The sequence below is a fragment of the Bartonella sp. CL162QHHD genome (assembly GCF_042195435.1).
In the GTDB taxonomy this organism is placed as follows: Bacteria; Pseudomonadota; Alphaproteobacteria; order Rhizobiales; family Rhizobiaceae; genus Bartonella.
This window is the reverse complement of record NZ_JBHIOG010000088.1, coordinates 57,672-115,342: the sequence shown is the minus strand read 5'-3', so window position 1 is coordinate 115,342 and position 57,671 is coordinate 57,672. Positions and strand designations below refer to the sequence as shown.

Here is a 57,671-nt window from a genome sequence, read left to right as displayed (position 1 = left end):
AGTTTGCACAAAATGTTCGAAACGTGCACGGCGGTTATTTCTCGCAAGACAAAAAAGGCGTCTATAAGGATACAAAGGGCGACAGCCAAGCTGATGATGACACTTATAACACGATTATGCGTGATAAGGAGTGGTTATTATCTTTTGCATGCCCCTTGCGTTTTATCTTTTCGCATTCGGCCTTGAGAGAAGGCTGGGATAATCCGAATGTGTTTCAAGTGTGTATGTTGATTGAGCAAAAATCGAATTTTACCGTACGGCAAAAGATTGGTCGCGGTTTGCGCTTGTGCGTAAACCAACACGGTGAACAGGTAGAAGATAAAGATATAAATGTGCTGCATGTCATGGTGAATGAAAGCTTTGCTGAGTTTGTGAGTACATTGCAAAAAGAATTAGAGGCGGATATTGGTTATAAACTTGGTACATTGCAGATGGAGCATTTGGTTGGCCGTATTTATGAAGATGTAAAATATGTGGCCGCTAAAGTGGAAGTATCGCAAGCACAAAAAATTGTTAAAATACTTGTTGCAAAAGATTTTATTGATGAGGCAGGTGTCGTTAAAGTAGATCAAGATTTAGTAGCGAGCGAATTTGATGCTATAGGGGCGGAGGAAATGCCACGCGAATTGCGTCAAGAAATTGTGAAAAAAACTGATGCGGGCGCGCTTATTAATGTTGAGACGCTGCAAGATCTGATTTATATGACAACTGTGACAGAAACAAAAATTCTGTCTTCGCAAGAGGCTGCTGATATATTGGTTGAGTTGCGTGAAAAAGCCTTGCTTACATCAGCAGGAAAAATCACAGATACATTAAAAGCGCAATGGGCGACTGGGACGTTAGATTTAAGTGAACGTTTTAGTAAAGGGCAGAAGCAGGCTGTGCTACAGGCGCTAGAAGCGAGCCAAGCCATGCCGATTATTCGTAATGCTACGCGCGAGGTGCGGGTTAAGCTTAAAAAGCAAACAGTGGCTTCACCAGAGTTTTTGGCCTTGTGGGAAAAGATCAATAAAAAGACCACTTATCGTGCAAAGCTTGATCGCACAGAGTTTGTTGCCAAAGCAGTGGATGCAGTGGAAAAAATGGCGCCAGTTGCGCCCGCGCATTTGGTTTATCAGACAGCAGAGATAGAACTGGATAGTGCTGGTGTGACCTATGAAGAGCAGTTATTAAAGCAGAGTGCGCTTGATTATAGTTTTTGTGCACTGCCGAACATTGTACATTATTTGACCTTAAAGCTGAAATTAACCACAAAGACAATTATTGGTATTTTGACCAAGAGTGGCCGTGAGCATGAGTTTGTAAAAAATCCACAAGCTTTTTTAGAGCGCATAGAAGAAATACTCAATAAAACCCATGTTAATCTTACAATTGATGGCATTAAATATTTAAAGCTGGTCGGGCAAGAATATAGTGTGCAAGAGCTTTTTACCAGTGAAGAGCTTGTGGCAAATTTAGAGCGTACAGCTGTTGTGAGTGAGAAGAGTGTGTATGATCATGTGGTTTATGAAAGCAGTGTGGAGAAAGAGTTTGCACAAAGTCTTGAAAATGATCCTGAAGTCAGATTGTTTTTTAAACTACCAAGAAGTTTTAAAATAGCCACTCCCATTGGTTCTTATACGCCTGATTGGGCAGTTTTTTTAGAGCGAGATGGCGAACAAAAGCTTTACTTTGTGCTGGAGACAAAAGGGGCAAATAGCGAGTTTGATTTGCGACTTAAAGAAATACTGAAGATTAAATGCGGCAAAGCGCATTTTGCTGCACTGCAAACGAGCGTTGCGTTTAACGACCAGCCGGTGATAAATTGGCGTGAATATAAGCGTACTTTGCCCGAAGGGGCGCATGAGTTTCCAAGTGCTGCGGTGGTTGTTACAGAATGATTGGAGCATGAAATACTTAAGGGGGAGGGGAGAAAAGCTTTTTATATCAAAATAATAAATTGATAAAAGGTAGTTATAATGTACACTTCATGTTGAATTTAATTGTTTTCATTTAATACAGGAGGTAAAGTTATGAAAACTAAAGATATGTATAAACCACTGAAAAAAAATTAAACGGGTTGATGTTGCTGCGCTCAAAGCCCGAGCAAGTGAGCAGAAAATGGTTGCTTGAGGCGCTTCTATGAATTGAAGTTTTAAAATATACAAAGCTGGCGGCAAAAAAAAGGTGCCAGCTTTATAGCTTTTGGATATATTAATGACGATAGATTATGAAGTTAAAAAGGTGCTCTATGGCTGTGGGGCAATGAGCGGGGTTCGGCTGATTACAGTTTCCTTCCATGCTTTTTTTTTCTTGTCTATGGGCGTTAGTATAGCACAGTTAGCCTTATTACAAATTGTATTTAGCGCGGCTATTTGTATTTTTGAAGTGCCTTGTGGAATTTTAGGAGATAAAATTGGCGTTAAAAAAAATGTTATCTTATCATGTTTCTTTTTTTCGCTCTTCTTCTTTTTATGTATTTACGCGCCTAATCTTTCTGTCTTAATTCCGGCAGAAATTATATATGCTTTAGGCTTTGCTTTATGTTCTGGCGCTGATAGTACATGGATTAAAGGCTTAATCGATAGCGGTGGTTACAAGGGTAGTTTGATCTACCACCAAGTAAATGCCTATAAACGGGAACTAACGGCATTCATGAATATGGTTGCTGGTGCGCTAGGTGTTCTTATTGTTTTGTGTATGGATAATTATCAGTCGGCATATTATTTTTGTTCTTTCGGGTTTCTCGTGCTTGTATTCTTGTTTAGTCGGGTGACGGGGATAGCTATTGCATCCGTTTCGGGTAGTCAGCCAATAAAATCGGGTTCTTTGTTGCATGCAACAGAAGCTTTTACTTATTTAGTTACCTCAAAAATCGGGTTATATTATATATTGATATGTGGTTTTATTGTTGCTGCATTGCAGCCAATATTTCATTTTTGGCAACCTTTTATTTTGGGACAGACAGGAGTATTAGACAATGCGACAGGAAAGACTAAAATTCTTATTCTTGGCCTGTGCTTTGTGTCTTATACCCTCGTAAAATACTTATTTAATCGCTTTGTAATTAAATATTTTATGCAAAAATATGCTCCTATGGCGATAACTTTGTGCTCACTCGTCCTAAGTGCTGTTGTTATGCTTGCTCTGCTTCTCGTTGCAAACAGTTGGGCTCCTATTATTTTATTCACCGTATTTCACAGTTTTTTTTCTGTTCCTATGACGCAGTTTGAAGCAGAGTTTTTTAAACATATTCAACAAAAGAATGCAAATACGGTTTTATCCATGGTTAGTTTTCTTGCGCGTATTTTTGGTATTTTAGCGCTTGTGCTGATTGGTTGGTTGGCAAATAATGTTTGTATAGAAGCAGCTTTTTGTTTTGCCTTGGTTTGTATATGTTTAATTATCCCGCTTAATTTGGCCTGGCTTTATACTGATAAAAAGTTAATAAAAAACGAAGAGGTTTGAAAGTGAAGATACAGTTGAACAGGGACTTGCCTGTGACTTACATAAAGACACAGGAAAAAATAGTGTGTGGGTCATCTTATATGGATTGAGTCGAAATTAATAGCTGTCCATCGTTTTTAGTAGAGATGCTTATCGATTTGAATACATCAAATGATTGTGCGGCTATTAGCCAGAAATATCGCGAACGAGCATATCAAGAGGATATGATATTGATGTGTTGTTAAATGAATACTTCAGATTGGATTCGGAGGTGGACAAAATTATTATTTTTGGAGAGGGCAATCATTCATATGAAGTCTCTATAGTTTTGTGATGTGGACATGGTGCGTATAGTTATAGAATGCTCTCCTAGTGAGTGCTAGATGGTGCTTTTGCGTCCGTAAAATATTGTGCGTTGGTTGTTGAACTAAAGTTTCATAATTTTAGATCGTAGAGCGGTGGGGCATCGAGGTGTCTTATGTATCATAAACGCTCTTTTTTAATTGGTGTATAGGCACAATGGATTGTAAAAATGCTAATGCCTGTGTTTTTTGACAACTTGGTCGGCTTTGTTTTTTTACATATGTAAGCAGCGAGTAAGCAAAGGTTAGCACAGGTGTATTACTTGCAGTACCAAAAAGTTTGATTAAAAATACTAAAAATGGATATACAAGACGAACAAACGGCTCGCTGAGGATCTTTTATCAATGACTGTAGTTGCTTGGGGGCATAATATTGTACAAAAAAACGCATGGCATAAAGTCCAAAAAACCAATAAAGGTGCATTGCGCTTCTTTTTTAAGAACTGGGCATCTCCTCTTACCTTAATGCGTTCTCATTATGCATCCTTTACACAAGACTTGCGATGGAAAGACTTTACGGAAAAAATCAATGTGTTTTGTTTAAAAGATCCGAGCTTAATATGCCCTTCAATATGGAAAGATATTTCACAATGTTTGTTGTGATGAAGCAATTGCTCTCTCTTGGCATGCCACTGGCTATAGGGTTTATCATCTCAGATGATGATTTCCTTCACAGATGCAGCGCTTGTAGCGCATTTAGGCGTGCAAGCCTTGAGTGGTACAATGTTAGCTCTGAGTATATTTAGTTTTGTTATGTTGTTTGGGCTAGGTATTATTACCGCGGTTGCACCAAAACTTGCGGAAAGTTTTCGTAGACAAGATAGATATGCATTAAAGGCATGGTTTGATCAAGGAATATGGCTTTCCCTTGTGATTGGAATGATGAGTGCAATCATTTTACTCAATACGAGGAATATTTTGTGTTTTCTCGGCCAAGATGAGACAATTGCCAATATAGCGCAGGAATATAATAGTGGTGCTGCTATAGGAGTGGTGTTTTTTTATCTTTATGTGAATAGCCGGGGATTACTGTCAGCAATTGGTAATCCAAAGCCCTTAACCTGGGTTATGCTTGCGGCTATCCTCGTAAATTTTCTTATCTCTTGGCTGCTTATTTTTGGTATAGGTTCTGCAAGCGGATTAGGTGTCTTTGGTGCAGGAATTGCGAGCAGTTTGATCCGTATTTTAATTGTTATTGCAGCAGCAATAATATTGTCCCGCAATTCTGCTTTTCATTCTTTTCGCTTTAATTATTTGAGACCAAAGTTAGAGATTTCACGAATAATAAAATTGCTGCGAGTAGGGCTACCCATTGGTATACGTATTCTTATTGCGGAGGGTTTTCCTTCTGTTATTGCATTTATGATTACGGCTTATGGGGTCGAATCTTTGGCCGCGCATACGATAGGGATGCGTCTCGATATGCTTATTTCTGTGGTGGCTTTGGGGATTTCCAGCGCAGCTGCGACAATAGCAGCGTGGTATAGAGCAGATAGGAATAATATGGCTCTAAAACAGCTGCGTATGAGTGTCACAGTTTTTGCTGTAGCTTATGTCTTATTTTTATCAGTGGTTGTTTATCTCTCTTATGAATTTATCCTTACAACCATCTTTAATATTTCTGAAGACAGCGTTGTTGTTTTCTCTTGGAAGTTGCTTCCGTTCATCTTATTGTCTTTTGCTTTTGGCACTTTAGGAGCTATGCTCAATGGCATACTTGTGGGTTTGCTTGATACGTTTTGGTCAACAATTGTTGTAGCAATAAGTTATTGGGGGTTAGGCCTATTTGGGGGAGCGCTAATGGCAAATTTTTTTGAATATGACTTTATTGGCTATTGGCTTGGCATGATTGGTGCAAGCTTAATCGTTTCTCTCTTTAATTATATGCGCGTGGGTTATTTAATAAAATGCAATCCTATGTTTGGGGCAGAGTGAGTGTTATAAAAGCGCTTGTAAAGCACTAGCTGTGAAGGCTTAGCTACTCACCATCCATAGAGGCTGTTTTTACTTCTATGGAGATAACAATATAGGTTACAAAACTTGCTTAATATTGAAAAGAAGTGTCTTTGATTGTAGCCTCAATATTATTTGTTGAGTTTTTAAAATAATATGGGTTTATTAAAATCATTTGGCTACAATTTAAGAGTAAGTTCGGTAGATTGGAAGAGTTTAATACCTTAAAAAATGACGAGAAAAAACGTGCTTATATTCATACGCCGTTGAGGAGGCATTTAAAAAAGTTGTTGTTTTTATAAGTCATTACCATTGTGATGCTAAAACGCATGCATTTGTCAAAACAATCGCAGACGCTAACGATGTTATTCTTGCAAGCCCTGTTTATCACGGGTCTTATTCAGGGGGATTGAAGAATGCTCTTGATAATTTAGAGTATAATGCTTTTGGGATAAAGTTTTTAGTCATCTCTCTCATGACAATATAACCCAAAATGCGCACTGCCCTGTGTATATTTGGTACCAATTGTGCATACGCTTTATGGACAGGCGCTGCAATATCAAGTTGCTTCGGCTAAAGATGATTTTGCGTTTGAGAATGAAAACCGTACACGGAGACTTAGCAGCGTAAATGTACGGGCTTGCTGCGCACATCTTGCTGATAAAATGTACAATAAGGGTGGAGGATATGATCAAAAATGATAGGAAATACCGTTATTTAGTCATTGGTGGTGCAGGAATATTGGCTCCCTTCGCCGGTTATTAGGGCTGAACAACGTGATTATCGCAGCGCGTTTTCGTTCTCATCAATCCAAAATTGAGTTATTTCAGACAAGGGCTAAATGTATATTTTGGAGATTATTATAAGCCATAGGCACAATTTTTAAAAGGGGTACCCCTATGGACGGGCTTGAAATATTGCATATTATGGGGGGCATTCGCTTGCACATGCATTTTCGTGTAGGTTGAGATTGAGCGGTTGGCCTTCTTACCGAAGCCTCTGCGTATTGTTCATGTTTTTGGTTCTAATGCAGAGGATAAAATAATCTCTGGATGTGCGCATCACAATGAGATTGATCCCATATCTGTAAAATTAGGTCGGAAAAGGCGATCATATGGCCGGCGGTGGTCAATGAGAAGAGTGTATATGATCATGTGGGGTTTATAAGAGTAATATTGAGAAAGAATTTGCGCAAAATTAATGATAATGCCTCCGAAGTAAAATTATTTTTTAAATTGCCAAGGAGCTTTAAAATCGTGGCGCTCATAGGCTCTTACACGCCGGATTGGGGGGTGTTTTAGAGTGAGATGGCGCGCAAAAGCTTTATTTTGTACTGAAAACAAAAGGAACGAATAGCGAGTTTGATTTGCGCCTTAAAGAAATGCTGAAGATTAAATGCGGCAAGGCGCATTTTACCGCCCTTGAGACTGGTGTGGTGTTTAACGAGGCACCGGTGATGAGTTGGCGCGATTCTAAGCGGGGGATGGTGGTAGAGAGAGTTGGGGGGCTGTGGTAGGAGTGGGGGGCACGAATGACGCTGTCTTTAGTTGCGTACCGCCAAGCTAATTTTGTGCTTTGCGAAATTAGCCAAGGCTTTTGGACGTACCGCGTTTACCGCGTAATAAAATCTTATGAATATCATGCAGAAGGCGCACAGAAATGGGTGATTGCGTGTCTAGCATTCCCAATGCCGTAATTAAGTACAGCCACAAATGAGATAGCTCTTCAATATCATCAGTCGCACTAATACTTTTTCTTTATTTTCAAACAATAATAGGTCAGATGGTAACGATTATGTCCTTTCTATCTGAGAAAAGAGTAGCACCGCTTGCGTATATGCACGAGTAAAAGTCAATCAACATTGGTCTGAGGTAAAAACAGCCAATTATTTCTAATACACCTAAGGATTTCATAGCTTGCTCTAACGGTTTATATAAATCCGCCCTTTTAAAAGGTGGATTGGGTGGAAAATTTATTGGGATATAGGCTTTATGAATCTCTCGAACTAAGCTTCCTACTATGCAGGCCCTAAGGCGTGATTGCATATATGGTCGCATCTGTTGCTCGTTGTGTAGGCAGAGATCCTAAATTAGGAAAGGAGGGCTGGTCTTTTAATTACAAAGGAAGAATACGGCGCGTAAGTGCAACAAAATGTATTTTGAGGAGCGGTAAAGGGGTGAGGCATTTGATGTCCAGCGGGTGACGGATTAACTGGAGTATAAGTAGGCATTGCTAGGGCGGAGTTTTTAGTTAAGAATTGCGCTCTGTGCGCTATAAGCTCTCTGCATCCTTCATATAGGCGTTGGATCATCGCCCAATGCAACGTAAAGGGGCTGTTTTGTCTTTAGCGCTTGTTTGGCTGCTTCTATAGTGCCGCTGGCTCTATCAGCCATTATGGTTATAATTTCCTCGTCCAAAGAACAGATCAATCGATTGCGTAATAGGGTATGTGTGCCTTTTTTGACCGTGTCTTTTTTAAAAAGCAGCTGTTACCTCGTGGCAGGATTGGGTGTGTTTATATGATCAGCCTGCCAAAGAAATGGAAGCGTTATCGCGATAGCCACCAATAGTAGTCCAGCGATAAAGGCGGCAGCAAACTGCAATGATATAAAAGAACCAAGGACGCCGACCAAAAAGCTTCCGACCGGCATTCCAGCATAGCCTATCACCCGAAAAGCAGAATTAGCTCGCCCGAGAAGTTGCTTTGGTGTGAGGCGCTGCCTGAAGGCGGTAACACCAATAAACCATAAGCTTGCTCCAACGCCAGCGATAAAGGTGACGCCCCATACGACGACAGCACTTTTTGAAAAGGCTGGAATCAGCAGCAAGACAACCGTTCCTAAACCGTCAGTGAGAACAGCTAGGCGCACCGGTGCATAACGTATACGCGGCGCAAATAGGGCACCTGCCATTGTTCCAAGCGCGTAGGCCGCAAACATGACGCCATATTGGCTGCTATGTAGGCCCAGATACCGACTGTCGGTAACGAAGAAGATGAACGAGGTTAGGAATGCTCCAAATACCACCGATAGAAAGAATGTGAGTAATGTAAGGGAGGTAAGATGCCGATTTGAAAAAATGAAACGAAAGCCGGCAATAATATAACGGAAAGTGATGTTTTCTTTATCAAGTGTTGGCGATGTCGGAACAGCACGGCGAGCGGTAAAAATCAATGTGATAAAAAGCACGATTAACAAGCCAAGAAATAGCAGTGTGCCATGCCCTAAAATGCTGCTTGTTATGACAGGGGCAAGAAAATAGGAGACCCCGAAATCTAAAAACAAGACAATTGAGTAGAAGGTCATCAATCGCTCTCCCTCCATGATAAGTGGTGGAATCGTCATTATATAAGCTTCGGCAGAAACGACGATGAATCCAGCAATGGTTGCATAGAAGAAAATTTGTTCGGCTGGAGCAATCTGTATCATGAGCAGTACGAACAGGACAATATGCAGTAGCATGAAGATGAGGAGAGCTGTGGTGGCAAGTTTTATTTTGTCGCAGCGATCAAGTAAAGCGCCTGCAAGGATGCCGAAAATTGGCCACGCTAATGAGAAGAGACCTTGCGACCAACTTACTCCGACTACGCCATATCCAGATTGTCTTGCTAATAGCGGGATGGCAGTGCGCAAAGCACCGCTGAGTAAGGCGAGCAGACTAACGGTTAGGCAAAAATAGCGTATGTTCCTGTTGGCAAAAAGCGTGAACATTCTTTTCTCCTTAAGATGCCATACAGGTTTCCGCTGTTCCATCAAGTACGGCGGTTGTATTCAGCATGTTTGCGACATAGCCGTCCAAGATATTCCTATCTGCCTGAGGTAGAAGAAAATACATAAGGTTGGAATACCATTGCCAACCACGCTGAGTCAGCTGGAGATCGTTATCACTTTCTACGATGAGACCTGCACCTATGAGCTGTTGTAGGTTATTGTATACGAAAGAGGGGAGTGCGGTCCAGTCAATTCTTTCTTTTTTGGCATAGCCGTTATAAGGTAGCCGCATACACAAAGCTTTGGAGGCTTGTTGCTCCGCTGATACCCAATTGTAGTATACTTTGGATTTGCCTTTAAGTTGTATGTCGGTAATGTATCCGCTTCGACTGGGATTGGCTCGTGTGACGAGTGAGCCGAGAATCGACATTGCTGACGCCCCGAAGCCAACCACATAATCGTCATGATAACCATGCAAATATTTGTGATAGCGGAAATAATTAGCTGAACTCGTTTTAGCGAGCGTTAGAGGAGTGTTGTTGGCAATTTTGATATAGGAATGCCCATTACACGGCGCATAGCCGCAGCTGCGCATAACGATGTCGCTAAATAAGCGAAGCATCTGTCGATGCTGTAGGCTGGATGGCTTTAGCCCTTTTTGTGCGTAAGACTTATGCAGTTGCGACGTGATAGCCAGATTGTTGATTGCATAGAGGTTGATGGTTTCAGGGTGAAGCTCGCTGGCTTGCTTCAAATCGTATAATAGTTCTTCGGCTTGCTGGCTGTGCATGCCATATAGTAGGTCGAAACCGACATGTCCAATTATCTCTTGTGACCAAGCCACGGTATTGTTGATTTGTTCACGTGTTGAGGTGAGGTTAAACAATGATCGGAAACGCTCAATGAAACTCTGTATACCGAAGCTGATCCGGTTAACGCCGATCTCACGGGCAGCATAAAGTTTATCACGTGTGACGCTCTTCGGTTCGCTTTCCAGTGTAAATTCGGCTAAGGAAGAGAGCTCAAATTCGGCATGCAATACTTTTCCGATGTGTCGGATATTATCTGCGGACAAAAGCGACGGTGTGCCGCCCCCTATATAGATGCTGCGGATGTGCCCTCTAAGCGAGCGAATGAAATTTCCTTTGTTTCTGATCTCTGTGGTAAGCGCTGACATATAAGATTCGATTTGCTTAACGTGCTTGTAGGCTCCTTTCTGAAAGGGACAGAAGGAACAGATGGTTTCGCAAAAGGGAATATGCAAATAAAGAGAAATGGTACGCGCTTATGGAATTTTCTTACTGTGCGCTAGTTTATTAAAGTCTAGGTAATCGTAAAATTCATTTGAAATAGTGCGAAATAACGGATATGTGAAGTTGTAAATCGTCTTGAGTTGGTCGAACTTCACAAAAGGATGATCCACGAGTTGCATAACTTACCTCCCCCAATTTCTTAACTCGCACTATATTATTGACGGGCGACTGGTGACCCAATCACCCGAGTGTATTATCAAAGATTTTCACGGAACATAATGAATCCTCCTTTTGTAGAAGTTATATGTATTATACATATAACTTCTTATATGAACAGGCGAGCTTGTTTAAGAGGCAATGTAAAGATAAAAATATAAAAGAACTTTCTCTTGCAGCCTTATGGTCTGATATTGTAATTGGTATCCTGTTTTACGTGGTCGGGCTATGAATGCCTAGGGCGAGAAAAAGCAGGGTATTTTAATGGACGTGCGGGGCATCATTGTTATGTTCCTGGGACTTGGAATTTGCGTCTGGTTATGAAATATCATTAGTGCAAAAAGATGATTTTAAAGGTAGATATATATTTTTTGATATCCCTGTAAAACTTCGAGAAGAGATAGAATTATCTATTAGAAAACATATAAATGTCCAGTGTGATAATATTATCGAATTACATGACATCATCGCTCTTGCCCGCCATTTTGACATATTGCCTAAAATCTCATTGAGATTGTGCCATGTACTGGCAAACGGGGATAGATTGCGTTTTGGTATGACTGCGGCGGAGTTACGTGCCGCATTATCTTTGCTAGAATCCAATAGGATTAGGCTTAATGGGGCGCCTTTGCATGTGGGCTCTAATTTGAATTCGACTGAGTTAATAGTATCCACCTTAACTAAGGCTGGAAAGGATATTTACGCATTGAAGGATCAAAAAAGTTTTATCAGTCTAGGCGGGGGATATCCGACTTCCACAGCGTTCTGCGATGCCGTGACGATCAATGACGAATACTCTCGTAAAATTTATGAGGCATTATCACAATTGGGTTGTGATTTACATAAGCTTACGGTAATTATTGAATCTAGGCGTATTATATCTGAAGATTATGGTTATTTATTTTCTATAAAAGAGCAGAGTGGTACGAACTTAATTACAATCTGGGCTCTGGGGATGTGTACTCAATCTGCACAGTATCACTAGGTCATAAGTCAAAGTATGTGAAAGCAACTGATACAAAAAAGATTTTACGATGGTGGAAGATCGACGATGAAGGACTTTAGTTCAAAGGAAATTGATATTATTGTGTTCTCATATCCTGATTTTTTGGCTTTTTAGATATAAATAACACACCTCCTAGTGGGCTGGAGACTATCAAATGTTGGATCACGCATGGCGCAATTAGCAAAAATTCCTATCTATTGGATTTGGTATGCTCTACTGGATTCTCAGCTCTAAATATTGTGTGCGAAGTGCAATGTCAAGCGGTGGAAATTGATATAAGTGCAGAGTTTGTACCATTCGCTCAGAACAAGGTTGATAGCTCTGTTATGCAGGCGATGGTTAAGTTTCATGTCGGAAATGTTGAGCGTATGTCTTATCCTGAAAATACATTTACGCATATTATGGCGGGGTGAGTGTTTGTAAGCACAGCTGTAAAGGCTACTCACCATGCCTAGGGTGTTTACTTCTATGTGGATAACAATAGAGTTACAAAACTTGCTTCATATTAAAAGAAAAGTTTCCTTTCTTTTAATTAAGCATTGCGACAACCAAAAGGAAATTAAATATCTCGCCTTTATTATTCTCACCAATGTTTGCTTATATATGATTATTTGAATCGGAATTAGATTACGTACAATATGGTATTTCTCGCTGTTTTATATAAGGAGAAGGTTAGCACCGATGTATCGCGTGCAATATCATTTTTTTCACTATGGTGATAGGATAGCTTGTTGAGCGTAAAGTTCTTTTACCTTGATGGATCTTATAGTATTATTCAAAATATCAGTTGATAAATTTTTTTCGTGTCGTTTATGCATGGGCTGATACAATAAGAATAGGACTTGATTGTTTTTAAAGTTGGTATGTTATGGATGTAAAAAATGGTAAACAAACGAAAAGTAAGAATTTTAAACCTGTTTCTCGTTTTCTCAAAAGTTTACGTGGTGTGCACAATTGGGAACAAGTTTCACAATGGCTTGCTTTCCGTAAGGTAGAGGATATTGAATGTATTACGCCTGATCAAGCAGGGGTACCACGGGGCAAGATGATGCTTTCTAAAAAATTTACATCGGAAACATCATTGGCATTGCCTTCAGCAGTTTTTATGGCAACAATTTCAGGGGATTATCCGGAAGATGGTCATGGTTTTGAATATCCTAAAGCAGATGGTGATTTACGCCTTGAGCCTGATCTTTCTACGTTAAGCATTGTTCCATGGGAAGATGCTCCTACGGCACAGGTGATTTGTGATCTTGTGTATCAAAATGGTCAGGTTGTGGATTACACACCACGCAATGTTTTACGAACGGTGGTTCACTTTTACACAAAAATGGGTTTAAGCCCTGTTGTTTCACCAGAAATTGAGTTTTATTTGGTACAAAAAAATCCCGATCCTGATTATCCGTTAGTTCCACCGGTTGGTCGTTCTGGACGTTCAATTGGTGGTGGACAGGGGTATTCCATTGCTGGTGTGAATGAATTTGATGATTTGATTGATGATATTTATCAATTTTCAGAGGCACAAGGATTGGAAATTGATACCCTCATTCATGAAGAAGGAGCAGGACAGTTTGAAATCAATTTACGTCATGGTGATCCTATTGAATTAGCGGATCAAGTTTTTATGTTTAAACGAACAATTCGTGAAGCAGCACTAAAACATAATATGTATGCAACTTTTATGGCAAAACCCATTCAAGGGCAGCCGGGTTCTGCTATGCATATTCACCAATCGGTTGTTGATAAGAAAACCGGTATGAATATTTTTACACAGGAAAATGGTGAAGAAAGTATCTGTTTTCGCCATTTTATTGGTGGATTGCAAAAACATATGCCAGGGGTACTTGTGATGCTTGCACCTTATGTGAATTCTTATCGACGTCTTGTTCCTGATAATTCGGCTCCTGTTAATTTGCGATGGGGATATGATAATCGTACTACAGCTTTTCGAGTTCCTCGTTCTGCTCCTCAAGCGCGGCGTGTTGAGAATAGACTTCCTTCATCAGATGCGAATCCTTATTTAGCCCTTGCAGCTTCTTTAGCGTGTGGTCTTATTGGTTTGCAACAAAAAATTGAGCCGGATGAGCCAGCGACAAATAATGTAAACGCTGATAATATTGAGTTGCCGCGTGGACTCATTGAGGCAGTCAATTTGTTTGAACAAGATACAGTGATACGTGCTATTTTAGGGGATGTGTTTGTCAGTACTTATGCTGCAATCAAACGCCAAGAGTTTGAAACTTTTATGGAAGTAATCAGTCCGTGGGAGCGTGAATATCTCCTGCTGAATGTTTAAATTTTATGACGATGATTGATTATAATTCAATTTCTCCAGGAATTTCTTGGTATGAAGATGCTTTAAGAGAACGTCCATCGTATCCTTCTTTTTGTGAAAACAGACAGTGTGATGTGGTCATTATTGGAGGCGGATTTACGGGTCTTTCGGCTGCTTATCATTTAGCCAAAGCTGGAGTAGATGTTGTTTTATTTGAAGCATCACGTTTTGGTGATGGTGCTTCAGGGCGCAATGGTGGACAGCTGGGAACAGGGCAACGGCAATGGGTAGAAACATTAGAAAAAAAGTATGGTTTTGAGCGAAGTAAGGCTCTGTTTGATTTGGCAGAAGAAGCTAAAAGAGATATTTTAGCTTTATGCGCAATGCCTAATTGTCCGTGTGATTTGATAGGAGGACAGCTTTCTGTAACTCATAAAAGGCGTGAGCTTCTCTCTTATCAACGGCATATTGAGGCGATGCAGCGTTATGGCTATCACGCGCTTACTTTTATGGATAAGGCTGAAACATTTGAGCGACTTGGATCAACTTTTTATTGTGGTGGTATTTATGATGCGGATACCGGTCATATAAATCCCTTAAAATTGATTATTGGGTTGGCAAAAAGAGCACAAGATGCTGGTGCTAAGCTTTATGAGAAGTCACAAGTAACGACCGTAAGGCGCAAGGGAGCACATTGGAAAGTAATAACAGAAAAAGGCAGTGTAACAGCAGAGCATGTTTTACTTGCAACAAATGGGTATAAACTTGGTCTGGAGCGTTTTATTGAAAAAAATATTGTTTCTATTCGCTCTTATATTGGAGCAACGGACCCATTACCAAAGCATAGTTCAATTCTTATAGGGGGGGAATCGGTTGATGATTCCCGTTTTATGGTTCGCTATTTTTGCAAAAGCATTGATAATCGCCTCTTATTTGGTGGTGTAGAAAGTTATGATAATAAGCATCCTCTAAATTTAGATGAACGTATAAAACGGCAAATTGTTGAAATTTATCCTCAATTACATTCTATCAATTTAAGCCATCGGTGGGGAGCAACGGTTGCCATCACAGTTGAACGCATGCCCTATGTTCGCCAAATTTTTTCAAGGATGACTTATTGTGGTGGTTATTCAGGGCATGGCGTTATGCTGGCTCCTTTCGTGGGAAAATTATACGCAGAATGGTTAACTGGAAAATATGAACGTTTTTCCTATTTCCAAGACTTAAAGATTTCATCTTTTCCGGGGGGAAGAGTTTTGCGTTATCCGCTTATATTTTTAGCAATGCGTTGGTTTTCTTTATTGGATCGCCTTTAATGGAAACATTGCTTGAAATGAAGAAAATTAATGGCTTATTTAGTATCTGTCTGCTTTAATGATGAAAGCTTTTATAAGTGATATGGGATTTCATAATCGAATAGAAAAATAAACAAGTTCATGGTGCGTAAAATTATTCCAGTTTCTTCCTTTGATTGTATTGTTTTTGGTGGCAATGGTGATCTGGCGTTGCGCAAGCTTTTGCCGGCTTTGTATCATTGTCAGTGTGCTGGGCAATTCAGTGAGCCAACACGTATTATTGGGGTTTCGCGCACTTCCTTAAGTCGTGAAGAATATCAAAATTCTATCCGTCTTTCTTTAGAAAAACATATCCATCCAAAAGATCTAAATTCAACAGAACTCAATCATTTTCTTGCACGTTTAACTTACGTTTCTGTTGATGTTTCCTCAAATCGAGGGTGGGAGGATTTAGCTCTCCTTCTGTCACAAGATTCAGCGGATATTCGAGCTTTTTATTTGGCTGTTGGTTCGTCACTTTTTGCTGATATTGCGATGAAGTTGGAAAAAAATGATTTGGTGACACCACAAACACGGATTATCATTGAAAAACCAATTGGTTGCGATGTAAAAACAGCGGTTTCACTTAATGATGTATTTGCAAGCGCCTTTAATGAAGAGCAGATCTTTCGTATTGATCATTATCTTGGGAAGGAAACTGTTCAAAATTTAATGGCATTGCGGTTTGTTAATACACTTTATGAACCGCTATGGAACTCCAATTATATTGATCATGTTCAAATAACCGTTGCTGAATCTTTAGGGTTAGAAGGGCGTACAGAATATTATGAAAGCACTGGTGCTTTACGCGATATGGTTCAAAACCATATGCTACAATTACTTTGTTTGGTTGCGATGGAAATACCATTTACCAACAGTGCTAATGCTGTACGTGATGAAAAACTTAAAGTTTTACATTCTTTAACACCGCTTGATGTCCATAATGTAGGGCAGCATACTGTACGTGGGCAGTATCTTTCTGGTCTATCAAATGGTATATCTGTAGAGTCTTATTTTGATGATTTGGGAAGAGTGAGTAAGAGCGAAACATTTGTAGCCCTTAAGGTTAAGATTGATAACTGGCGTTGGGCTAATACGCCTTTTTATTTACGAACAGGTAAGCGCATGTTCACGAGAATGTCTGAAATTGTTGTGGTTTTTAAACCTATTCCTCATAATATTTTTAATGTGGATTTAGATGAAATTTTTTCTAATCGGCTTGTAATTCGTCTCCAACCTGATGAAGGTGTAAAACAATGGTTGATGATTAAGGATCCAAGTTATGGCGGTATGCGGTTTCGTCACATTCCATTAGACATGAGTTTTGCTTCCGCATTTTCTGAACGTAATCCTGATGCTTATGAACGTTTATTAATGGATGTTATTCGTGGAGATCAAACACTGTTTATGCGTCGTGATGAAGTTGAGGCTGCTTGGCGTTGGATTGATCCAATCATTGAGGGGTGGGAAGCAATAAAACAGCCTGTTCACAGTTATAATGCTGGTTCGTGGGGGCCGTCTGCTTCGATGAGCCTCATGGAACGTGATGGGCGTATATGGAACAATTTAGTTTAGAGCAATAAGTATGTATAGAATGAATATTGACCGTTTAGATTTTGAAACCCCTCAGACTTTAGCCTTGGCATTGGCAGATCGAGTAGCCGCAGAGCTTAGTGTATCTGTTCTTGAGCGCAAGAGAGCAGTTTTAGCGGTGTCTGGTGGTAAAACACCAGCATTGTTTTTTCATTATTTGTCAAAAGCGGATATTGATTGGCAAAATATTATTATCACTTTGGTCGATGAACGTTTTGTCCCTACACACGATGAACGTTCAAATGAACATATGGTACGGTGTCATTTGTTACAAAATTTTGCCGAAAAAGCACGTTTTGTAGGGCTTTATCATAAAGCAATTACTGCTGAACTTGCTGCTTTTTCAGCGGCGAGTCGTGTTAATACTTTGCCTAAACCCTTTGATGTTGTTGTTTTAGGAATGGGGCAGGATGGACATACGGCTTCTTTTTTTCCTGATGCTGATCGTTTAAAGCAAGCGCTTGATTTACGAACACAAGCACTTGTTTTACCCCTTCATGCTAAGAGTGCTGTTGAGCCAAGACTCTCACTAACTTTGCCAGTTATTATGCAATCTCGTTGTATTATTCTCCATTTTGAAGGTTTTCAGAAACGCGATTGTTTTGAAGAGGCTTGTCAAGACGGGTCTGAAATAGAAATGCCTATTCGGGCAATTTTGCGTAATTCCCCTCATCTCGTTCAGGTTTATTGGTCGCCTGCAGAAAATGAAATAAGTGAATCAAAATATGCGACACAAGGTGAATAAAAACGTAATCTCTCTCAATGAATGAGGGGCAGCAACAATGAAAGGGGGAGAGAAATATGGCACTTTCCAAGACAATTGCCACAGTTACACGAAGGATTTATGAACGGTCTCAATCAACACGAGAAATTTACTTAGATCGTATTGCAAAAGCACAAGTTCATCGCCCCAAACGGAGTTTTTTAGGATGTGCCAATCAGGCGCATGGCTTTGCTGCTTGTGGTGCAATAGATAAAGAGCGTTTGAAGGGAAATATTGTTGGGAATATTGGCATTATCACGGCATATAACGATATACTTTCAGCGCATCAACCTTTTGAAAAATTTCCTCACTTAATTAAAGAGTCGGCTCGTATGGTTGGTGGTGTTGCACAGGTTGCAGGTGGTGTTCCCGCGATGTGCGATGGTGTTACGCAGGGAAATGCGGGGATGGAGCTTTCCCTTTTTTCGCGTGAAGTAATTGCAATGGCGACAGCTATAAGCTTATCACACGATGTCTTTGATGCAGCATTGTATCTTGGGGTGTGTGATAAAATTGTGCCAGGTTTATTGATTGGTGCACTAACATTTGGTCATTTACCAGGAATTTTTATAGCAGCTGGTCCCATGACGAGTGGTCAAGGTAATGATGAAAAAGCGAAGATACGTCAACTTTACGCGGAAAATAAAATAGATCGCCAAACACTTCTAGCATCAGAAGCACGTTCTTATCATGGGCCAGGAACATGTACATTTTATGGAACAGCTAACTCTAATCAGGTGATACTGGAGATGATGGGGCTTCATATGCCTGGAGCTTCTTTTATTAATGCTAATACACCGTTGCGTGATGCTTTAACAAAAGAAGCTACGAAACGTGTACTTGAAATGACAGATCTTGGTGATCATTATAGTCCACTTGGTATGATCATTGATGAGCGTTCTTTTGTGAATGCCATTGTAGGATTAAATGCAACAGGAGGTTCTACCAATCATGCGATTCATTTGATTGCTATGGCTGCTGTTTGCGGTATTAAATTGACATGGCATGATATTGCAGAAATTTCATCCGTTGTGCCTCTTTTAGCGCGCATTTATCCTAACGGTTTAGCAGATATTAACCATTTTTATGCTGCGGGGGGAATGGGATTTATTATTCGCGAGCTTATCGAGGCAGGCTTGGTCCATGAAGATGTTTCTACGGTTTTTGGTAAAGATCTCAATGCTTATGCAATTGAAGCAAAGCTTTCTGCTGATGGTCATGTGGTGCGTGAAGCGGCTCTTAAGGAAAGTGGTGATCATAAGGTGTTAGCAGGGTGGAGAAAGCCATTTCAGTCTGATGGTGGTCTTCGTGTTTTATCAGGAGATTTGGGAACAGCTATTATAAAAGTTTCCTCTGTTAAACCAGAGTATTGGCAGATTAAAGCACCAGTCTTTGTTTTTAATGATCAAGAGGAACTACAAAAATCTTTTAAATCTGGAGTGTTGCATAATAAAGACTTTATCGCTGTTATTCGCTATCAAGGACCAAAAGCCAATGGTATGCCAGAGCTTCATAAATTAACGACCATTTTAGGCGTTTTACAAGATCGCGGTCAAAAGGTAGCATTGATAACCGATGGGCGTATGTCAGGAGCGTCAGGAAAAATTCCTGCTGCCCTCCATGTGACACCAGAAGCAGTGGATAATGGCCCCATTGCACGTTTGCAGGATGGTGATATTGTTTTTCTTGATGCTCATGAGGGTAAATTAACTCTTTTGGAGGATTTAGCAAAATTTAACGCGCGACAAATCATACCTCCAGATCTTTCAAAAAACGAACATGGTGTTGGACGCGAACTTTTTCATGTTTTTCGTCAATCCGTTAATCGTGCAGATCAAGGGGCATCTGTTTTTATGACATGAAAAATGCAAAAATAATAAGCTGAATCATATACAATGAAACCATATACAAGGAATTGTTACAATTCTTAGAATTTTGGTATAGGCAGATTGTGTGATCGCGCAGCAGCTTTGAGTGTATTAACCATAAGCATGGCAATTGTCATTGGTCCAACGCCTCCTGGAACAGGGGTAATCGCAGCAGCTTTTTCTTTTACGTTTTCAAAATCGACATCACCAACAAGACGTGTTTTCCCTATACCTTTTTCTGGTGCAGCAACGCGGTTAATACCGACATCAATAACAATTGCACCATCTTTTATCCAGTCTTTTTTAATCATTTGTGGACGGCCTACAGCTGCTACTAGAATATCAGCGCTTCGACACACATCATCAAGGTCACGGGTACGACTATGGGCAATTGTCACAGTAGCATTTGCTGCTGTTAAAAGGGCAGCCATAGGTTTTCCAACAATATTAGAGCGTCCAACAACGACAGCATCAAGTCCAGATAAATCTTGCCCACAGTGTTGTTCAATCATCATCATGGCACCAGCTGGAGTGCAGGGAATAATTGCATCTTCAAGTGCATTTGCCGCGAGTTTTCCTACATTAATATAATGAAAACCATCAACATCTTTTTGGAAAGCAACGGCTTGTGTTATGCGATTTGTATTCATATGAGCAGGGAGAGGCAGCTGTACCAAAATACCATGAATTTTGGGATCAGAATTTAATGTTGCAATAAGTTGAAGGAGTTCTTTTTCTTGTGTTTCTTTGGAAACGGCATGTTTGATTGAAAGAAACCCACATTCTTCGGCTTTTTTATTTTTTGAGGCGACATATACTTGACTTGCAGGATCATCTCCAACGATAATAACAGCGATACTAGGTTGTATATTATAGTGATGGCGGAGCTTTGCTGTTTCGGCCTTAACTTTCACAATAATCTCTTCAGCAAGTTTTTTTCCGTCGATAATATTATTCATTCAGAGATCCTTTCGGTAAGGCTGTTTGTTTTTTTTGTAAAGCATTTTCTAATAATACGATAGAGTTTTATAGCAATATTCATATGAGAACAGTAAGAATGGTTTTATAATGTTGTGGATTTATAGTTTTGAAGACTTTTAAATAATTGCTTTATAAAGAAGCAGCAACATTGCTGTTTGAATAAATTTTGGATAAAGAACAAAAATAATGAAGATACAAAGTGGATATAGTGAATTATAGGGTTATAAAAACTTTTTATGATCATTTAAGTTTGTTTTTAATCTGTTATAGGGGGATAAGTATAGAGGGATATTGTGCGCATCAGAATAATAAAACTTTTGAGCGGAATTTTTATTACAATTATCTTTTTATTGGGAGTGGGGATTCTCGTTTTACCTTATCTTATCTCTACAGATGCGATTCGTATTCGTTTAGCGCAGGATTTGAGTGCATGGACGGGTTACAATGTGCAATTGCGTGATCCACCGCGATTACATCTTTTTCCTTATCCTAAAGCATTTCTTTCTGGCGTTACTTTAACATCAAAAATGGATGATGTTGCGCCATTAATGGAAGCTGAATCAATAGAAGTTGATCTTTCTGTCGTCGATCTTCTTTGGGGACATATTTCTTTTTCAGAGACGCGGATTATGCGTCCTCAATTTGTTATGGAAAAGCCTGTTAAAACAATAGCAGATTTTTTTGATCGGTTTTCTCGCTCACAAGGTGCATTAGGGTTGGCAATACGTAATACGCGTGAAATATTAAAACATAATCCTGAACATCCAGAGATAGAGCAACTTTTAAAACAACCTTTTGGGCGGATTGTCATTAAAAATGGTGTTCTTGTGTATCACGATAGTTTTTCAGGAGCAGCAGAAAAAATAACAGGATTAAATGCAACTTTAGATTGTCCGAAATCAACTCAGGAAGTACGGTTACGCGCAGATGCGCGTTGGCGTGGAGAATTTACAAAGTTATCAATTGATGCTTCTCAAGCATTGTTGCTTCTTGCAGGAGGCAAAAGTCATATTAGGGCAAGTCTCAATTCTGTACGTGGGGGAATAACTTTTACAGGAAAGGCTCGGTTATCTGAATATTATATTTTTGACGGAAAAGTATCGATGCGTTCTCCTGGATGGAATCAGACATTGTCTTGGGTTGGTGGAAATCAGTTTTGGGGACATAAATTAAAAATACCCATTGTATGGGAATCTCATTTTTTAGCGCAGCCAATGCATATCCAAATGAACAATGTTACATTTACGATGGGAAAAGCCAATGCGCGAGGAGCTTTAAAACTCGATTTTCAAGATTATGTACCAAATGTCATGGGCTCTTTAGCTTTTGATAACCTAGACCTTAGCTTCTTGGGTTCAATATTTTTTTCAGGAAAAAAGAAAAATGCCTGCTTTGACATGAGAACTTTTGATCGTATTGGCGTGGATATACGACTTTCTGCGCCACAAGCTAAAATAGGAAATATTTCACTCACAAATTTAGCTGCTGCAATACAAATAAGAGATGGGCATGGTATTTTTGATCTTGGACATGCTAATATTTTTGGTGGATCCGTGCAAAGTAATATTGAAGTTACGTCAGTTGGACAGAGAGTGCGTATTGGAGGAAATATTTCAGGCGCTTCTATTGATATGCAGGAGACTTTAGAAACCTTGGGATTTATTCCATTTATACAAAGCAAAACGAATTTTACTGCAACGGTACGAACACTTGCTGATTCTTGGCCAGAAGTTTTTACGAAAATGCAGGGTGAATTAACACTGAAGATGTCTTCTGGTCGGCTATTAGGGTATGATCTGAATGAATTACAAACAAGACTTTCAAATAAACAACAATTTCTTTTAATGAATAATGATACTTTTTCAACAACATTTGATCACTGGGATATTCAGACAAGCTTTTCAGAAGGTATGATGAAGGTGACAGAGTCATTAATGCGTACAGCAGACTTGAGCTTATCCATTCAAGGAACCATTGCAGCTGCTATTGCGCAAGGGAAGCAAAATGAACTGATATTACAGGCACAACTAGACAAAAACTATAGATCAGAAACTTTATGTAAAGACGTCCAATGTCTTGCTAATAGCCTTGCATGGCCTTTTACATTTTCTCTAAGCTCTAAAGGACAAAATCATGGTAATTTTTGGGTTACAAAAGACATTGACGCAGATTGAGTATCGTTTTTCATCTGTATAATATTCTATCCTATAATGGTAATTCGTTTTTTTGCAACTTAAAATTGTCTTTTAAATTTAAATCAGAGCTCCCATTATCGAAAGATTCTCTCATTTTAAGTCCGTTCGTCGTGAAGCAGTAAAAACCGTCCTCTCCGTCATAATAAGTGTGGTTGATATAGATAAATGACTGAAGAGAAGAATAAAAATCCTTCTTATGGAATCTCTCAAATACAAGAGATTCATAATATTGATGCAAATCTTAGAAAAGTTGCTAAAAAACATTAAAATTTTAAGGAGGATGTTGGCCAGTGCTTATTGAATCGCAGAAGAAATACCATAGCCATCTTTGGTAATTGTATGCTTCCCGTCTGCTCCAACAGAACCAATTCCCACTGTAATCAAAATAAAGGCTAAGAGGGTTGTAATCGTAATAATTGTAGCTTTTTTAGCAGACATATTTTTCCTCCACGGATGCATCAATGACTGAATGCAAAGATGAATGGTGTATTATTTAAACTTTTATGAAAGCAGAATCACTTAAGGATCTATAAGTTCCTATTATTATCTCATAAAGCTAAAAAAACTCTATAATTCTTTAATATATTATAGTTCTATAGATATAATTTTTTCTTTTTGCTATATATTTTTCTTCATTTTCTCGATGACGATAGTGAGCATTGGCAAAATTTTTATGCGCATAAATTATAAACTTAAAAGATTATTTATCAGACAGACATTGGCTTTGAATGAAGAAATAAAGATAGAGGGGGCACAAGCTTCTTATCTTGTGCATGTTTTGCGTATGAAAGAAGGAGCAGAAATTTTACTTTTTAATGGACAGGATGGTGAGTGGCTTGCTAAACTTATCGCTATTAAGAAAAAATTTGTTGTGGTTCAGCTTATCCATCAAGAAAGATTACAAACGACGCATTCCAATCTTATTTATTGCTTTTCTCCACTCAAAAACGCGCGGTTGGATTATATGGTGCAGAAAGCTGTTGAAATGGGGGTGTCGATTTTGCAGCCTGTTATGACGCATCATACGCAGGTTACGCGTATCAATATGGCGCGTATGGAAGCCAATGTTATTGAAGCTTCTGAACAGTGTGGAATTTTATCTCTTCCTGAATGCGTCTCTGCTCTATCATTAGCAGAACTTTTAGCACGGTGGGATAAGACACAGCCTTTATTCTTTTGTGATGAAGAGCATAAATCGCATAATCCATTAGCTTCTTTTAAAAAGCGTGACGTTACAACACCTGGTATTCTTATTGGACCGGAAGGTGGCTTTAGTGAAGAAGAGCGGAGCTTTTTAAAAAAACATCCTTTTGTGGTTCCAATATCATTAGGTCCGCGTATTTTACGCGCTGACACTGCCGCTGTTGCTGCTTTGGCTCTTCTTAATGCTACCGTGGGGGATTGGGCAATGGATTGAGAAATCTGTAAAATCATTCTAAACAATTCATTTAAGATGATGATACCAATTATAGGATACGATGAGTTATGGCGCTTGATATAACTGATGAAAGTGAAATTTATAACTTAGATTCTTTGGTTAGCTATTTCCAAGGGGGGTATAAAGCAGAAGATGATTGGCGCATTGGTACAGAACATGAAAAATTTCCGTTTTATAGAGATGGTTTTCACCCTGTTCCTTATGAAGGAGAGAGGGGAATCCGAGCGCTTTTAGAGAGGATGCAAAGCGCCTTAGGATGGAAACCTATTTTAGATGAAGAGAATATTATTGGGCTCGTAGGATCCGTTGATCAGGGAGCCATTTCTTTGGAACCTGGGGGACAATTTGAATTATCTGGTGCACCATTAAAATCAGTAGGCCATACATATTACGAGTTGATGGAGCATTTAACTCTTCTCAAAAAAATTGCAGAACCATTGGGTATAGGTTTTCTAGGTCTTGGAGCTAGTCCAAAGTGGACTTTAGCTGAAACGCCGCGAATGCCTAAATCACGTTATCAGATTATGACTGATTATATGCCTAAAGTGGGGTATAATGGTCTTAATATGATGTATCGCACATCAACAGTTCAGGTTAATCTTGATTTTTCATCTGAAAGTGATATGCGGCGAAAAATGCAAGTGTCCATGAAGCTACAGTCCATTGCAACAGCATTATTTGCAAGTTCACCTTTTACAGAAGGGCGCCCAAATGGCTTTTTGTCGTGGCGTTCTGAAATTTGGCGTAATACGGATAATCAGAGGACAGGCGTTCTTCCCTTTATATTTTCTGAGCGTTTTGGTTTTGTTGATTATGTTGAATGGGCCCTTGATGTTCCAATGTATTTTGTTGTGCGTGATGGTCGTTACTATGATTGTACACACATAACGTTTCGTCAGTTTATGAATGGAGCATTAAAAGGACAAGTTGCAAATTCAATTCCAAACATGGGAGATTGGATTAATCACTTATCAACGTTATTTCCTGAAGTCCGCTTAAAAAGATTTTTAGAAATGAGGGGAGCTGATTGCGGTTCTTGGAAGCGCATTTGTGCGTTGTCGGCTTTTTGGGTTGGGCTTCTTTATGATAGGGAAGCACTTAATGAGGCAGAGGCTTTGACAAAAGATTGGTGTTTTGAAGAAGTTTTAGAGTTGCGCCAACGCGTTCCTAAAGAAGGGTTAAGAACTCCTTTTCGTCAAACTATTCTTTTAGAGTTAGCACGTCAATCTCTCGCTATTGCTCGCAAAGGCTTAAAAAATCGCAAACAGTATGATACGAATGGTTTTGATGAAACAAATTTTCTTAATCCTCTAGAAGAGGTTGTTGCAATGGGACAAACAGATGCTGAAAAATTTTTGTCCCATTACTATTCTATTTGGAATGAGTCGGTAGAACCTTTATTTTTAGAATGTGCCTATTAAATTTGAAGCAAAGATACTTCCTACTTTTTTAAAAATGCATATAACCGTGGTGGTTCATTCACTCATTTGCTCTAGAGAGCATATCCTACCTTGCTTTTAACATTTCTCATAACGGAAAGGATACAATACAAAAATCTCTTGGGCAGTGTGATTTTTATACCCAATAATATCACGATATTTCCGTAATCGTAATGTTGTCCCTTTGTACTAAAGATAGTTCATAAGAGATAAAGCTTATTATCAAACATTTTTTATTCACTTGGCTCATCTACTTATGAATAGGTCTGAAAATAATATTTTTCACTTTTAAAAGGGATAAAAAAATATAATTTGCGGTTAATAGTCAATTATTATAATTCAATATACGATGCTTATATGAAAGAGCATTTTATTATACAAAAATTATGATATCAATCTTTCAGTGCGCTAAAAAGACAGTAGAAAAAATACCGATAGATCTATGTATGTATAACTCAAGCTTATTTTTATAGAAAAAAGAAATATATTATATAAATAGATAGAAATAAAGATGATAATATATAGAATGAATGTGTTAATTACATCATTAAATATTAATAAATAAAAATATTATCTTCATAGGGTTATATGAAATTATAAGCTATTCATAGATAAGAAATAACTATTTGTATGCAAAGGGGTTATTATATTAAAATACTATTATTCTTGATAAAGATGAAAGAGATAAAGAGATTGAGCTTGTAACGAATGAGTGTTTGAATACGCATAAAAATTCAAAAAAGAACAACATTTCTATAGCAGAATAATTTTTATCAGTATGAGCGCAATTTATTATAGACGATTAATTATCTCCCATATATTGTAAATTTACTTTAAAGCTTCTTTTAATGCTTTATAACTGTACTATTCATAAAATTTATAATATTTGTAGGCTTAAAGCCTCTCATTTTAATCATATACCCTCAGTCTTTTCCATTGTTTTCATTATCTAGAAATTTGTAACCGCCTTTGTTATGCTCTCACTAGGATAAGCAGCTTTAAAGTGCATCCGTAATGGCATCACGCCTCTGTAAACCAGCTGTTGTGTTTTCTTCTGTAGAATTTGTAAATAAAAGGGACTGTTTCTCATCACGATCAGTTACAGAGATTCAACGTTTTTATAAAGATACCGTGGAAAGCATTGACCTGTATCTATTGCATCTAGATTAGGCAAATTCTTAGCTATCAACACAGAAAAAACGCTTCGTGCTCCTATGCCTATAATTTGTATTACTCTATTTTCTACTACTGGCACCATAGGGAATATATGTGGTATCTGATAAACTCCATCATTGAAGATACAACTATAATAAAGCCATTGTCGTGTAAAAGGGCGATACGAACTTTGCGTGAGGCATGCCTCTTCAAATTCAAAAACCTTCCTCTTATTAGTTTTTGCTTAACATTATAACTCCAACTTATCTTTTTTGTATCTAAAATGACAAAATTATCTACAGCACGTGCACGTGTTGTTCGATCAGCATATGAATAGGTATCGTTAAAAGTTTTACTGCGCTATTATAAAAAGCAATCATATTATTTATATTTGCTACTCAAGCTCCGCCCTTCAATGTTTCGACAACTCTTGCATTAAGACGTTTCATAAGAGGTATTTCTACTCCTTTCTCATACATTTTTATCCACATACCTGCCCTGCTTGTGACGTGCAAGCAAATGATTTTGATTGATTCAAGATAAACAGGTTTGAAATGAGAGAATCTTATGTGATTCGGGACTCTCATTTAATATGCAAACAGTAAATTATGACTATAAATCAACATGTTGTCTTTAAAAACCTTTTTATGACTATAAAAAGAATTTTGAAAAATAAAAAAGCTTTCATTGAGAGCAAAGAAAGAATGTATAAAAGGTATTTTCAATAAAATAATTATACTTGAAGTGCTGATCAAAGCTATTGAGAGTGCAGTCCATAAAATGAGCAGAAGTAGCTTGTTGGTGTATTTTCTAGAAAAATCATGAATGTTCGATTGTTAATTCATCTTTTCTTGGAAAGCTCGCTTCAGTTCAAATAGCAAAAGAGAGTGGTAAGGACATTTATAGGATAAGATACGCTGGAATTATTCAGTATTAAGATGCAATGAATGTTGTTTATATTTTTCTTATTTAACTATTTTATAAGAGCATAAATTTAAAGAATAAGAAAATAATTTTATTTATTTTCTTTAAACAGTTATTAGTAGATAAAAAATTCTCTTTTAATCTATAAATTAAAAAAATAATGATTTTGTAAAAGCCTTGTAAGCTTTATAGGTTAATTTTAAATATCATGCATTGATTTTGAATTATGCAGATTATTTATGTCAACCATAATAATAGTGAGCATAGACAATGACATTTAATTTTTTCGTCAATTTATTTCTATTTGTTATTTTTTTATTATTGGTTTCTCAAAGTAAGAAAATGCAATGGAGTCTTTCACTACGTGTTATGCTATGGCTTATCCTTGGCTTGATTTTTGGAAGTGTTTTGCAGTTTATTTATGGAGAGGGTGAAAGCACTTTATTGAAATCCGTTGAATGGTTTAACATTGTCGGTGAAGGCTATATTTTATTGTTGCAAATGATTGTTATGCCACTGGTTTTTATTTCTATCGTTTCAGCAGTTGCTCATTTACATTCTGTTTATGCTGTTGGAAAGATGAGTATAATAACAATTTCAATATTGCTTTTTACAACGGCTCTTTCAGCATTGGTTGGTGTGCTTGTGGTTAATTTTTTTGGATTAACAACCGAGGGTTTGGTGCATGAAGGGCAAAATGTTTCTGCTCTTCTTGAAGGTCATATTTCTAAACTTGGAGATATGAATATACCAAAGATGATTTTGTCTATGATTCCTAAAAATCCATTTGCTGAGTTGAGTGGAGCTAAACGTACGTCAATTATCAGTGTTGTTATTTTTGCGTCATTTTTAGGTGCATCGGTTCTTCTTTTAAAGAAAGATGAGCCAGAAAAAGGAGAAAAAGCGCTTTTATTTATTCAAGTGGCACAAGCTTGGATTATGCGGTTAGTCCGTATTGTGATTGCTTTGACGCCTTATGGTATTTTTGCACTTATGACGAAAGTAGGAGCAATATCGCGTATTGCAGATATTTTAAATTTACTGGTTTTTATCATTGCTTCTTATGTCGGTATTATTTTAATTTTTGGAATTCATGGTGTATTGCTTGGTATTTCTGGGATTAATCCCTTTCGTTTTTTCAAAAAGGTTTTACCAGTTTTAACATTTGCTTTTAGCAGTCGTTCAAGTGCTGCAAGTATTCCTTTGAATATTGAAGCGCAAACACAGTGGATAGGTGTACCACAATCCATTGCGAGTTTTGCAGCTTCTTTTGGGGCAACAATTGGACAAAATGGTTGTGCTGGTCTTTATCCAGCGATGCTTGCGACCATGATTGCACCCTCTATGGGTATTAATCCTCTTGATCCTACTTGGATTGCTACGCTTATTGGTGTTGTAACATTGAGTTCTATTGGTGTTGCTGGTGTGGGGGGAGGTGCTATTTTCGCTGCATTGATTGTGTTACCAATTATGGGGCTTCCTGTTACTTTGGTTGCTGTACTTATCTCTATTGAACCGCTAATTGATATGGGACGGACTGCTCTAAACGTGAGCGATTCAATGATAGCTGGAACGGTCACTAGTCAAATATTACGGACAACAGATAAAAGTATTTTAAAAAAATAATTTTAGGTTATATTTTTTTTTGCTGTAAAACATCTGTAAGAGATATTTGCGCTGAACCAGGTTGTAGGGGTTTTTGTTGGTTGGGATGAGGAGCCCAACCAGAGAGCCAGATGAAAGAAAAATGTGCACGAATACGTCCATCAGGATCACTAAATTGTTGTGCATAGATTTCAGCTGCGCGGAGAAAAAAACGTTTGGATACAGGGCGTCGTGAACGATTGATGAGTGCATTTTGCATTCCCATAGCTTTAAGATCGTGCATAAGGTCAAACATTGTATTATAACGTATTGTGATATCTTCAACGTCTGCTACAGGCAGGGCAAAGCCAACACGCTGTAAAAGAGCGCCTGCATCACGAATGTCGGCAAAAGGGTAGATCCTAGGGCTTGCTCCACCATAAATTTCACTTTCAGCTTGCAGCAGGCTTTCCCGCAATTCTCTTAATGTACCAGCTCCTGCCATAACAGCAAGAAATAAGCCATCTGGTTTAAGGGTATTTTTTATCTGGCTTAGAACACCAGGGGTATCATTGGTCAATTGTAATGAAAGAAGTGAAACAATAAGGTCACAGTAACTTTGAGGTAAATCAAGAAATTCTCGATGACGTAAATAGAATTTTTTATCATGGCTTTGATAAAGCGTATCGGTTTCAATGCGTTCTATGGAACAAACTTTTCCAGATTTCATTAAAGCTTGCGCAGCAAGGTCTGTATGGCTGTGTAAATCAAGAGCTAATGTAAAGAGGCGATCAACAGTGCTAAGGCGTTTATAGAGATCTTCTGCCATGTGAGAGAGTAAAAAGTCACATCCTTTTTTTGCTTTTTGAAAGGCACGTTTTCGGAATTGTTCAATGCGGTTATGATCAAAAATTAAAGGATGCGACATATTGTGGAACACTTTCGATCTATGAAAGAATATATTTTGAAAAGGTTCATTATTTGTGCAAGCTCTGTCAAGTTTATAATATGAAAGAAAATAAATCTATAGAAGGTAAGAGTTTTTAAAGGAATTAAAATTATAAATTGAGGAAATACAAAGGAACTTTTGTTTTGAGGGAAACTTGTAAAAGCCTAAATTTATAATGTTGTATTTTCGAGAAGCGGCGTTAAATAGCGGGGATATACTAAGTAAGTTCGTTGAACGCTTGAAAACGATGCTTTATCCACCAATTTGTCCTGGATGTAAGCAAAATGTTTCTACTTATGGTACGATTTGCTCCGAATGTTGGAAAGACCTTCAATTTATCACGAAACCTTATTGTCCTGTTATGGGGACTCCTTTTGTTTGTGATATGGGGGATGGTTTTCTTAGTGGTGAAGCACTCCGTAATACTCATCCTTTTTCACGTGTTCGCTCAGTCATTGTTCATAAAGGGCTTGCACGAACTTTAGTAACGCGCTTAAAATATGGTGATCATATAGAATTGGCATCATTTATGGCCAATTGGATGATGTTTGCTGGACGCGAGGTTATTGATGATTGTGATGTTATTATTCCCATTCCATTGCATTTTCGTCGTTTTTGGGAGAGGCGTTATAATCAATCTGCTGAGCTTGCACGTTATATTGCAGCATCACAAAAAAAGCTTTTAAAACCGAGTTGGCTTGTTCGTTGTCGGCATACCCGTCCGCAGGTTAGTCTTTCTTCAAGAGAGAGAAAACTTAACGTAAAAAATGCTTTTAAGGTTTCGCATAAAGTTAAAAAATATCTCAAAGGATGTTCTGTTTTGCTGATTGATGATGTATTTACAACGGGTGCAACAGTTACAGCAGCAGCTGCTGCATTAAAAGATGCAGGTGCACGACAGGTTGATGTGCTAACATTTTCGCGTGTTCTCAAAGAAGATTCTATTTTTCCCTCTTCTTAAGAGGAATTTAAAATGAATATTATTAAAAAATATTGGAGGATAATACTATGAAAGAGATAATAATTTATACACGCCCTAACTGTCCTTATTGTACAAAAGCACGTGATTTGCTTAATAAAAAAGGCGTAAAGTATACAGATATTGATGCTTCCACATCCCTTCGCCAAGAAATGGTACAGCGTGCAAATGGACGTAATACATTTCCACAAATTTTCATAGGTGATTATCACGTTGGCGGTTGTGATGATCTTTATGCTTTAGAGGCTGAGGGAAAGCTGAATTCTTTATTACAAGGCATATAATATTTGTAAATTACATATCCTTACGACCTTTTTGCGAGAAGGAGATAGTTAACACCCATGTCTTTTGAGCGATTCCAGCTGTCGTTTAAAGGGTTATAAGTAATACCTATCTCATCAATGACAGTCAGAGCGTTTTTTGATAAGAAATTTTTAAGTTCTAGAGGTTTTAGGAATTTTTTATAATCGTGGGTTCCTTTAGGAAGCCAACGTAGAATATATTCAGCGCCTACAATAGCAAGCCCCCATGCTTTCCATGTGCGGTTGAGTGTTGAGACAAACATCAACCCTTGTGGTTTCAACATTTTTGCTGTAGCTGCTATGAAGAGATTAACGTCAGCGACATGTTCAACAACTTCCATATTAAGGATAATATCAAATTTTTCTCCTTCATTGGCAAGTACTTCTGCTGTCGTCGTGCGGTAATCAATGGAAAGGTCATTTTGAGCAGCATGGGTTTTTGCGACTTCAATATTTGTTTGTGCAGCATCAACGCCTACAACCATAGCACCAAGACGTGCCATTGGTTCAGATAACAAGCCTCCTCCACAGCCAATATCAAGAATTTTCAAATTGTGAAAGGGCGTAAGTGAAGAAGGGTCACGATTAAACTCTAAACAGATTTTTTCTCTGATGTAAGCAAGGCGTGTTGGGTTAAATTGGTGAAGAGGTCGAAATTTTCCTTGTGGATTCCACCATTCTGTAGCAATACGTGAAAAGTGATCAATTTCACTTTGATCAATAGTTGTTTGTGTTTCATCGATCATGTTGCCTTCCTTTTATTTTTAATGATCAGGTCAAGTAGATTTTATACAAAGTCAAGAGAAATTAATATAATCATAATGAAACTTGCACAAATGATAGATATTCGCTATGTCGAGAAAATGGTTAGTTGATACAGCATCTAATTCTCATTACTGTTTGAGATAAGAGATGTAAAGGTAAGAGTGTTATTAATGGCGCGCATTGTCATGAAATTTGGTGGAACATCTGTAGCAAACATTGAATGTATTCATAATGTTGCACGGCATGTCAAAAGAGAGGTTGATGCAGGCAATGAGGTTGCCGTTGTCGTATCCGCGATGGCTGGTAAAACAAATGAACTTGTTCAGTGGACGAGTGATGCTTCCTCCATGCATAGAGATGCTCGTGAATATGATGTTGTGGTTGCTTCTGGTGAACAGGTTACTTCAGGATTGTTGGCTTTGACACTTCAAGAAATGGGGGTGAATGCACGTTCATGGCTTGGTTGGCAAATTCCTATTCATACAGACAATGCGCATGGCCGTGCACGTATTACTAATATTGATGGATCTTTTTTAATCGAGTGTTTTCAGGAAGGTCAGGTTGCCGTTATTGCTGGTTTTCAGGGGTTAGCTCCGGATAACCGGATTTCTACCTTAGGGCGTGGGGGATCAGATACAAGTGCTGTTGCTATAGCCGCTGCTGTACAAGCTGATCGCTGTGATATTTATACGGATGTGGATGGTGTTTATACAACGGATCCACGTATAGAACCGAAAGCGCGTCGTTTACCAAAAGTAGCTTTTGAAGAAATGCTAGAAATGGCTTCTCTTGGTGCAAAGGTTTTACAGGTTCGTTCTGTTGAATTAGCAATGGTTCATAAGGTTCGTACCTTTGTGCGTTCAAGTTTTGAGGATCCTGATGCGTTAGGCATGGAGGATTCAATGAGTTCTTCTGGAACACTTATTTGCGATGAGGATGAAATTGTGGAACAACAAAATGTTACTGGTATTGCTTTTGCCAAAGATGAAGCACAAATTTCCCTTCGTCGGCTTGCCGATCGTCCAGGGATTTCGGCAGCAATTTTTGGTCCCTTGGCTGAAGAACGCATTAATGTTGATATGATTGTGCAAAATATTTCTGAAGATGGCTCAAAAACTGATATGACTTTTACTGTACCATCATCAGATGTAGAAAAAGCCGTTACACTTCTTGAGAAGAATCGCAAAGAAATTGGATTTGATGTTCTCCAATTTGAAGGCGATCTCGCCAAGGTATCTGTGATTGGTATTGGAATGCGTAGCCATGCAGGTGTTGCCGCTACAGCATTTAAGGCTTTGGCTGAAAAGGGTATTAACATTCAAGCAATTACGACTTCAGAAATTAAAATTTCTATTTTGATTGATAGTGCTTACACTGAACTTGCGGTTAGAACATTACATGCTGTTTATGCTCTTGATAAGGGATAAGTATTTTTTAGTTTCAACAAAGTTTCAATAACATAAAGCTTTAATATATGTTAATAATTTTTGTTAAGAACAATTTATATTTTTAACTTAAATAGAATATTTAATACAGCAAAACTCTCTCATTTTAAACTTGTTCATGATGAATTTAAAAATGGTCACTTATACATTACAAGAGAAAGATGTTTGGGTAAAAAACTGTTTAAGAAGGGATAAAAAATATGCCGTCTATAAACGTTTTAGAGCCTATAGATAGGGATGGAGAAGTCTTTACGATAAGCCTTAATGGAATAAGGAGCAGTGCACAGTGTTTATTCAAAAGATGCATGTTGCATGAGGGACAGCCCCGTCAATACAGATTTAATATTATACATCTTAGAGAAATTAGAGCTCATTAGATTAGTGATGGAATTACCAAAAGTAAAATTGATGATGTATTTTCTATAGATGTTTAGTTTATCTTCAAATGATTGTTTATGACTTTATGTGTATCTTGAAAAGTTAATTTTTTCCATATTATGAGGCAATAAAAAAATCTATCTCTATAGACAATATTTATGTTTACGCTATACGTTATAAAATTACTATATCTTATGCGTTTATAGCTTCTTCAGAAGTACTTTTCATAAAATTATGTAACTATAGATCAAAATTAATGATAATGTTACAAGTGTGTTGCTTTTATTAATTAAATTTTTTTCATGTCTATTTCTCTTTTTTGAATTATAATTAAGATTTTCAAAGTTTTTGATACCTCCATATGTTCTTTAGGTTAACTTTCTTCCTTTAACTACTCTATTATAAGTATTTTCTGTGTCATACTGCCAACCACGCATGAAATACATTCTTCCGTTTTTTCAGTATATCGTGCTAGTTTCTTTATCGTGTTTACATATTTTGCAAATGGTGGTCTTTGTAAGCAAAACTCTTCTTGTGAGAAATATAGCCATATTATTTTACTCTTTTTGTATTTTATGTGGCGTTGTATAAATTCGAAAGTCTCGGAAATAGTGCTTTTTAAATTATCTGTGAAGAGTATTTTATGGTATCAAGAAATATAGAGCGAGCTCTTTAAACAAAAAGAAAATAAATATCAAATAAGAGCGCGAAAAGGGGAGAACAACGATATACATGCTCTATTTTTCCACCAATCATATGTTTTAGAATAGTCTAAATGACTAGGGTTTTCTTTTTTCCCGCGAGTTAATTACGTAAACTAGAGTGCTTCCTATGGAAGCATGCTTCAAGTTTAATTCTTTCATGGAGTGAGACAAGTGATGTGTCGATGATAAAAAACGGGAATATTTTTATCCAAAAATAATGTGCTTTTAAGAAGATAAAAATTAAAGTTGTTTAGAATACCGGCAATAAAATCAATAACAAGGAGGGTGGTTTATTGGGAAAAATAAGCCATGGAATTACTTAACTGATTATTGAACTTTGCTTATTCTTATCTTTTTCTTATTATTAAACATAAGATATTGATTTATAATAATTAAATTCTTCTTTATAGTGAATCATAGTCCCAATAAAAAACAGCTTTTCTGAAACCACGAAGCCTTTATTGAAACAATTAAAACCATTTCTGTGTATATCATGAGTGGAGCTGGTACATGAGTAAAAGATTATTGAAGAAAGGAATAAAAATATCTCTTATGATTCCTCTCGAGTGTCAAAGGTTGTTGCAACATTAGAGGCTAGTAAATAGTATGATGACGTTAGTTTTCTTCTTCATAAGTGTAAAGATGAGGCGAGACAACGGATTTTACATTAAATATCGTCCGAATCGAACAAATGGGCAAAATTACTTTTTAGAATTTCTGCATAAAAATGTATTTTCAGTTAGTTTGTTAGGAACTATGAGAAATTCCTTTATTGCGCTTAATATAAATAAATCCATATCCCAGACCGATAAGGGCAGATAAACCAGAGCCACAAAGGACCCCAATTTTTGCCGCATCAAGCAGAATAATATCTTTAAAAGCGAGCATTGAAACAAAGATAGACATTGTAAAGCCAATTCCTGCTAAAAAACCAATGAGTAAAACACCTGTCCAGGTCATATGAGGGGGTAGGCGGCATAGTCCTGATTTTACAGCTATATAACTGGCAGTGATAATACCAAGAGGCTTACCGATGAAAAGACCAATGACAACACCCAGAACAATCAAGAATGATTTGTCAGAAGAAAGATCAAAGTTTGCAAAACTTACTCCTGCATTTGCGAAGGCAAAAACCGGCATGATAACGTATGCAACCCATGGATGCAATGCTTTTTGAACACGAGTTACTGGGGCAATCATGGCCCGTTGTCCTTTGCGCATCTTTTTTAATGCTGTTGAAATATGATGCAGATCTGTTTTTGTATTTTTTTCTTGAAGAATTTGCATAGCGTTACTGAGCATGGTGAGTGGCGCTACAAGAGTACGGGTAGGAAGAACGGGAGTCATCATCCCTAAGATTACGCCAGCAAGCGATGGGTGAACGCCTGTTGCCATTAAACCCCACCAAATGATTGCACCAGGTAAAATGTAAAGCCATGCTGATGCAAGCCCGATCCACTGAAAAAATAGTACCAAAGCAATACCCGCTCCTGCAATCATTAAACCGCTAGGATCAATGTTTGTTGAGTAGAAAAAAGCAATAATAAGAACAGCGATAATATCGTCAATAATCGCTAATGATAGAAGAATAATATGAAGATTAGAAGGAATTTTTTTTCCTAGAAGAGCAAGAATACCTAGAGCAAAGGCAATATCTGTTGCTGTTGGCACAGCCCAACCGCGCATATGTCCCTCGTTAAAATTGAAGATAAAGTAAATAATTGCAGGAACACAAACGCCCCCTATTGCAGCAACAATTGGTAAGATTGCTTGTTTAAAATCGGCAAGAGCACCTTCATGAATTTCTCGTCGAATTTCCATTCCTGCGACGAGAAAGAAAATAGTCATAAGGGCATCATTAACCCAGAAATGTAAATCCCATGAAAGAGTGAAATGACCCAAATTAAAGCCAAGAGGTGTATGCCAAAAAGATTCATAGAAAGCAGCATATTTAGAATTGGCAAAAATAAGTGCAGAAGCAGCAGCTAATAAAAGAACAACACCACTAAGAGCTTCAATATGGAGAAAACGCTCGATAGCAGAAAGCGCTTGATTGGTGACACGAGAAGCGCGATTAGGCAGGCGATTTGAAGATAAACCAGACATGAACAACTCCAAGCATCGACAATTTTAGATTCTATATTCTCTGTATAAATAACTCTGTATGATACCTTCTGTATCATATAAAAGAAAAAAGAGGAATAAAGTTCTTAATTTATAGACAAGATCATCATGTTTAAAGCACAAAATGTTTAAGGCGATGCTTCATTTTTAATAGTAAGATGTACTTTGCTTAAAGCCTTGGATAGATCATTTTGTAGAGCAGATTCGAGATCAACTATTGCGAGACCTTTATTATCTTTTGCTTTAATTTTAACGATCAATGTTTGTGGATTTTTAGCAAATTCTCCTAAGGATTTTGAAATTTTTTCTGCTTCGTCATGATTTTTTAGCAGAATTTTTGGGGTCTGCGTCATCATTAGATAGAAATCGTCATAAAGTTCCTTTTTAAGATCATGTTGGCTGTCATTAAGATTTTGCGCAAGATAAGAAAAAAGCTTATCAATGAAACCTGCATCAGTATATTGTATATCAATTTCATTAATGCCAAGATCTTGAGACGCAGCAATCATTATATTTTTCTGACCAGAAAAAAGCTTTTCATCAACATCAATAACCTTAGCCGAGATGTTCCCAGATCCAACGTTTTTCATATTGAAAGACATTGTATCAAGAAAGAGCATACGTTTTTTTTCATCGTAAGAAATATCAATTTTTCCTGAAACATTAAAGCGCTCAAAGTTCAGATTTTTGAAAAACTCTAAGTCTTTTTCATTCATTTTTTTAGGTAGAATGGAAAGGTTGTTGAGAGAAAGAAAAAGCTTTTTAGGGATAGGTTGTTTCCACAAACTTGGTTTGAATTGGAATGATTCGAGCGTTGCTTTCAACTGCGGTATATCAACGGTGATATTATCAACTTTGGCATCCGCTGAGGTAATGGCGAGCAGTATGTTTAGAAGAAGACCATTTTGTGCAACTTTTTCAGCGATTTTATTATTCTCTTTTCTTGCATTAAGATAAGCTTTGATTAATTTTTCAGGAGTTTGTTCAAGCGGTTTCATCTTTAAACCAGATGTTTTAAACTGCCCAAGGAAGAAAGAGCTATTTTTTTCTGCTTCTTCAAAAATATCGACACTTATATTATTCAGAGAAATGGGGCCAGTAACGGTTTTACCTTGATTGAGAGCATTGTTTTTTCCAAAAATGATAGAATAGGCATAGTTGATGTCGATATCATGGGCTTTTATTGTATCACTTTTAGCCATAAATTGCATCTGTTTGGCACCATTTGCTACGACCGTTTTAAGATCCATATTTTTGATACTAACTGAACGGATATGGTTATTTCTAAAATCAGAAAGCTGGAAATTCTTGATTTCAACCGTTTCTGTTTGGTTATTTTTATTTTCTATAGAAAGTTGTATATTGGGAGCAATAATTGAGGAAAGCTCAATACGCATCATTGATTGTAAAAGACGTGATGTTATCGTTCTATCTTTTTCTTTTAGGGATACACTCCGAAGAGAAATTTGGGGAATTTGCACATGAATATTATTATGCTTTAAATCAACATTATAAAATGTAAAAGTTCCGGGAATAAAGGAAAGAGGAGGACGGGCAGAAATGGCACCAATTTTAAGTGATGTACCAGCTGGAACGGGTAATGTCACATTCTTCAAGTTGACTTTACCTAGAATGCTTACTTCAGATGTTTCGGCTTTTATGGCACGACGGGCTATTTCTTGTCTTACAAAACTGTCAAGATAGGGTTTTGCGATATAAAATCCACCAACAATTATAATTGCCAAGATAGCAACAAATCCAATAATGCAAGTGAGCCAATATCTGAGGTTACTTTGATACCCACTATTAAGATTGACCATTCTTTCTTCTTTCATTTTTATCACTCTGTGAATTGAGAGTGAAGATAAATTCTTTTAAGCAACGACAAAGGTTTAAATATAGCGTGTACCAGTTTCAACAATTATCTACGCTCTATATTAGAGTTATTCTCATCTTTTTTGCAATATAGCTTTATCAACTTTTATCAATTTTCTTTGGGTTCAGCACTTTATAGAAAAGCACGCATAATAAGGAGAGGTGAGTTTATGCGCATCATAATTTTTTATCACTTTAAAATTATCCTAAAATATTCCGATGTCTGCTTTTATCTTGCTGCTGTTTATAGGAATATTTAAAACATAAAAGATATGTTTTTGTTCATTATAATTTAATGGGGAGAAGTGAGTGTTATGACAGAAAATCAAATAATGGCCTTTTCGATCATTGGTCTCATGATGGTTGTTTTTATTTGGGATCGATTTCGTTATGATCTTGTTGCTATTTGTACATTATTAATAGCTTGTGCCCTTGGTCTTGTTAGCCCGAAGGAAGCGTTTAGCGGTTTTAGTAATGATATCGTTATTATCGTGGGGAGTGTGTTTGTTGTCAGTACTGCTGTATCTCGCTCTGGTATAATGGAATTTATTATTCAACGGATATGGCCAGATGTGAAATCGGTGCGTCTTCAATTAGCTTTTTTGGTTCTTTCTGTTGTCGTATTATCAATGTTTGTTAAAAACATTGGTGCTTTGGCGATTATGCTTCCGATAGCTTTTCAGTTTGCACGTCGTTCTCAGGTTTCTCCTTCTGTCTTTTTGATGCCCATGGCCTTTGGTTCTTTGTTGGGAGGGCTTATGACACAGATAGGAACATCTCCTAATGTTGTTATTTCAGCGATGCAAGAACGTTTAGCAGGAACACCTTTTACTATGTTTGATTTTACACCAGTTGGTGCGGTTATTGCGACGGCTGGTGTTGTATATTTGGTCTGTTTTTATTGGCTTTTGCCTGTGCGTGTGCGTTCAGGTGTATCATTTGATGATGCCATTGATATCCGTAATTATGTTGCAGAAGCGCATATTCCAATAAATTCACCGATTGTGGGGAAAAATATTGTTGATTTGGTTAAGCCATCAAGTGGTGATGTTATGGTAATTCAAATTATCAGAAACAAAGTATCTATTTCACCATTACCAGATTTTGTTTTGTCTGAAAATGATATTATTTTGCTGGAAGGGTCACATACAGGGTTAGATAGCGTGATGAACTCTGCTCGTTTAGAGTTTTCTAAGGGGCGAACTATTGCTGCAGGTGATAAGGACAGTGACATTGATATTATTGAAGCAGTCATTACCCATAATTCACCTCTTATTGGTATTAGTGCGAAAGAGTTTTCCCTATTTGATCGCTATAATGTAAATTTACTTGCGTTAAGTCGTCAACATGAAAGGGTGCGGGGAAGACTTGATGATATTATTTTCCATCTTGGAGATGTGATTGTTTTGCAAGGACAGGATGCAATTATTCCCAATTTATTAAGAGAATTGAAATGCTTGCCCCTAGCAAAACGAAATATTGTGTTTGGAAATTTACGACATGGTTTCATCTCTTTAGCTGTTTTATTTATAGCAATTATTTTTACAGCTTTTCATATTGTTCCAGTTGCTTTTTCTTTCTTTTCTGCTGCTGCTGCAATGGTGATCTTTCGTGTTTTGCCCGCGCGTGATCTGTATCAGGCATTAGATGGTCCAATACTCGTACTATTAGCGGCTCTTATTCCAGTGAGTGAAGCGTTAGAGAAAACAGGATGTACGGATCTCATTGGTCAATGGCTGAGCCAATTGGCAATATTTTTCCCGCCATCTGGTGCTTTAGCGCTTATGTTGGTGACAGCTATGTTGGTTACGCCATTTTTGAATAATGCAGCAACAGTGATGATGGTAGCACCAATTGCGTCAAGTTTTGCTCATTCCCTTCATTATAAGCCTGAAGCTTTTTTGATGGCTGTTGCAATTGGTGCGGGATGTGAGTTTCTTACACCTATTGGACATCAAAGTAATATGCTCGTGATGGCGCCAGGAGGATATCGTTTTAGTGATTATCCACGTTTGGGTGCTCCATTGGCGGTGTTGATCGTTATTATTGCTGTTCCAATGCTTATGTGGGTTTGGCCCTTACAATAGGATATTTTTAGAAACTTTAAGGATCAATTACAAAAGGTTGTTAATCGTATGAAGATAAGTTGAAGGGATACACTTTATATAAAGAGCTTTAACTGAAGATTTGGAATTATACCACACTTTAATCATGGCGCTTCGGTATTTTTGATACAGATAAAAATTTATTTATTGGGTTTTAAGGGGCTTTCATGGAAATTTACCTTTTTTAAGTTTTTTCAAGAAGTGGTTTTTCTATTATAATTCTATAATCCAATACAACCAACGATTGCGGTTGAAGACTTTAAAAGATTATCTCTCTATATAATGGGGAGAAAATCTGCTTGAGATGATAGGCAATCATGATAAATATTAAGGCAGTGAATTTTTCATAAGACTCAATATATGTAAAAGCTGTAATATGTACAAACAGGGTGCTTATATCATTTTCGATTAAGACTGTTGCAAAAATCCGATTGAATTGGCTACATGTTGATTTAAAATAAATAAACGAGCAATTTAAAGATTTTTAGTTAATTAGGACTACCATCTTTATCCATTTATGCGTAAAAGCACAGATAAAGTAACTTTTTTCAAGGTATGATATATGTCGTATGATAGTTTTATTGCTGAAGTGAATGCAGAATTTCGTCAGGAAAAGGCGCTTGCTTTTTGGAGACGGTATGGTTTTTCAATTATTGGAGCAGTTATTCTTTTTATATTCATGATAGTTGCTTATCAAGTTTATCATCATACGCAAATAAAGAAAGCTGGTTATATTGGTGATGCATTTGTAAAGAGTCTTGATCTTGCGAATACACGTGATTTTGATAAAGCGATAAAGCAATTAGAAACTGTTAAAACCTCTCATTTTGGGGGGTATCCTTTTCTTGCTCGTTTACGTGAGGCTTCTTTACTCATGGAGAAAGGTGATATTATTAAGTCAGTGGAGATCTTTGATTCTATTGCAGCGGATGAGAAAGCACCGCAGATTTTGCAGAAAGTTGCAAAAATTCGGGCGGCTTATATTCTGGTTGATACAGGGACATTAGCTGATGTTGAAAAGCGCATCAAAGATATGGCAAGTGATACCGATCCTATGCGTATGTCTGCAAGAGAAGCTTTAGGCTTAGCTGCCTATAAGGCGGATAAAATGGATGAGGCGGTTTATTATTTTAAAAAAAATTCTGAAGAAGGTGCTTTGGGTTCAAAAATAACAGATCGGGCTCGAATGATGCTTGAGCTTATACAAGCTGAGGGCAAGGCAAATAAGGAATAAATCGATGAGCCTTACCATTGCTATCATTGGTCGTCCCAATGTTGGGAAGTCGACACTATTTAATCGTTTGGTTGGGCAAAAATTGGCTTTGGTTGATGATAAGCCTGGTGTAACACGTGATCGGCGTATTCATGCGGCAAAACTTCAAGATCTACGTTTTGATGTGATTGATACGGCTGGGCTGGAAGAAGCAGGTGATCATACACTCGAGGGGCGTATGCGTTCTCATACAAAAGTTGCAATTGATGAAGCGGATCTTATTTTATTTGTATTTGATGCAAAGAGCGGAATAACACCAAGTGATTTAAATTTTTCTTCATTGGTTCGCAAATCAGGAAAGCCAATTGTGCTTGTTGCCAATAAGTCTGAGTCAAGAGCGGCAACAGGAGGAGAGTATGAGGCGTGGTCATTAGGTTTGGGAGAGCCGTGCCCAATATCGGCTGAACATGGTTTGGGACTTAGTGATCTGCGTGATGCAATTATAGATGCTGTTGGGTCAGAGCATGCTTTTGGCAACAACAAAGAAGAAAATAGGATGATACAGCCTGCATCTGTTGGTGATGATGTAAAGGATTTGGAAGAAGAGGAGCTTATTTACGATGAAAGTAAGCCCATTAGGATTGCGATTGCGGGGCGTCCCAATACAGGAAAATCCACTCTTATTAATAGTATGTTGAAACAAGAGCGATTGTTAACAGGACCAGAAGCAGGACTCACGCGTGATTCTATTTCTGTAGATTGGGAATGGCGTGGTCGTCATATTAAACTTTTTGATACTGCGGGTTTACGTCGAAAATCGAGAATTCAAGAAAAATTAGAAAAACTATCTGTTGCAGATACTTTTCGTGCTATTCGTTTTGCAGAAGTGGTGGTCATTGTTTTTGATGCAACGATACCTTTTGAAAAGCAGGATTTACAAATTGCTGATCTTGTGATTCGTGAAGGGCGTGTTCCAGTTATTGCTTTCAATAAGTGGGACCTTATTGAAAACAGTCAGACTACATTGATTGATTTGCATGAAAAATGTGCTCGATTTCTTCCTCAAGTTCGTGGTTTGAGAGCCGTTCCTTTATCAGGACAATATGGTCAAGGGATTGATAAACTGATGGAAAATGTCATGATGATGCACCGTGTATGGAATCGTCGCATTTCGACGGCTAAATTGAACCAATGGCTTGGAACTGTTGTGGCACATCATCCACCTCCTGCTGTTTCTGGACGTCGACTTAAGGTTAAATACATCACACAGGTTAAGACACGTCCTCCTGGATTTATGATTTCTTGCTCGCGTCCCAAAAGTATGCCACAGTCGTATTTGCGTTATCTTGTCAATGGGTTACGTGAAACATTTGATATGTCTGGTATACCCGTTCGCATATCATTACGAGCCTCTGATAATCCTTTTGCGACACGTTCCAAGAAGAAATGATAACTCTTTAATTTTTTGAGTGAATGAAATCTATACTTAAGAATCTTAAAAGTAAGTTTTTTCAATGATCTTTCTTTTCATAAAATTAAAATTTTATTTGCTAAAGTTTTAATTTTATTGATGATCATTTATTTGCATGTCATGAGAAGAGTGTGATAGGGAGTATTTAAGAAAGAGTACATAATCCTCTTAATGGGTTATTTAAGTGCAAGAATAGATGCAATATGAGGGTAGGGGAATATAATTATGATGCTTGTGTGAAAAGCAGTATTAGATTATCGTTTCATAAAAATAAAGATTATGAATAAGCGCTTTTGCTTACGATAGTTTGTCTGAATAAAAAGCAAAAATACTTGCTAAATCTACCGATATTCAATTGTAAAGAGCGAAGTTCATAAAAGTGGATTAAAATTGTATAAAGTGGTATGGTAATCGTATTTAAATTTTATTGTGTTCTATTGGCTTAATCTATTTGAAATTTTAGATTTATTAATATCTTGTATTTAAAGGAACTTCTCTTAATACCCTCAAGCTCATTTCGTGATGGGGCCTGTAATGGCATATGTAAAATACTTTGCGAATAGGATTATATAGAAACCATTGATTATTATTTTCATAAAATAAAAAGTGCAAGTTTATTTGAATAAAAGGTGTAAACTAACGCTCTCATACTGTTTTTTAGCTTTCTATGTTCTCTTTCAAAACTAGGATTGATATAACATTGGGAGCCGGAAAATAAGATGGTATCAGTTGACACCTTTCGTTAAGCGTAAAAATGGTTGTTCTATGAGTTTTATATTATTCACGGGAACTTTTGTTATACATTCACGGGTGCTGTCGTGAAATCGGTTTAGGTGCTCAGAATATCTTTTTAAGAAAGCATGTAAATTGAAAAATACGTTATTTCTGCAATAAAATTTATACGATAACTTGTGATAGATTTCTTTTAGTATCTTGACGAATAAATTCGGGAACAATATGATACACACGGTTTTATGAAATGTATTCTTACGTTGCTTTTTAATTAAGGAGCCAATGATGGCGATGGGCGAGAAACCCGTTATGAGCCGTAAGGAGGCTGAAGAGGAAAAGCAAGGAGAGTGTCTTCATTCAGAGGATTTGGAATGTCGTAGTAGGAATTTAAGCGTAGCTTTAGTGCGCAAGCAAGCATTAAAGAAGCGGGAGCATAAGAATAAGCGGGAAAAATCACAAGGAAGGATGGCAGGCGCAATTAAGCTTTCCAGTGAGTTTCTGGCAAGTGTTATAGTTGGTATTGTTTTGGGGTTGGGGTTTGATAAGTTAGCAGGTTCATGGCCTTGGGGATTAGTATTTTTTCTCTTCTTTGGGTTTGCTGCTGGTGTATTGAGTATTCTTCGGTCTGTGGGGTATGTTTCCTCCAGTCAATTAGGAAAAAAAGGCGCATTGCGCCAAAAACAAGATAAAGGGGCCAATGAGAGGTCCGATAAATGAGGTTGAAGTGACAACGCACGCTCCAGATCCTATTCATCAGTTTGAGGTTTCAAGGCTGATTAAGATTTCCATAGGAAATATGGATTTATCGTTTACAAATGTATCATTGTTTACAGTCCTTACGGTTGTTGTAACTTCTATTTTTCTCTTCATTTCGTCATCGAGTCGTGGATTGGTTCCAACGCGGATGCAGTCTCTTTCGGAAATGGCATATGAATTTGTAGCATCGACTCTGCGGGAATCATCTGGTGTGCAGGGGATGCAGTTTTTTCCTTTAGTTTTTTCTCTGTTTACTTTTATTTTAGTTGCTAACTTTATTGGTCTCTTTCCTTATTTTTATACGATTACATCTCAAATCATGATCACGTTTTCGTTAGCAATGGTGGTGATTTTGACGGTGATTGGTTATGGCTTTTATAAGCATGGGGTCAGTTTTTTGAAACTGTTCGTTCCCAGTGGAGTTCCTGTTGTGGTTTTGCCTCTGGTGACAATGATTGAGGTTATTTCTTTTCTCTCCCGTCCAATTAGTCTTTCTCTTCGTCTTTTTGCGAATATGCTTGCTGGTCATATTACGCTTAAAGTGTTTTCTGGGTTTGTTGTTTCAATGATTGGGGTAGGACTCGTAGGTGTGGGTGGTTCGGTTTTACCGCTTATTATGACTGTAGCAATTACTGCACTTGAGTTTTTGGTCGCATTCCTTCAGGCTTACGTCTTTACGGTTTTAACTTGTATGTATCTTAATGATGCAATTCATCCAGGACATTAATAAAACTGGCGGTTATTCCGTCGAATAATGCAATTTCGCTTTAAAGGAGAATAACATGGAAATGGTGCTTGCAGCAAAATATATTGGCGCTGGTCTTGCTTGCTTTGGTATGGCTGGAACAGCTTTAGGACTTGGTAATATTTTTGGTAGCTATCTTTCTGGTGCATTACGAAATCCATCAGCAGCAGATAGTCAGTTTGGACGTCTCGTCTTTGGTTTTGCTGTAACAGAAGCTTTGGGAATTTTTTCATTGCTCATTGCTTTATTACTTCTTTTTGGGGTTTGATCATCATCAAAAGGGTATATCTGTTCTTGCATGAGGAAAGATTTACCCTTTTAGCTCTTAACCAGAGAGATGCCAGAGAGATGTCAGTCAGTTATCATCGGTTATAGAGGGCTTTAATAAGCTATTTAAAGGATGAAAGAAGATGTTTGTTTCAAGCGCTTATGCACAGAACACTGAAACGTCGATAGAACATATTAAAAAGGTGGCAGAGCATGCAAATCGTGTGTTTCCGCCTTTTGATTTTGTGCATTTTGGTTCGCATTTTTTCTGGTTGGCAATTTCTTTCGGTCTTTTTTATCTTTTTATCTCTCGTGTAATTGTACCACGTATTGGTGGTGTTATTGAAACACGGCGAGATCGAATCGCATCTGATTTAGATCAGGCAATGCGCATGAAGCAGGAAGCAGACATTGTCGTTGAAACTTATGAGCGGAAATTAGCAGAAGCGCGTTTGAATGCGCAGGCTATAGCGCAGGTAGCTAGTGAAGAATTAAAAGAAAAGGCAGAGCTTGAACGGAAAGAAATTGAAGAGAGTTTAGAGAAAAAACTCGCAGATGCTGAAAAACAGATAGCAAAAATTCGGGATAAAGCGATGCAAAATGTTGGTTCTATCGCTGAAGAAGTAGCTCTTGAAATTGTGAAAAAATTGATTGACGTTGATATTAGCAAAGAGGCTGTTCGTTCAGTTGTTAAAACTGCGGATTATTGAGGAAGACAAAGATGACTGATACTTTTTGGGCATTTGTTGGGTTAGTTCTTTTTTTGGCTCTTTTAGTCTATTTCCAAATTCCACAAAGGGTTATACACCATCTTGATGCGCGTGCAAAGCGTATCAAAGATGAACTGGATGAGGCTCTGCGTCTTCGTGAAGAGGCACAGGAAATATTAGCTGAATATCAACGCAAACATGCAGAAGCAGAAAAAGATGCGCAAGAAATTGTTGCAGCAGCAAAGCATGAAGTTGAATCTATTATTGCTGAGGCCCGTGCAAAAGCAGAAGAATATGTAAAGAACCGTAATAAATTGGCAGAACAAAAAATCGCTCAAGCAGAAGCGGATGCAATACGCATGGTTTCTTCATCGGCTATTGATTTGGCAATTTCTACAGCACGTACCCTTATTGCAAGGGAAATAGATTCTAACAAGGCAGATGAACTTATTAAAGAGTCTCTTGAGAAAGAATCGTTTATCAAAATGAAAACATATCTTAATTAATGATATTTGAGAGATAAAGAACACTCTCTTTGGTTGCATAATTTTCTCAGTATTAATTAATAAAAGTCATAAAAAAGAAAAATTTATCTTCATTGTTTTTACCAGTTAATAGGCTCTTTGATTTCAAATGACAAGTTTTGAGAAGTCTGCAACCGATTGTGTAACAATGTGAGTGCGTTTGAGAAGAGCAAGACGGTTAGCACGAACATCAGGTTTTTTATCATTCACCAATACGTTTTCAAAAAATATATCAATCAATTTTCCAAGTGGCGCTAGCACACTGAGTGCAAATGATAAATTTGTTGCATTGATGGGAGCAAGAACCTTTCTTTCTACTTCACAGATTGCATGATAGAGCTGCTTTTCTTCTTTCTCGATAAAGAGCTCAGGATTAATTTCATTCGCTATTGTTGTGCTTTTTTGAAATTCATTTTCAAGAATATTGGCAGTACGTTTTACAGAGGCTACAAAGTTCATTCCATCATGGGTATTGATAAAAGCGATAAGCGATTCGACACGACGTGCAACCAATAAAAAATCATCAGAATCTTTATTTAAAACGGCTTCAAGGGCATCGTAACGAGCGCCTTCCTCTTTTAGATAGATTTTCAAACGGTCATGAAAAAAGAATAACAGATCTGATAAAATATATTCTGTTTTTTCTGGAAGCAGATTCTGCAATTGTGAATTTTCTCTTTGAGAGATTTCATGTTTGTTTTTTTGTTGTAAGAAAAGATTCGTTGCTAACTGAAACAGTGGCATAAGATTGATTTTCCAATCTCGCGAAAGTACAAGCCTAATAATTCCCAATGCTGCTCGTCTTAACGCATAGGGATCTTTTGAGCCCGTTGGTTTTTCATTAATGAGCCAAAAGCCAACGAGCATGTCAATTTTGTCGGCGAGCATAACGGTTATAGCAAGTGGTTCTTGTGGAAGACGATCTGTTGGACCTTGAGGTTTATAATGGTCTTCGATTGCTACAGCTACGCGAGGATTTTCCCCTTGAAGAAGGGCGTATTTTTTCCCCATAACACCTTGTAGTTCAGGAAATTCTCCGACAATTTCTGTTTGCAAATCAGCTTTTGCAAGGATGGCTGCACGTTTTGCTAAAAGAGGATCTGTTTGTATCAAAGGGGCAATTTCTTGTGCGAGTGTAGCAATGCGTTCTACCCTTGCACCTTGCGTACCCAATTTAGCATGAAAAGTTACATTCAAATGATCAAGTCGCGCCATTCTTTGATCGAGAGGTTTTTTTATATCAAGTTCAAATTTTTTTATAGAAGATTCCAATTGTTGAAGATCAGGCAAATCACGCTGATCAGTTTGCCAAAAATGAAGTGCATCGGAAAGACGGGCACGGACAACCTTACTATTTCCTTTCGAAATTTCTTTGCCTTCATCATTTGCAAGAATATTAGAAACGAGAATAAAATGATGAGAAAGTTTTACGTTTTCTCCTTGTTTACGGGTGACAAAACATTTTTGATTGGCTCGAATGGTCAAGCGAATAATTTCTGGAGGAATATCAAGGAATGATTTTTCAAAATCACCCATCAGGATAACAGGCCATTCAACAAGACCAGCAACTTCTTCTAGGAGAGGATTATCTTGAACCAGTTCTAAACCGTTTGCAAAGCAGAGATTTTGGGCATCAGCTAAAATAATATTCTTTCGTCTCTCGGCATCCAGAATGACTTTATGAGTTTCAAGTTGAGTAACATAATCATCAAAGCGGCGCACTTGAAATGGCTTTCCATCACTTAAGAAACGATGACCATAAGTTAAATTATTGCTTTTAAGAGAACCAATTGTAAATGGAATAACATGTGTTTCACCAATTTCTGGTCCGAAAATACAAAGAATGTTTTGTAAAGGTCGAATCCACTTCAAAGTACCACTTTGTGCTGAATCTTTTCCCCAACGCATAGATTTCGGCCACGGAAAGTTGCGGATAATATCCGGTAAAATATCGGCAATAATTTCTTCTGCTGCTCGACCTTTTTTAACAATTTTAGCAATATAAAAATGACCTTTTTTATCATCATGTCCAATATGCGCTTCAGAAATATCGTTTAATCCTGTTGCACGTAGAAAACCATCAATTACATGCTGTGGTGATTTTATACTGGGACCTTTGCGTTCTTCATGGATATCTTTTGAGCGTGTGGAAAGTCCGCGTATGTCCAATGTTAGCCGACGAGGTGTCCAATATTCACGAGCAGCTTCATAGATCAATCCAGCATTCACAAGTTGATCTGTAACAGATTTTTTAAGATCAGCAGCAGCTTTTCGTTGCATACGTGCGGGGATTTCTTCACTGAAAAGTTCAAGAAGAAGATCAGACATTAGGCTTCTCCAGTGTATATTTGTCCAGCTTCTGTGAGTAAGAAGGCTTCCCCACAACGGCGCGCGAGATTACGAACGCGAAGAATGTAATTTTGTCGTTCGGTTACAGAAATAACGCCACGTGCTTGCAAAAGGTTAAAGATATGGCTCGCTTTAATACATTGATCATAGGCAGGAAAAACACAGCGATGGAATACATTTTCTTTATTTGGTTTTCCAGCATCAAGAAGTGCGCTGCATTCGCGTTCTGCATCGATAAAGTGCTGATGGAGCAGTTTTGTATCAGCAAATTCAAAATTATAATATGAGTATTCTTGTTCTGCCTGTAAAAAAATATCTCTATAACTTATTTTGTTTTCTCCCTCCAAACCATTAAAGTTAAGGTCATAGACGTTATCAACCCCTTGGATATACATCGCTAGACGCTCAAGACCGTATGTGAGTTCCCCTGAAACTGGAGCGCATTCAATGCCGCACACTTGTTGAAAATAAGTAAATTGAGAGACTTCCATTCCATCGCACCAACATTCCCATCCGAGCCCCCAAGCACCAAGAGTGGGACTTTCCCAATCATCTTCAACAAAGCGAATATCATGCAGTTTTGTATCAAGCCCGATAGCTTGTAGCGACTTTATATAAAGTTCTTGTAGATTGAGCGGAGAGGGTTTGAGAAGCACTTGGAATTGATAATAGTGTTGTAAACGATTTGGATTCTTACCATATCGGCCATCTGTTGGACGTCGAGAGGGTTGGACATAAGCAACTTTCCAAGGGCGTGGACCTAGAGAGCGTAATGTTGTTGCTGGATGAAAAGTCCCAGCTCCGACTTCCATATCGTAAGGTTGCAAAATTGCACATCCATAGTGTGCCCAATAATTTTGCAAAGTTAAGATTAGTCCCTGAAAAGAACGTTTGGGGTTAAGATGTTCAGGCAGTTTCACGCTTTATACTCTTTATATTGGACTAAACAAAAAACCAAAGTAATTTTAGTTTCTCTATTTATTATTTCATGTGGTTTATGGTTAAGCATCATTTATTGCAAACCAAATTTCAACTTTTCTTGAATTTGTTCAGAATTTTCTGGTTTTCCGTCAATTGCGTGGTTCCATTGAAAGATTGCTTCACGTTTACGTCCAACTTTCCAATAGGCATCCCCTAAATGATCATTCAGTGTTGGGTCCTCAGGTTGTAATCTGACAGCATTTTCTAATATTTGCACTGCTTTATTATATTCTTTTAGTTTATAATAAGCCCATCCTAAAGAATCGAGAATATGACTGTTGTGAGCTTGCAAAGCAGAAGCTTTTTGCAGCATACGGAGCGATTCTTCAAGCTTCTCACCACGTTCCACAAGGGAATAGGCTAAATAATTAAGAACTTGCGGTTGGTTTGGGAAAAATTCAAGTGATTTTCGCAAGTCAATTTCTGCTTTTGGCCATTGCTTTAAACGTTCAAAAGCAATACCACGTTGATAAAAGAGTTTCCAATCGTCCTGCTGAAAGTTTTTTATCTTTGTAATAGCGTAGTCTAGAGTTTTAATGGCCTCAAGAAATTTATTGTCCTGCATATAAAAAGCAACGAGCGTTATCAAAATATTACGATCATTGGGAAATTTTTTATTTAACAATGTGAGTAATTTTATTGCTTCTTTGTAATTGTTGTTATTGGCAAGAAGGAATGCAAGATGAAGTTGTCCATCTTTATAATAAGGAGATTTAGGGGATAAAGCGCGATAAAGTTTAATTGCTTGATGTGGATCGTTCAATTTAGCAGAAATGTGTGCGAGCTGAAACAGTGTTGCGTCATTTTGAGGGTATAATGCGAAAGATAATTGCTTAAAAATACGTGCAATTCGCCCTGAGTTTTTGTAGTTGAGGGCTGTTCCAAAATTATATAATACCTCGGCTGCTCCTTGTTGAGGTGTTTTAATAACTCTCTCTAAGAAAGCATTTTTTTCAATTTTTTCTCGAAAGTTTTTAAGGACTTCGCGACCTGACAACATTTGTTCGCCATGCTGGATTGTTTGAAGAGCTTGGTTGCGCATACTATGGCGCAATTGGAATGAGGCATAGGCTATGATAATACGCTCATAAGTATTAGGAGCGATAAGAGTTCCCTGTTTGTTACTCAGTGCTTTAATGAAATATTTTTTTGCATCCTTTGGCCGTTCTGCAAGGTCGCTCATAAGTGCTAGATGATAAGATATAAAAAGGTCATACCAGACAGGACCTTTGAGTTTCTTAAGATCAGCGATTGCTTGAGATTTTTGTCCAGATCCAAATGTAATCCAAGCGCCGATGAGTTCAGGTATTGGATTATTGGACGTAGGAAGTTCTTTTAATTGGAGAAGAGTCTTGGCATTCTTATAGTCTTTTTTGATGAGACTTTCTACTGACAAAGTTAAGGAAACAAAGGGAGTTATAACATCGTTCTCTTTGAGTTTTTGGGCTTGTTGGACAGCTTCTTTAAAGTTTCCGACCGAGAGCATAGCTTCAAGGAGCTCTTTTTGTGTTTCAATGTTATCAGGTTGATAAACCAGTGCTTGTTTAAAATAATTGATAGCAAGTTCTGTTTTATTTTCATGATTTGCAACCCTTCCAGCTAAATAAGCACCTGTAAATGAGCTTGTATGAGTTGCTGCACTTATTTTACTGTAGGTGGGGGATGGCATCAGCATGATACCCACGATAAAAAGGGCAAAAAGTCGAGATACCGTTGCAGAGCACATGGAGCTAATCCTTTTCAAGATAATCAATTGATGGTGTTGTTTATAAATCATATCTCATTACTTTGTTGAGAAATACTGCGATTCTTGCAAAGAATTCAGTTTACGCGTGAAATACAAAATTCAACAGTCTCAACGAGAGCATTGTAAGCAAGATTTTCATTCATGGGAACAAGAGCATCAATTGCATATTTTCCATAGATGCGTGCTTGTTCTATTGTATCTGTGATACTATCATACTTTTCCATTAAGTGTTGCGCGTGTGCAAAGGATTCATCATTATTATTGCCATCTTCAAGCGCTTTTTTCCAGAAATCTTTTTCTACCATATTCCCACGCTCATATGCGAGAATAACAGGCATTGTGATTTTTCCTTCTCTAAAATCATCCCCTATATTTTTTCCTAAGTTTTGAGCACTACCGCTATAGTCAAGTGCATCATCAATTAATTGGAAAGCTAAACCTAAGGATGTTCCATATTCACGTAATGAAGAACGCTCTTTATTTCCATAGCCAGCAATAATGGGTCCTACTTCAGCGGCTGCTGAAAAAAGTGCTGCTGTTTTTGCATTGATGATTTTGAGATATTCTGAAGGGCTGGTTTTTATATTTTTTGCGGCAGAAAGTTGCATAACTTCTCCTTCAGCAATAATTGCAGCAGCGTTGGCTAGGACAGAGAGCGCTTCTATGGAACCGACATCGACCATCATTTTAAAGGCCTGGCCCAATAGGAAATCACCAACAAGTACACTTGCTTGATTCCCCCAAATCATCCGTGCTGTAGATTTTCCACGTCGTAAATTACTTTCGTCAATCACATCATCGTGTAGTAATGTTGCTGTATGCATAAATTCAACAGCTGTTGCGAGTTTTATATGCCCGTCACTTTGATAACCGAACATATGAGCAGAAGCGAGCGTAATCATTGGGCGTAATCGCTTTCCACCTGATGAAATAAGATGGTTAGAAATTTCAGGGATCATCTCAACCTCTGATTTTGCCATAGAGAGAATAAATTGATTTACGCAATCCATATCTTTTTGAGTAAGATTGACAAGAGATTGAAGAGAAATTTGATTATTTCTTATTTGTTTTAGTTTGATAGCTGCACTCAATGTGTTTACTCCTAGAGTATTGCAATGGACATATATAAAAATTACTTTATTCATTAGCATAAAGGGGGTTTGGTTTTTACTCAAGCTTTTGATGTCGTTTAAAAGTGTTAGCTTGGAATGTTATTGGCAAGAAATGTTCTTTAGCGAGTGTAATCTTATTGTTATGAAATAATAAAAAATTTAAAATAGCAGCTGAATGGCAAAAATGCAGTTTATAAAGATGAACATTAGGCTTTTAAATGAATAAAGCAGCGAATCAAATTGGTGAAACAATTGACAGTTTTCACCGCGGAAAATTTTATTTGGTTCAACCCCATAAATATGGTCATCGTTCTGGAATGGATGCGATGTTATTAGCTAGTTTGGTTCCAAGTGATTTAAAGGGCAAGGTTGTTGATTTAGGGGCAGGTGCTGGAGCTGCAGGGTTGGCTGTTGCTTCGCGTTGTCTGAAAGTTCATGTTACCTTAGTTGAACGTTCAGCTTTTATGGTATCTTACGCTCAAAAAACGCTTATGCTAAAACAAAATAAACAATTTGCTAGCCGAATTTGTTTGCTAGAAGCAGATGTTACCTTCAAAGGGAATGCCCGTATAAGAGCAGGTTTGATAGATAATAGCTTTGATTTTGCGATTATGAATCCACCTTTTAATAATCCCACCGATCGTAAGACACCTGATAAACAAAAATCTGAAGCACATGTTATGTCTGAAGCGATGTTTGATAACTGGTTGCGGAGTGCAGCAGCCATTGTTAAGCCAGGTGGATACTTAGGGCTCATTGCGCGTCCACAATCGCTGAAAGATATCTTGCGTGCTTTAGAAGGACGTTTTGGTGGTATTTGTATAATTCCTGTGCATGCACGTGCGAAAACAGCAGCAATTCGTCTTTTATTTTACGCAAAACGAGGAAGCAGAGCAGCTTTATCTGTTTTGCCGGCATTGATTATACATGAAGGTAATGACCATACTTTTTCATCACGGGTTGATGCAATTAATAATGGATATATAAGCTTGTGGGAACTTTTCTAATAGTATCTTGTGTTTTTTAGTTTATTATTTAGAGTCCAAACTTTGTTATTAGGGAGGTTTGACTTTGGGTGAAGTTATATTTCTGCTTGTAATGTGGGGATTGATTGGCGCTTTTGGATATTATCGCGTTCTTCCTTTTTGTTGTCCTTTCCTATTTAATTGTTCTTAATTTATAAGGAGATTTTGTTTTGATGGATTTTATTAAAAGTTTTATTCCACGCCGTTTTTCTTCCGATAAACTTGAAATTCCTGTGGTGCGCCTTCAAGGAGCAATTATGGATTCATCAGCGTCTATATCTCGTACTCTTTCCCTCAGTAGGTGTGCAAATCTTTTAGAGAAGGCTTTCGGACACAAAAAGTCACCGGCTGTTGCACTTATTATTAATTCTCCTGGTGGTTCACCTGTACAGTCGCGTTTTATCTTCAAGCGTATTCGTGATTTGGCAGAAGAAAAAAATAAAAAGGTTCTTGTGTTTATTGAAGATATTGCAGCATCCGGTGGTTATATGATTGCTTGTGCGGGGGATGAAATTTTTGCAGATCCTTCTTCAATTGTTGGTTCCATTGGAGTGGTTTCAGCTTCCTTTGGTTTTCCGGAACTTTTGAAAAAAATTGGTATCGAACGGCGTGTCTACACAGCAGGAAAGAACAAAGTTACATTAGATCCATTTCAGCCAGAAAAAAAGGCGGATATTGAGCATTTGAAATCTCTCCAACTTGAAGTGCATCAAACTTTTATCGATTTGGTTAAAGAACGGCGTGCTGAAAAATTATCAGATGATTCGAATCTCTTTACAGGAATGTTTTGGAGTGGAAAACAAAGCGTTGAGCTTGGTCTTGTTGATGGATTGAATGATGTACGTTCTGTTATTAAAGAGCGCTTTGGTAATGATGCAAAACTTCGACTTATTACGCCTCCAAAAAGTTTTTTAGGACCTAAAACGCCTTCAGGAGTGACGGCACATACGGTTTATACAGTCATTGATAGTGCATTGATGGCAGCAGAAGAGCGAGCACTTTGGCAGCGTTATGGTTTGTGATGGAAAGGATCATTCAAGCCAGAGAGATTTTTATCTAAAAACAGATGCTAGAAGAAAAAAGGCTTGAAATGATACGAATGAGAACATGTCGTTTGTTTTGTATGAGAACTCTTTATATTTATTGTTTTTTAGAAAACGATTAAGAATATTCCAAGCTGTTTATAGGGCTAGTGCTAAAAGTGTGGATAAAAGGGGGGAATTTGTAAAAGAACCCTATACAGGTTAATATTACGTCATATGATGCCAAATGTACAAGCTTCGTTCCAAAGACATTCCTATTTATTTACACCTATTAAATTGAATTTAGCTCTACATGTTGTGGGGCAACGTGCTGATGGGTATCATTTAATAGAAAGTTTGGTTTATTTTAGTCTTAGCGGTGATTGTCTACACTATGCACCTTGTGAAAATAATCAGTTTGTTTTGACGGGGCCGTTTGCAAAAGGACTTGTTTCTCATTTAGATAATTTGGTTATTCGCGCACGGGACTTTATGCATAAGACTTTTCCGGAATGTGCTCAACCTGCTTTTTTTCGGCTTGTAAAAACATTACCTGTTGCTTCAGGCATTGGTGGCGGCTCAGGTGATGCAGCTGGGGTTATCAGCATGTTGCGTCAACAGTGGAATCTTGATTGCCCTTACGAAGAATTAGCAAAAAAGAGCTTAGTTCTTGGTGCTGATGTTCCCATGTGCCTTTGTGCATTAGAATATCAGCAGCCGCTTTTGGTCAAAGGAATTGGTCAAGAGATGATACAAATAAAAGGAGCCTGTTCTCTTGCAATAGTATTGGTTAATCATGGACAAGAGATTTCAACACCAACTGTTTTTAAAGCGTTAGAGAAGCGTCATAATCCTTCTTTAAAAATTAATACAGACGCTTTAAAAAGTGTTGATTCATTGGTTAAAGCTTTACAAGAAACGCGTAATGATCTTTTTTCTCCTGCATTAAAAATAGCACCTCAGTTAGCTGAAGTGTTATCTATATTAGATGAATGTGGGGCTCTTTTTTCCCGTATGTCTGGAACGGGAGCAACTTGCTTTGGCATTTTTAAAAATAAACAAACGGCGCAACAAGCAGCTCTTTTTATCAAATCAATGCACCCAAATTGGTTTGTAAAACCTATCATGACTTTAGGAAATATTTGATAAATAAATATAAAAGCTTTTATTTCATCATGATTTTATTATACATAATGAAAGAGGGAACCAAAGAAATGTGTTTTTTATCTTTTGTGTAAGAGTTCGCAGAATATTTGAAGAGCCATTTAAAACTGTAATGCTTGCAAAAAATGATCAGGCTACAGAAATAGATGTATGTTTGTTGTATGTGTGATTTATCAAAGATGTTTAATTTGCCGCTTCAACCAAATTTTTCGTGCGAATTGGATTTGCAAAAACAGGGTTTTTTTCATATAGCAGGTGTTGATGAAGTAGGACGGGGGCCTCTCGCTGGACCTGTGGTAACAGCAGCCGTTATCTTGGATAGAGATCGTATTCCTAATGGGTTAAATGATTCAAAAAAACTTTCTTTTTTCCAACGAAATAGACTTTATCATGAAATTTTGCAAAGTGCATTAGCGGTTTCAGTCGCCAGTCTTTGTGCTCGTACAATTGATCAATCTAATATTAGAAAAGCAACTTTAGAAGCAATGCGTCGCTGTATTATAGGATTAGCCATTCCAGCCCACTATGTCCTTGTTGATGGGCGTGATATTCCTTCTGAGTTGTCTTGTCCTGCAATGGCGTTGATTAAGGGCGATCAGCGTTCAGTTTCAATTGCAGCCGCATCTATTATTGCGAAAGTAACGCGTGATCGGATGATGGAATGTGCAGGACAAGTTTATAAAGGGTATGGTTTAGAGAAGCATGTAGGTTATGCAACGCTAGCGCATCGTACAGCTCTTGATAAATATGGA

General features: G+C 37.7%; 45 protein-coding genes and 1 pseudogene (2 of these 46 cut by a window edge). 33 read left to right on the top strand and 13 right to left on the bottom strand.

Annotation, left to right across the window (positions count from 1 at the left end; translation table 11 throughout):
* From ACFILD_RS09345 to ACFILD_RS09315, 7 genes are all read left to right on the top strand, one after another.
* On the top strand, window positions 1–1,880 hold the 3' portion of the coding sequence (locus tag ACFILD_RS09345; protein ID WP_375630996.1) for a DEAD/DEAH box helicase family protein. It extends 1,318 nt beyond the left edge of the window; the window shows 1,880 of its 3,198 coding nt (coding positions 1,319–3,198); its start codon lies off the left edge, out of view; the stop codon is at window positions 1,878–1,880.
* 316 nt (window positions 1,881–2,196) lie between these two features.
* Window positions 2,197–3,447 carry an MFS transporter gene (locus tag ACFILD_RS09340; RefSeq protein ID WP_375665172.1) on the top strand — a complete coding sequence of 417 codons (1,251 nt, stop codon included), beginning with the start codon at window positions 2,197–2,199 and terminating at the stop codon, window positions 3,445–3,447.
* A gap of 998 nt (window positions 3,448–4,445) precedes the next feature.
* Window positions 4,446–5,723 carry an MATE family efflux transporter gene (locus tag ACFILD_RS09335; RefSeq protein ID WP_375665171.1) on the top strand — a complete coding sequence of 426 codons (1,278 nt, stop codon included), beginning with the start codon at window positions 4,446–4,448 and terminating at the stop codon, window positions 5,721–5,723.
* Window positions 5,724–6,039: 316 nt separating this feature from the next.
* On the top strand, window positions 6,040–6,228 hold the full coding sequence (locus ACFILD_RS09330) for an NADPH-dependent FMN reductase (RefSeq protein WP_375612108.1): 189 nt from the start codon (window positions 6,040–6,042) through the stop codon (window positions 6,226–6,228).
* A gap of 40 nt (window positions 6,229–6,268) precedes the next feature.
* On the top strand, window positions 6,269–6,442 hold the full coding sequence (locus ACFILD_RS09325) for a hypothetical protein (protein WP_273790372.1): 174 nt from the start codon (window positions 6,269–6,271) through the stop codon (window positions 6,440–6,442).
* Window positions 6,443–6,865: 423 nt separating this feature from the next.
* A complete protein-coding gene (locus ACFILD_RS09320) occupies window positions 6,866–7,042 on the top strand; it encodes a hypothetical protein (RefSeq protein ID WP_375665169.1) in 177 nt (58 codons plus the stop codon).
* 65 nt (window positions 7,043–7,107) lie between these two features.
* Window positions 7,108–7,257, top strand: coding sequence for a hypothetical protein (locus tag ACFILD_RS09315; protein WP_375640948.1), 150 nt, complete (start codon window positions 7,108–7,110; stop codon window positions 7,255–7,257).
* 973 nt (window positions 7,258–8,230) lie between these two features.
* Here ACFILD_RS09315 and ACFILD_RS09310 read toward each other — a convergent pair.
* Window positions 8,231–9,451 carry an MFS transporter gene (locus ACFILD_RS09310; protein ID WP_375663707.1) on the bottom strand — a complete coding sequence of 407 codons (1,221 nt, stop codon included), beginning with the start codon at window positions 9,449–9,451 and terminating at the stop codon, window positions 8,231–8,233.
* A 10-nt stretch (window positions 9,452–9,461) separates the two neighbouring features.
* Window positions 9,462–10,715 (bottom strand): coproporphyrinogen-III oxidase family protein, encoded by a 1,254-nt coding sequence (locus tag ACFILD_RS09305; protein ID WP_375665167.1) that lies wholly within the window; start codon window positions 10,713–10,715, stop codon window positions 9,462–9,464.
* 488 nt (window positions 10,716–11,203) lie between these two features.
* Here ACFILD_RS09305 and ACFILD_RS09300 point away from each other — a divergent pair, with 488 nt between their 5' ends.
* The 7 genes from ACFILD_RS09300 to edd all read left to right on the top strand — a co-directional run bounded on the left by ACFILD_RS09300 (window position 11,204) and on the right by edd (window position 19,753).
* The gene (locus tag ACFILD_RS09300; RefSeq protein ID WP_375665165.1) at window positions 11,204–11,905 is read left to right on the top strand and encodes a hypothetical protein; all 702 of its coding nucleotides are present in this window, start codon (window positions 11,204–11,206) and stop codon (window positions 11,903–11,905) included.
* Between the two features lie 218 nt (window positions 11,906–12,123).
* A complete protein-coding gene (locus ACFILD_RS09295) occupies window positions 12,124–12,339 on the top strand; it encodes a class I SAM-dependent methyltransferase (RefSeq protein ID WP_375663704.1) in 216 nt (71 codons plus the stop codon).
* Between the two features lie 455 nt (window positions 12,340–12,794).
* The gene (locus tag ACFILD_RS09290; RefSeq protein ID WP_273790377.1) at window positions 12,795–14,222 is read left to right on the top strand and encodes a glutamine synthetase family protein; all 1,428 of its coding nucleotides are present in this window, start codon (window positions 12,795–12,797) and stop codon (window positions 14,220–14,222) included.
* Window positions 14,223–14,233: 11 nt separating this feature from the next.
* A complete protein-coding gene (locus tag ACFILD_RS09285; RefSeq protein WP_375665196.1) occupies window positions 14,234–15,517 on the top strand; it encodes an NAD(P)/FAD-dependent oxidoreductase in 1,284 nt (427 codons plus the stop codon).
* 120 nt (window positions 15,518–15,637) lie between these two features.
* On the top strand, window positions 15,638–17,110 hold the full coding sequence (zwf, locus tag ACFILD_RS09280) for a glucose-6-phosphate dehydrogenase (RefSeq protein ID WP_375643335.1): 1,473 nt from the start codon (window positions 15,638–15,640) through the stop codon (window positions 17,108–17,110).
* Between the two features lie 10 nt (window positions 17,111–17,120).
* On the top strand, window positions 17,121–17,873 hold the full coding sequence (gene pgl / locus ACFILD_RS09275; RefSeq protein ID WP_273790379.1) for a 6-phosphogluconolactonase: 753 nt from the start codon (window positions 17,121–17,123) through the stop codon (window positions 17,871–17,873).
* A 56-nt stretch (window positions 17,874–17,929) separates the two neighbouring features.
* Window positions 17,930–19,753, top strand: a complete 1,824-nt coding sequence (edd, locus tag ACFILD_RS09270; protein ID WP_273790380.1) for a phosphogluconate dehydratase — start codon at window positions 17,930–17,932, stop codon at window positions 19,751–19,753.
* A 65-nt stretch (window positions 19,754–19,818) separates the two neighbouring features.
* On the opposite strand, the gene folD is transcribed toward edd, so the two are convergent.
* Window positions 19,819–20,718 (bottom strand): bifunctional methylenetetrahydrofolate dehydrogenase/methenyltetrahydrofolate cyclohydrolase FolD, encoded by a 900-nt coding sequence (gene folD / locus ACFILD_RS09265; protein WP_273790381.1) that lies wholly within the window; start codon window positions 20,716–20,718, stop codon window positions 19,819–19,821.
* A 315-nt stretch (window positions 20,719–21,033) separates the two neighbouring features.
* On the opposite strand from folD, the gene ACFILD_RS09260 reads away from it, so the two are divergent.
* Window positions 21,034–22,914 carry an AsmA family protein gene (locus ACFILD_RS09260; RefSeq protein ID WP_375665163.1) on the top strand — a complete coding sequence of 627 codons (1,881 nt, stop codon included), beginning with the start codon at window positions 21,034–21,036 and terminating at the stop codon, window positions 22,912–22,914.
* Window positions 22,915–23,229: 315 nt separating this feature from the next.
* On the opposite strand, the gene ACFILD_RS09255 is transcribed toward ACFILD_RS09260, so the two are convergent.
* Complete coding sequence (locus ACFILD_RS09255) at window positions 23,230–23,373, bottom strand: hypothetical protein (RefSeq protein WP_273790383.1); 144 nt, start codon at window positions 23,371–23,373, stop codon at window positions 23,230–23,232.
* 235 nt (window positions 23,374–23,608) lie between these two features.
* Here ACFILD_RS09255 and ACFILD_RS09250 point away from each other — a divergent pair, with 235 nt between their 5' ends.
* Together ACFILD_RS09250 and ACFILD_RS09245 are read left to right on the top strand one after the other, a co-directional pair.
* Window positions 23,609–24,352: a 16S rRNA (uracil(1498)-N(3))-methyltransferase gene (locus ACFILD_RS09250; protein ID WP_375631008.1), complete on the top strand. Its 744-nt coding sequence runs from the start codon at window positions 23,609–23,611 to the stop codon at window positions 24,350–24,352.
* 68 nt (window positions 24,353–24,420) lie between these two features.
* On the top strand, window positions 24,421–25,794 hold the full coding sequence (locus ACFILD_RS09245) for a glutamate--cysteine ligase (RefSeq protein ID WP_273790385.1): 1,374 nt from the start codon (window positions 24,421–24,423) through the stop codon (window positions 25,792–25,794).
* A gap of 985 nt (window positions 25,795–26,779) precedes the next feature.
* On the opposite strand, the pseudogene ACFILD_RS09240 reads toward ACFILD_RS09245, so the two are convergent.
* A pseudogene (locus ACFILD_RS09240) lies at window positions 26,780–27,359 on the bottom strand (type ISP restriction/modification enzyme); the annotation flags it as partial.
* 802 nt (window positions 27,360–28,161) lie between these two features.
* Here ACFILD_RS09240 and ACFILD_RS09235 point away from each other — a divergent pair.
* Window positions 28,162–29,517 carry an L-cystine transporter gene (locus ACFILD_RS09235; RefSeq protein ID WP_375637515.1) on the top strand — a complete coding sequence of 452 codons (1,356 nt, stop codon included), beginning with the start codon at window positions 28,162–28,164 and terminating at the stop codon, window positions 29,515–29,517.
* Between the two features lie 7 nt (window positions 29,518–29,524).
* Here the strand turns inward: ACFILD_RS09235 and ACFILD_RS09230 are convergent, their stop codons facing one another.
* A complete protein-coding gene (locus ACFILD_RS09230) occupies window positions 29,525–30,403 on the bottom strand; it encodes a methyltransferase domain-containing protein (protein ID WP_273790387.1) in 879 nt (292 codons plus the stop codon).
* A gap of 196 nt (window positions 30,404–30,599) precedes the next feature.
* Between ACFILD_RS09230 and ACFILD_RS09225 the strand changes: the two genes are divergently transcribed.
* Together ACFILD_RS09225 and grxC are read left to right on the top strand one after the other, a co-directional pair.
* Entirely contained in the window at window positions 30,600–31,385 is a 786-nt protein-coding gene (locus tag ACFILD_RS09225) for a ComF family protein (protein ID WP_273790388.1), read from the top strand.
* A 47-nt stretch (window positions 31,386–31,432) separates the two neighbouring features.
* Window positions 31,433–31,687, top strand: coding sequence for a glutaredoxin 3 (gene grxC / locus ACFILD_RS09220; protein ID WP_375631011.1), 255 nt, complete (start codon window positions 31,433–31,435; stop codon window positions 31,685–31,687).
* 20 nt (window positions 31,688–31,707) lie between these two features.
* Here grxC and ubiG read toward each other — a convergent pair whose 3' ends face one another.
* Window positions 31,708–32,451: a bifunctional 2-polyprenyl-6-hydroxyphenol methylase/3-demethylubiquinol 3-O-methyltransferase UbiG gene (gene ubiG, locus ACFILD_RS09215; RefSeq protein ID WP_273790390.1), complete on the bottom strand. Its 744-nt coding sequence runs from the start codon at window positions 32,449–32,451 to the stop codon at window positions 31,708–31,710.
* 189 nt (window positions 32,452–32,640) lie between these two features.
* On the opposite strand from ubiG, the gene ACFILD_RS09210 reads away from it, so the two are divergent.
* A complete protein-coding gene (locus ACFILD_RS09210; protein WP_375631013.1) occupies window positions 32,641–33,897 on the top strand; it encodes an aspartate kinase in 1,257 nt (418 codons plus the stop codon).
* Window positions 33,898–35,744: 1,847 nt separating this feature from the next.
* On the opposite strand, the gene nhaA is transcribed toward ACFILD_RS09210, so the two are convergent.
* Both nhaA and ACFILD_RS09200 read right to left on the bottom strand, forming a co-directional pair.
* On the bottom strand, window positions 35,745–37,103 hold the full coding sequence (nhaA, locus tag ACFILD_RS09205) for a Na+/H+ antiporter NhaA (RefSeq protein WP_273790392.1): 1,359 nt from the start codon (window positions 37,101–37,103) through the stop codon (window positions 35,745–35,747).
* Between the two features lie 146 nt (window positions 37,104–37,249).
* The gene (locus ACFILD_RS09200; protein WP_375654431.1) at window positions 37,250–38,956 is read right to left on the bottom strand and encodes a hypothetical protein; all 1,707 of its coding nucleotides are present in this window, start codon (window positions 38,954–38,956) and stop codon (window positions 37,250–37,252) included.
* A 354-nt stretch (window positions 38,957–39,310) separates the two neighbouring features.
* Between ACFILD_RS09200 and ACFILD_RS09195 the strand changes: the two genes are divergently transcribed.
* From ACFILD_RS09195 to ACFILD_RS09160, 8 genes are all read left to right on the top strand, one after another.
* Window positions 39,311–41,083, top strand: coding sequence for an SLC13 family permease (locus ACFILD_RS09195; protein ID WP_375631015.1), 1,773 nt, complete (start codon window positions 39,311–39,313; stop codon window positions 41,081–41,083).
* A 580-nt stretch (window positions 41,084–41,663) separates the two neighbouring features.
* Entirely contained in the window at window positions 41,664–42,335 is a 672-nt protein-coding gene (locus ACFILD_RS09190) for a tetratricopeptide repeat protein (RefSeq protein WP_273790395.1), read from the top strand.
* Between the two features lie 4 nt (window positions 42,336–42,339).
* Window positions 42,340–43,764, top strand: coding sequence for a ribosome biogenesis GTPase Der (gene der, locus ACFILD_RS09185; protein WP_375665161.1), 1,425 nt, complete (start codon window positions 42,340–42,342; stop codon window positions 43,762–43,764).
* A 1,038-nt stretch (window positions 43,765–44,802) separates the two neighbouring features.
* Window positions 44,803–45,234 carry an AtpZ/AtpI family protein gene (locus ACFILD_RS09180; RefSeq protein ID WP_375631017.1) on the top strand — a complete coding sequence of 144 codons (432 nt, stop codon included), beginning with the start codon at window positions 44,803–44,805 and terminating at the stop codon, window positions 45,232–45,234.
* Between the two features lie 7 nt (window positions 45,235–45,241).
* Entirely contained in the window at window positions 45,242–46,000 is a 759-nt protein-coding gene (locus ACFILD_RS09175) for a F0F1 ATP synthase subunit A (protein ID WP_375665194.1), read from the top strand.
* Between the two features lie 55 nt (window positions 46,001–46,055).
* Window positions 46,056–46,286, top strand: coding sequence for a F0F1 ATP synthase subunit C (locus ACFILD_RS09170; protein WP_005773968.1), 231 nt, complete (start codon window positions 46,056–46,058; stop codon window positions 46,284–46,286).
* A 142-nt stretch (window positions 46,287–46,428) separates the two neighbouring features.
* Window positions 46,429–46,995, top strand: coding sequence for a F0F1 ATP synthase subunit B (locus ACFILD_RS09165; protein ID WP_273790398.1), 567 nt, complete (start codon window positions 46,429–46,431; stop codon window positions 46,993–46,995).
* An 11-nt stretch (window positions 46,996–47,006) separates the two neighbouring features.
* Window positions 47,007–47,501, top strand: a complete 495-nt coding sequence (locus tag ACFILD_RS09160) for a F0F1 ATP synthase subunit B (protein WP_273790399.1) — start codon at window positions 47,007–47,009, stop codon at window positions 47,499–47,501.
* Between the two features lie 123 nt (window positions 47,502–47,624).
* Here the strand turns inward: ACFILD_RS09160 and glyS are convergent, their stop codons facing one another.
* From glyS to ACFILD_RS09140, 4 genes are all read right to left on the bottom strand, one after another.
* Window positions 47,625–49,847, bottom strand: a complete 2,223-nt coding sequence (glyS, locus tag ACFILD_RS09155; protein WP_273790400.1) for a glycine--tRNA ligase subunit beta — start codon at window positions 49,845–49,847, stop codon at window positions 47,625–47,627.
* Window positions 49,847–50,788: a glycine--tRNA ligase subunit alpha gene (locus ACFILD_RS09150; RefSeq protein ID WP_375606430.1), complete on the bottom strand. Its 942-nt coding sequence runs from the start codon at window positions 50,786–50,788 to the stop codon at window positions 49,847–49,849. Before ACFILD_RS09150 ends, glyS begins: the two co-directional genes overlap by 1 nt.
* Before the next feature lie 92 nt (window positions 50,789–50,880).
* The gene (locus ACFILD_RS09145) at window positions 50,881–52,575 is read right to left on the bottom strand and encodes a tetratricopeptide repeat protein (RefSeq protein WP_273790402.1); all 1,695 of its coding nucleotides are present in this window, start codon (window positions 52,573–52,575) and stop codon (window positions 50,881–50,883) included.
* A 95-nt stretch (window positions 52,576–52,670) separates the two neighbouring features.
* The gene (locus ACFILD_RS09140; protein WP_375631020.1) at window positions 52,671–53,747 is read right to left on the bottom strand and encodes a polyprenyl synthetase family protein; all 1,077 of its coding nucleotides are present in this window, start codon (window positions 53,745–53,747) and stop codon (window positions 52,671–52,673) included.
* Between the two features lie 179 nt (window positions 53,748–53,926).
* Between ACFILD_RS09140 and ACFILD_RS09135 the strand changes: the two genes are divergently transcribed.
* From ACFILD_RS09135 to ACFILD_RS09120, 4 genes are all read left to right on the top strand, one after another.
* Complete coding sequence (locus ACFILD_RS09135) at window positions 53,927–54,715, top strand: tRNA1(Val) (adenine(37)-N6)-methyltransferase (RefSeq protein ID WP_375658102.1); 789 nt, start codon at window positions 53,927–53,929, stop codon at window positions 54,713–54,715.
* 191 nt (window positions 54,716–54,906) lie between these two features.
* The gene (locus ACFILD_RS09130; RefSeq protein ID WP_273790405.1) at window positions 54,907–55,755 is read left to right on the top strand and encodes a S49 family peptidase; all 849 of its coding nucleotides are present in this window, start codon (window positions 54,907–54,909) and stop codon (window positions 55,753–55,755) included.
* A 237-nt stretch (window positions 55,756–55,992) separates the two neighbouring features.
* Window positions 55,993–56,901: a 4-(cytidine 5'-diphospho)-2-C-methyl-D-erythritol kinase gene (locus ACFILD_RS09125; RefSeq protein ID WP_273790406.1), complete on the top strand. Its 909-nt coding sequence runs from the start codon at window positions 55,993–55,995 to the stop codon at window positions 56,899–56,901.
* A gap of 164 nt (window positions 56,902–57,065) precedes the next feature.
* Window positions 57,066–57,671, top strand: partial view of a ribonuclease HII gene (locus ACFILD_RS09120; protein WP_375663697.1) — the 5' portion only. It continues 63 nt past the right edge of the window; the window shows 606 of its 669 coding nt (coding positions 1–606); the start codon lies at window positions 57,066–57,068; the stop codon falls past the right edge of the window.

Excerpts from the sequence above, each read along its gene's own strand:
- ACFILD_RS09170 (WP_005773968.1), top strand. The coding sequence starts at position 46,056 with ATGGAAATGGTGCTTGCAGCAAAATATATTGGCGCTGGTCTTGCTTGC.
- ACFILD_RS09200 (WP_375654431.1), bottom strand. The coding sequence starts at position 38,956 with ATGAAAGAAGAAAGAATGGTCAATCTTAATAGTGGGTATCAAAGTAAC.
- ACFILD_RS09180 (WP_375631017.1), top strand. The coding sequence starts at position 44,803 with ATGGCGATGGGCGAGAAACCCGTTATGAGCCGTAAGGAGGCTGAAGAG.
- ACFILD_RS09195 (WP_375631015.1), top strand. The coding sequence starts at position 39,311 with ATGACAGAAAATCAAATAATGGCCTTTTCGATCATTGGTCTCATGATG.
- ACFILD_RS09125 (WP_273790406.1), top strand. The coding sequence starts at position 55,993 with ATGATGCCAAATGTACAAGCTTCGTTCCAAAGACATTCCTATTTATTT.
- edd (WP_273790380.1), top strand. The coding sequence starts at position 17,930 with ATGGCACTTTCCAAGACAATTGCCACAGTTACACGAAGGATTTATGAA.
- ACFILD_RS09165 (WP_273790398.1), top strand. The coding sequence starts at position 46,429 with ATGTTTGTTTCAAGCGCTTATGCACAGAACACTGAAACGTCGATAGAA.
- ACFILD_RS09140 (WP_375631020.1), bottom strand. The coding sequence starts at position 53,747 with ATGCTAATGAATAAAGTAATTTTTATATATGTCCATTGCAATACTCTA.
- ACFILD_RS09230 (WP_273790387.1), bottom strand. The coding sequence starts at position 30,403 with ATGTCGCATCCTTTAATTTTTGATCATAACCGCATTGAACAATTCCGA.
- folD (WP_273790381.1), bottom strand. The coding sequence starts at position 20,718 with ATGAATAATATTATCGACGGAAAAAAACTTGCTGAAGAGATTATTGTG.
- ACFILD_RS09250 (WP_375631008.1), top strand. The coding sequence starts at position 23,609 with ATGCGCATAAATTATAAACTTAAAAGATTATTTATCAGACAGACATTG.
- der (WP_375665161.1), top strand. The coding sequence starts at position 42,340 with ATGAGCCTTACCATTGCTATCATTGGTCGTCCCAATGTTGGGAAGTCG.
- ACFILD_RS09235 (WP_375637515.1), top strand. The coding sequence starts at position 28,162 with ATGACATTTAATTTTTTCGTCAATTTATTTCTATTTGTTATTTTTTTA.
- pgl (WP_273790379.1), top strand. The coding sequence starts at position 17,121 with ATGTATAGAATGAATATTGACCGTTTAGATTTTGAAACCCCTCAGACT.
- ACFILD_RS09190 (WP_273790395.1), top strand. The coding sequence starts at position 41,664 with ATGTCGTATGATAGTTTTATTGCTGAAGTGAATGCAGAATTTCGTCAG.
- ACFILD_RS09340 (WP_375665172.1), top strand. The coding sequence starts at position 2,197 with ATGACGATAGATTATGAAGTTAAAAAGGTGCTCTATGGCTGTGGGGCA.
- ACFILD_RS09225 (WP_273790388.1), top strand. The coding sequence starts at position 30,600 with ATGTTGTATTTTCGAGAAGCGGCGTTAAATAGCGGGGATATACTAAGT.
- ACFILD_RS09210 (WP_375631013.1), top strand. The coding sequence starts at position 32,641 with ATGGCGCGCATTGTCATGAAATTTGGTGGAACATCTGTAGCAAACATT.
- ACFILD_RS09160 (WP_273790399.1), top strand. The coding sequence starts at position 47,007 with ATGACTGATACTTTTTGGGCATTTGTTGGGTTAGTTCTTTTTTTGGCT.
- glyS (WP_273790400.1), bottom strand. The coding sequence starts at position 49,847 with ATGTCTGATCTTCTTCTTGAACTTTTCAGTGAAGAAATCCCCGCACGT.
- ACFILD_RS09245 (WP_273790385.1), top strand. The coding sequence starts at position 24,421 with ATGGCGCTTGATATAACTGATGAAAGTGAAATTTATAACTTAGATTCT.
- ACFILD_RS09255 (WP_273790383.1), bottom strand. The coding sequence starts at position 23,373 with ATGTCTGCTAAAAAAGCTACAATTATTACGATTACAACCCTCTTAGCC.
- nhaA (WP_273790392.1), bottom strand. The coding sequence starts at position 37,103 with ATGTCTGGTTTATCTTCAAATCGCCTGCCTAATCGCGCTTCTCGTGTC.
- ACFILD_RS09285 (WP_375665196.1), top strand. The coding sequence starts at position 14,234 with ATGATTGATTATAATTCAATTTCTCCAGGAATTTCTTGGTATGAAGAT.
- ubiG (WP_273790390.1), bottom strand. The coding sequence starts at position 32,451 with ATGATCGATGAAACACAAACAACTATTGATCAAAGTGAAATTGATCAC.
- grxC (WP_375631011.1), top strand. The coding sequence starts at position 31,433 with ATGAAAGAGATAATAATTTATACACGCCCTAACTGTCCTTATTGTACA.
- zwf (WP_375643335.1), top strand. The coding sequence starts at position 15,638 with ATGGTGCGTAAAATTATTCCAGTTTCTTCCTTTGATTGTATTGTTTTT.
- ACFILD_RS09310 (WP_375663707.1), bottom strand. The coding sequence starts at position 9,451 with ATGTTCACGCTTTTTGCCAACAGGAACATACGCTATTTTTGCCTAACC.
- ACFILD_RS09130 (WP_273790405.1), top strand. The coding sequence starts at position 54,907 with ATGGATTTTATTAAAAGTTTTATTCCACGCCGTTTTTCTTCCGATAAA.
- ACFILD_RS09290 (WP_273790377.1), top strand. The coding sequence starts at position 12,795 with ATGGATGTAAAAAATGGTAAACAAACGAAAAGTAAGAATTTTAAACCT.
- ACFILD_RS09335 (WP_375665171.1), top strand. The coding sequence starts at position 4,446 with ATGATGATTTCCTTCACAGATGCAGCGCTTGTAGCGCATTTAGGCGTG.
- ACFILD_RS09145 (WP_273790402.1), bottom strand. The coding sequence starts at position 52,575 with ATGTGCTCTGCAACGGTATCTCGACTTTTTGCCCTTTTTATCGTGGGT.
- ACFILD_RS09135 (WP_375658102.1), top strand. The coding sequence starts at position 53,927 with ATGAATAAAGCAGCGAATCAAATTGGTGAAACAATTGACAGTTTTCAC.